The sequence below is a fragment of the Staphylococcus sp. EG-SA-15 genome, assembly GCF_017151895.1.
GTDB classification, from domain to species: Bacteria; Bacillota; Bacilli; order Staphylococcales; family Staphylococcaceae; genus Staphylococcus; species Staphylococcus aureus.
Genome location: NZ_JACVZN010000012.1, coordinates 1 through 57,671, shown reverse-complemented (window position 1 = coordinate 57,671; position 57,671 = coordinate 1). Strand labels below are relative to the sequence as shown.

Here is a 57,671-nt window from a genome sequence, read left to right as displayed (position 1 = left end):
ATGTAATGCCATTCTTGTTTTGTGATCTTTGACTTCATCAATAATTTGATGAATTACTTCTACCGCTTCAAAATATTGTCCCAAACCAATCAAACTTTTCACGTAATAAATCATCAATGCATCATATTGTTGTATGCCAGTTTTCAATAAGACAATTGTTTCTTCTCTTAATTCAAGAAATGACCCCGTCTCATATAACATACGGCATTTCATCATTGCTATTTCTTCAGTGAGTTCAAATTGACGTTCATATTGCACAATATATTCATACATCAGGTCATAGTTTTGGTCTTGTTCAGCACGTTTTATATCTTTATATAACTTTTTCGAAGAGTTAGGAAACTGAATAATATCTGACATATATGTCACCTCGTTTGATTATAAATCTTGAAGGATTAATGCGCTCCACGTTTCGAAATCATCATATGACTCTATGTTGCCTTTTTCAACCCATTTTATTCGTAAAGTATCTGTTTCTTTAGCTTCTACATCATTCGTACTTACAGTGATTTTAAATACAACACCAATATGTACCTTGCCCACTTCATTATTATCGTCATTAATAAAACCGATATATTCCATATTTTGTGAATCTTGCTCACTTAAACCTACTTCTTCTTCTAATTCTCTCTGTGCATTAACTCTCAATACTTCGTTAATAGATTCTGCTCCTGGAACATCATTCATATGACCGCCTACACCTATTGAAGATTGTCCATGCAATCGAGCTTCTCCACCGCCAGATAATCGTTCATACACTAATATCTCGCCATGCTCATTTTCAAGTAAACAATAAGAAATGAGTTGTTTATATGATGGATCCTCTTCCATATCGCCGCGTCGCTTAACTTCATATTGACTTAGCGCATCAAAAATATTTTGACCTTCTGGTTTATTATTATTTAAAAACCCATTGAAAGTATTCTTTTCATTATTAAAAATAATTTCTCTAGGTACTACAATGATTTGTTCATCAAATTTAGACATCGTATAAAACTCCTCACTTTAATGTTTGTTCTCTTAAATGCATTTTAGCAAATATGTCATATTTTAGCGATTAAATGTGGCATTTTGCTTTTTAAAAAATAAAAAAGAGATGACAATGCCATCTCTTTTTTATAAGTGTTATTATTTTAAAGCATCTTTAGCTTTAGTTACTAATTGAGCAAATGCTTTTTCGTCAGAAATTGCGATTTCTGATAACATTTTACGGTTAATGTCGATACCAGCTTTTTTCAAACCGTTCATTAAACGTGAGTAGCTCATTTCATGTTGACGAGCTGCTGCGTTGATACGTGTAATCCATAATTTACGGAAGTCACGTTTACGTTGACGACGGTCACGGAAAGCATATTGACCTGATTTCATTACTTGTTGCTTAGCTACTTTGTATAATGTATGTTTTGAACCGAAGTAACCTTTAGCTAATTTAATCGTTTTTTTACGACGCGCTCTTGTTACTGTTCCACCTTTAACTCGTGGCATAAAAAATTCCTCCTTAGGTAATTCCTACCGATTTCTGTATTTGTTCTTATTTTTTGTATGCTAATAATTGTTTTACACGTTTCATATCGCTCTTAGACACTAATCTAGCTTTACGTAATTGACGTTTTTGTTTAGTGCTCTTGTTTGCGAATAAGTGAGATGTGAAAGCTCTTGAACGTTTTAATTGACCTGAAGCAGTTCTTTTAACACGTTTAGCTGCTCCGCGGTGAGTTTTCATTTTTGGCATAATATAAGTCCTCCTGTAATAGCTTTAATTATTTTTCAGCTGTTGGCGCTAACATGATAAACATTTGACGCCCGTCCATTTTAGGTTTTTGTTCAACTGTTGCTATATCTTTGCATTCATCTGCATATTTTTCTAGCACACGTTGACCAATTTCCTTATGCGTAATGGCACGCCCTCTGAAACGAATAGATACTTTACATTTATCGCCTTTAGTTAAGAATTTACGTCCGTTTTTCAACTTAGTTTGGAAATCATGTTCCTCAATTGTTGGACTTAAACGAATTTCTTTAACATTGATAATTTTTTGTTTCTTTTTCATTTCTTTTTCTTTTTTCTGTTGTTCGAATTTGAATTTACCGTAATCCATAATTCTTGCAACTGGTGGTTTCGCATTCGGTGCAACGACCACTAAGTCTAAATCTACACGTTCAGCCATTTCTAAAGCTTCACGCTTTGATTTAACACCAATTTGTTCACCATCTTGACCGATTAAACGTAATTCTTTTGCACGAATTTTGTCATTGATTTGAGTTTGATCTTTTGCTATGGTTGACACCTCCAAAATTTTTACGAAATTTGCACCAAGCAAAAAGGAAGAGCAGGTATAAAATACCCGCTCTTCCTTATACACAGTTATGTGTAATGTGATTAACCTGCCAACTGCTTTATGCGTCGCTACAGGTGAGAAGCGGGTGCTTCTACTTGGTTCGTTTCGTATTCAACGTTGTTAATCATATCAACAATTCACATTTAAGTCAACACTATAACTGTAATTATTTTTATTTTAACCTTTTATTTCATCCATTGACACGTCTTGACGTAAATCTACTTGTTCTAATGGAATTTTTTTCGTTTTATATCGAAGCTTATGATAAATAAAGAATGCTAAAAATACTGGGATTCCCATATACGTAATTAAGAAGCGACTAAAATTAAAATCTCCTGTTTTAATAAAGTCAACATCTTGACCAATAATTACTACAATACATAAAAAGCCAGCAAATAATGGTCCGAATGGGAATAATTTAGCAGTATATTTTAATTTAGATTTGTCATAATTTTGTTTATCAAATGCTCTTCTAAATCGATAATGACTTACTGCTATACCTACCCAAGCAATAAAACCAGTTAAACCACTTGCTGCAACGATATATTCGTATGCACCTTTTGTAAGGCTTTGTAATACGAAAATTATCACTACAATGATTGCTGTAACGAGTAACGACATATATGGCACACCGTTTTTATTTGTTTTACCAAATGCTTCAAACGCTAATTTATCTTTACTCATTGAATATAGCATTCGAGTTGAAGCATACATACCTGAGTTACCTGCTGATAACACAGACGTTAAAATGACTGCATTCATAAATGATGCTGCAAACGCAAATCCAGCATTTTTAAACACTAATGTGAATGGAGACGTTGCTACATTATCACTACCACCCATTAATGCACTACTATCATAAGGAATTAACATACCGATAACAAAAATGGCTAAAATGTAAAATAATAAAATTCTCCAGAATACTTGTTTAATTGCTTTCGGCACAGCACGTTCAGGATTTTCTGATTCACCAGCCGTAATACCAATTAACTCAGTACCTTGGAATGAGAAACCAGCGATTAAGAATACACCTAGAATTGATAATAAACTTCCTCCTAAGTTGCCACCAAGAATAGGACCTTCACCTTTATTAAATATTTCGAATCCTACAACATGACCACCCATGATTCCGACAATCGTTAATAAACCAATTGCAATGAAAACAATAACTGTAACCACTTTTATCAATGCCAACCAGTATTCACTTTCACCATAGACGCGAACTGATAACGAATTCAGACTAAAAATTATAACTAAGAACAACGCACTCCATGCCCAAGCGGGTATGCCTTGCAATGGTGTCCAATATTGAATGACTTGTGCTGCAATCGTAATATCTGCTGCTACAGTTACTACCCAGTTAAACCAATAGTTCCAACCAAGCGCAAACCCTAAAGATGGATCAACAAATCTTGTAGCATATGTACTAAATGAACCTGATACTGGCAAATACGTAGCCATTTCGCCAAGTGACGTCATTAAGAAAAATACCATTATTCCGATAATTGCGTATCCTATTAATGCACCCAAAGCACCTGCATCATGAATTGCTCCACCAGAAGTTACAAATAAACCTGTACCAATACAACCCCCAATCGCAATCATAGAAATATGACGATCTTTAAGTCCCCTTTTGACAACATTGTTACTTTCATTTTGAACTTTTGACATATAAGCTCCCTTTCCATGTTTTAGAGGCCAAGAAATAAATAACCTTTATTCACTTTCATACCCTTTTTTACAGAACATAGTGATATTAAAAGTAAAAAAGTGGCTACATACCTTTAAGATATGCAACCACTTTGGCAATTATCTATATAAGGTAGCACATCACATTCTGTGACAGTACAGTTCCTATTCGAAAACTGTCCCAATAGATATAATTTATGGTTTATATCTATTTCGGCATCTTTACCTTTCACTTGTTCAACTTATGTACCATAAATACTTCTGACAAGTTACTAATTAAACATGCAACCTCTAACTCAATTTAATATTTTAACTAACTTGTAATATACAGGATTCATCACGCATAATCAACCCTGTGAAACTTGATACGCAATAAAAATTTCAAAGCATTTTATTGCGACAACTGTCTATCTATGTTTTTTTAAACGAATTTCATCAACTAGATTCCAGATAAATTCATCTTTTTCAACTGTTTCTTGGTCTTGCGATCCATATTGACGCACATTCACTTGATTATTTTCAACTTCCTTATCCCCAACTACGATTTGATAAGGTATTTTTTGCATTTGAGCTTCTCTAATTTTATAACCCATTTTTTCATTACGGTCATCAATACTTACACGAACGCCTTGAGATTTCAATTCATCTTGTAATTGGCGCGCATAATCATAATGTAAATCAACGTTAACTGGAATGATTTGAACTTGTTTTGGCGCTAACCAAGTTGGGAATGCACCTTTAGTTTCTTCAGTTAAAAATGCTACAAATCGTTCCATTGTTGATACAACACCACGATGAATAACAACTGGACGATGATGTTCACCATCTTGACCAATATAAGTTAAATCAAAACGTTCTGGTAATAAGAAATCAAGTTGTGCTGTTGATAATGTCTCTTCTTTACCCATCGCTGTTTTAACTTGAACATCTAGTTTCGGACCATAGAATGCCGCTTCACCAATCGCTTCTTCGTACGATAAGCCAAGCTCATCCGCTGCCTCTTTAAGCATATTTTCAGCTTTATTCCACATATCATCATCATCAAAGTACTTTTCTTTATCTTCAGGGTCTCTATAACTTAATCTAAAGCTATAATCCTCGAAACCAAAGTCTTTATACACATCAATAATCATGTTTACAACGCGTTTGAATTCTTCTTTAATTTGATCAGGTCGAACAAAGATATGTGAATCATTTAAAGTCATACCACGAACACGTTGTAATCCTGATACAGCACCACTTGCTTCATATCTATGCATCGTTCCTAGCTCAGCGATACGGATAGGTAATTCACGATATGAATGTGGTTTATTCGCATAAATCATCATATGATGTGGACAGTTCATTGGACGTAATACCATAGATTCAGTTTCATCTAACTGCATTGGTGGGAACATATCTTCTTGATAGTGATCCCAGTGACCAGATGTTTTGTATAAATCAACATTAGCAAGTACTGGTGTATAAACGTGGTCATACCCCATGCTCACCTCTTTATCAACAATGTAACGTTCAATTTCACGTCTAATTGTTGCACCGTTAGGTAACCATAATGGCAAACCAGCACCAACTAATTGGCTATTTGTGAATAATTCTAACTCTTTACCAATTTTACGATGATCACGTTCTTTACGCTCTTCTAACATTTGTAAATGTGCTTTTAATTCTTTTTTATCAAAGAAAGCAGTACCGTATATACGTTGTAACATTTTGTTGTTACTATCTCCACGCCAGTATGCACCTGCTGTAGATAATAGTTTAAACTCTTTAATTTTAGCTGTTGATGGAACGTGAACTCCACGACATAAATCAGTAAAATCACCTTGACTATATAATGTTACATTTTCATCTTCAGGAATCGCGTCGATTAATTCTAATTTGTATTCATCATTGCTGAATAACTCTTTCGCTTCATCTCGTGAAACCACTTTTCGTTCGATTTTCATATTTTCGTTAACGATTTGTTTCATTGTTTTTTCAATTTGTTCAAAGTCATCAGATGAGATGTTTTGGTCAATGTCGAAGTCATAGTAGAATCCACCTTCTATTACAGGACCTACACCAAATTTAACATTACCATATAACCTTTTAATCGCGTGTGCCATTAAATGTGCAGTAGAATGACGTAATACCTCTAACGCTTCTTCACTACCTGGTGTCACAATTTCAATTGATCCATCAGTTTCAAGCGGTTTAGTTAAATCTACAAGTTGCCCGTTAAATTTGCCGGCAACAGCTTTTTTACGTAATCCAGGACTAATTGATTGTGCTATATCTTCAGTAGTAGTACCTTTATCAAACGCCTTTTTATTACCATCTGGAAATTGAATATTAATTTGTTCCATGTTAAACCCTCCTATTTGCTTTATAAATACTTTTATCTGACCTCGTTAAAAAATTGAACAACAATCATCGTTTTAACATTAAACCTATTAACAATAAACAGGGAATTTATGACACCAACAAACATTTATGTCTGAAAAAAACAAAAAATCCCGCCCCTATACAAGGGACGAGATCGTCGTGGTACCACCCTAGTTATCTAATACAATTTATGTATTAAATATCTCTGCTTAAGATAACGGTCTTGATCCGGGTATTCATTACAAATACCATAAATGAAGTAGTAATCATCTAATTTATTAACCATATTCTCATCAAACAATGGCTTTCTGTGTAATATTGATTAGATCATCTTGTCTTCAATCATTTAAACGATTTAGATTTGTATTCATTATACACCAATCATTTTAAAATTCAATTGTTTCTGAAATTTTCTCCTGATAAAAAGTATGGTGTTGACAAAGATTTGACACGTTCAATAATACGTGCTGCTTTAGTCTTCTCTTCACCATCACGAGTCATCGCTAAATGATGTTCCAATTCACTATAGTCAAAATTAGAACTAAAGAATGTTGGTAATTCATGAACCATTCGATAATGTAGCAAAGGTCCAATTACCTCATCTCTCACCCATGGAGTCACTTCTTCAGCCCCAATATCATCAAGCATTAAAATGTTTGCTTCTCTTACGCGATGTAATTTCTTTTCAAAAGAACCATCTTTAAAGCCACCTTTTAATGTTCTAATAAATTCCGGTAAATAAATAATTGTCGAACGTACCTTCTTAGATTTGAGCTGATTCGCAATTGCACCTAGAATAAAAGATTTACCTGTCCCAAATGGACCATAAAGGTAAAGGCCTTTCACTTGTTCCCCATTAGTTATTGCTGTACAAATATCATCTGCTGCCATAGCTACATCAAGACGGTCTCGATGATTCATATAAATATCTTTCAATTTGGCATTTAAAGTATCTCGTTGCATATGATGAGATGTAATTAGCTCAGCTTCAAAGCGTTCTTCGTCGTACTTGATTTTACACGGGCATTGTAAATAGCGTATTTTAATTCGGTTATTATCAACATATAACTCAGGCACATGCCCCTTTACGAAATTTGGACAATCAGCAAATTTATGACCGTCATAATGTTTTTGTTGATCTTTATACTCTTGTAACACATTTAAGTCTTCATCAATCATAGCATTCGTTAATTCAGCTCGATGCGCTTCCAAAAATTGCTTAACATCTGGGTCATTGATTACTTCTTTTTTTATCTTTTCTATTCTTTTTTCAAAGTCCTGCGACGTGTTAATTATACTTTTAAATTGCTTCATTATTGACTGTCCTCCTCCCATTTTTTAGATAATTTATCTAGAAATGCTTGTCGATCTTGCTCTAATTGTTGATCATCTACGCTATTATCTTTAGCCGAATCTTCTTCACTAGGTTTATCTCTATTTTCTAACCATTTAGGTGTTTTTTCTTTTGAAATACGATTACGTTGCCCATAGTATGAACCACGCTTTTGGTAATTTTCGCTAGAACCCTCATTTTTAAGTTGATTAACTTTTTTAGCGTAATTATATGCTTCTTTAGCTGTCTTAATACCTTTTTTCTTCCAATTTGATGCTATTTCCAAAATATACGCTTTAGGAAGTTTCATATCTTCTTTTAACATGACAAATTGCAACAAAATATTAATGACGCCAAAAGACATTTTTTCACGTTCAATTAATTCTTCAACCATTGTCTTTTGCGATATAGTTGGTTCTGATTCAGACCAAGAAGCTAACATATCAATTGGACTCGTTTGTTCAAGTAACTCAAACCATTCATCACTTTGTGGCTTTGGATTCACTTCTGAAGATTTGCCCGTCGAAGATGATGTAGCAGGAGATTTCACCTGTAATTTAGGCATTTGATTTTCGTGTTCCATTAAGTAATACGAGCGTGCTTGTTTACGCATTTCTTCAAAGGATAACTGTTGTCCACTTGTAATTGAATTTAAAATAACATGCTTCATGCCATCTGCTGTTAAACCATATAAAGTCGCGAGTTGTGTAATTAAACGCTTTGCATCTTTGGTAACAATGTCTTGACTAATAAAATGTTTACCTAACATTTGTCTCAACATTTCAAAGTCAAAAGATTCATTTGATAAATCGATACCTTGGTACGGTTCATTAATCGGAATATCACTTGTATCCATATCTATTTTTGTAGACGGCACTTTAAAAACATCAGTAAATTGTCTTGTTACCTGTTTAAATTCACTCAAATCAATTTGTTGATACTCAAAGTATTTCTTCAACTCATGAAATCGACGATGCTCGACTTCACTATATAAAAAGATTGACAACATTGGATCATTAAAAAATAAATGTGCTGAAGGCGGTTGAATTAATTGGTAAACAAATTGTGTTTCTTGTTCATCATGTTTGACAAACGCCTTTAACAATCCAATCGCTTCAAGTAAGTCCATTTGTTGTCTAAACTCTAGTAAATTAATTTTAAGTTCATTCATAAAAATATAATGAGAAAGAATCAATGTTTCATTATGACTTTCTTTAACGAATTGAGTCATAAAATGATATAAACCCACTGCTTGCGTTCCAATTAGCGGTGTATACAGTCGATTCAATACCTCTAAATGATTCGTATTTAAATCAAAGTGTTGCATAACTTTGAATTGATCCTTCGGTCTTAAGCCGAATTCGAAGGCTTGTCGTCCCATTTAAGCATCACTCCGTTTGTTTTCGCTTAAAATCCCTTGCATCGATGCTAACAATTGATCAACATCTTTAAATTCTTTATAGACTGATGCAAATCTAACATATGAAACTTGATCAACATGCATTAACAAGTTCATAACGTGTTCACCTATATCTCGTGAAGACACTTCCGTATGACCTTCATCTCGTAATTGCCATTCAACCTTGTTAGTTATGTCTTCAAGTTGTTGATATCTAACTGGTCGTTTCTCACAAGAACGCACAAGTCCATTAAGTATCTTTTCTCTTGAAAACTGCTCTCTTGTGCCATCTTTTTTCACAACTATAAGCTGACTAACTTCGATATGTTCAAATGTAGTGAAACGTGTTCCACAATTTTCACATTCTCTTCGTCTTCGAATGGCATTTAATTCATCGGCATGCCTTGAATCTACAACTTTAGATTGTGTAGAATTACATTTCGGGCATTTCATTACATCACCCTCTTTATTTTGATTATGCCTAATTATACTATAAATCTAGAGATGAAAAAAGAATCCCTCAATTTAATTCATTTAACCAAATAATGAAACAATAAAAAACATTATATCGTTACTTATTAAGTAATTTGCATGACAATATTATTGTATTAAAAAATAAAAAACCTAACTCCGAAGTCAGAGTTAGGCTATAAATTAATTGTATTAACTTGCACTTACAGTTTCTTTTGATGTCAAAAGTGCTCCAATTTGCTCAGCAACATCTACAACTCTATTTGAATAACCCCATTCATTATCATACCAAGCAATAACTTTTACTTTATTCCCTGACATGACCATTGTTGATTTTGCATCAATAATAGCTGAATTTGGATTAGTATTAAAATCAACAGACACTAGTGGTTGATGTTCGACTTCTATGATACCTTCTAAACCTGCATTTTCAAAAGCTTGGTTTACTTCTTCTGCAGTTACTTCTTTTTCTAAATCAACAACTAAATCAACGAGCGATACATTCTTTGTTGGTACACGTAATGCCATGCCGTGTAATTTACCTTCTAATTCTGGTAATACTTCTTTTAAAGCTTTCGCCGCACCAGTAGAAGTAGGAATAATGCTTTCATTACATGAGCGTGCACGTCTTAAATCTTTATGTGGATTATCAATATTTTTTTGGTCATTTGTAATAGCGTGAACAGTAGTCATTAAACCATTAACTATTCCAAACTGATTATTTAAAACTTTTGCAACTGGACCAATGCAATTAGTAGTACATGAAGCATTACTAAAAATGTCAAATGCTTCTATATCTAATTGGTAATCATTTACGCCTTTAACTACCATTTGAACATGTCCACCTTTTGAAGGACCAGTTAACAAAACTTTTTTGGCACCTGCCTTAATATGTGCGATGGCTTTATCACCATGATTAAATTTACCAGTTGCATCTATAGCAATATCGATATCTAATTCTTTCCATGGCAAGTTTTCAGGATTGCGATCAGCAACCAATTTAATTTTATGATCACCAACTTGCAATCCATTTTCAATCGGTTCAACTTTTAGATTATATTTTCCATGTGTTGTATCGTAATTGATTAAATGTGCAATTGTTTCGGGTGGATAACTAGCATTTATCGCTACTACATTTAAATTTTTATTTTGTAATGCAATACGTAATACCATTCTTCCAATTCTACCCATACCATTAATTGCAATATTCGTTGACATTAAAAGCACCCCTTGATTTTTATGTGTTATACTTTATGGAATTAGTATAGCATATTATATGAAATTTGAAAGCGTTTTCCGTTGATTTATTTATCTTTTTTATAAAAAATAGTCATTACTTACATACATCAACGCGTACGTAAAGTAATGACTTATTTATAGTGTAATATTAATCTTCTTCTCCGTAATTCGGCTTTTCAATATAACCTTCTTCTTCTAACAATCTCTCAAGGTTTTGTTTTAATTCAAGTTTATCCCCTAAATTATCGATAACATGATCGGCCATTCGGCTTTTTTTATCAATAGAAATTTGGCTATAGACACGTGCTTTCGCATCTTCTAATGACAAATTATTACGTTGCATTAAACGATCCATTTGTATACTTTCAGAAGTGTATACAACCCACACTTCGTCTACTGTATTTTCCAATTCATTTTCAAATAATAATGGAATATCCATGATTACATTATATCCTTGTTTTAAATATTCTTGCTTTTCTTCTTCCATAATATCTCGCACGATAGGATGAATGATAGCATTTAATTCTAAGCGTTTTTCTGGATGATTAAACACTAGATCACCCATATAACGACGATTCATCTCACCATTTTCATCAATTGCTTCATCACCAAAGACTTCTCGTACTTGAGCTAAACCTTTACTCCCCTTTTTAACAGCTTCCCTGGCTGCTTTATCAGCATCTACTACTTTAAAACCGAATACGGATAAGAGTTCTGATACTGTTGATTTTCCTGAGGCGATTCCACCTGTTAGACCAATAACTTTCGGCATAATTTCACTCTTTCTTTATTTTTGACATACTGGACAATAATGACTATTTCTTGTCGCGATGATTTTTGTTTCAATTTGACTTCCACACACTTTGCATACCGGCTGCTTATATACATTAAGATGCAATTGCATCTCACCAGTTTTTCCATCAGCATGACGATAATCTGAAATACTTGTACCGCCATATTTAATACCTTCTTCTAGTACTTCTCTAACATAATAAAAAACCATTTCTTGTTGTTGGTGTGTTAAGTCTTTTACTTTTTTATCTGGTAAAACACCTGCACGAAACAACGCTTCACATGCGTAAATATTTCCACAACCTGCGATTACTTTATGATCCAAAATCACTTGTTTGATTGGTTTATTCTTATTAGACTGTTGATGAATTCGATTTAAATAATACGTCAATGCTTCATTTGAAAAAGGTTCAGGCGCTATTTCTAAAAATGAAGGATAAGATGCTACAGACGCAACATTTCTAATTTCTCCAAAACGACGTATATCTGAATAAATTAACTTTTTGTCATTTGACAACTCAAAAATAACATGCCAATGCTTACGATAATTAGGTATCATAATATCTTCAAGTTCATCTACAATGAAAAAACCACCCGCCATACCTAAATGACTAATTAATGTACGTTGTTCTCGTTTATTATCTAGCTGAAAAACGATATATTTACTTCTTCGTTCTACATTTGTAATGGTATAGCCTTCCGATAAAGTTTTAAAAGTATCTAATTCAATTCCTTTTATAATTGTTTCCTTGCCTTGAGCTTTACCTTCGATTACTTTATCCGAAAATATAACGTGTTCAATTTTTTGATTTATAACGTAGGGTTCAATTCCTCTTTTTACATGTTCTACTTCTGGTAATTCGGGCATACCATTAACCTCACTTTATTTTGCATCATACCAAGTTGCACCATAACTTGAGTCTACTTTTAATGGAACATCTAATTGCAATGCATTTTCCATTATCTCTTCTACAAATTCACTAAATGAATCTACTTCTGACTTAGGTACTTCAAAAATTAATTCATCGTGTACTTGTAATAATAGTTTAGCTTGATATGTTGTCTCTTTCATTTTTTGTGCAAATTTAACCATTGCCAGTTTAATGATATCTGCAGCACTGCCTTGTATTGGCGTATTCATAGCAGTACGTTCAGCAAAGCCGCGTAAATTAAAGTTACGACTCGTAATATCAGGAATATAGCGTCGACGATGTAGCAATGTTTCCACATAACCTAAAGCTTTGGCATCTTTTACAATATCAGACATATATTGTTTTACACCTGGGAAACTAGCTAAATAATCATCAATGAATGCTTTTGCTTTTTTACGAGTAATACCTAAACTTTGACTTAAACCATAATCACTTATCCCATAAACAATTCCAAAGTTAACCGCTTTTGCTTGACGACGCATTAAACTATCGACTTGATCAGCCTCTACACCAAATACTTTCATAGCAGTTGCTGTATGAATATCATCGCCGTTGATAAATGCTTCTTTCATACTCTCATCTTGTGTAATGTGTGCTAATACACGCAATTCAATTTGAGAATAATCTGCTGATAATATAACGCTATCTTTTGAAGTTGGTTTAAAGGCTTTTCTTATTTTACGCCCTTCTTCAAGTCTAACCGGAATATTTTGTAAATTAGGATCTACACTTGATAAACGTCCAGTTTGCGCTAAAGTTTGGTTAAAACGTGTATGGATACGTTGATCATCACTAATTACCTTTTGCAATCCTTCAACATAAGTAGACTGTAACTTAGATAATTGACGATATTCTAAAATATAATCAATGATAGGATGTTCACCTTGCAATTGCTCTAAGACATCTACAGCAGTAGAATATCCTGTTTTCGTCTTTTTAATAACAGGTAATTGTAATGTCTCAAACAATACAACACCTAATTGCTTAGGAGAATTTATATTAAAATCTTCACCAGCTGCATCATGGATATTTCGAATCAAGACGTCTAATTTTTCTTGAATTTCTTTTTCCATTTCTTCTAAATCATGAACATCTGTAAATATACCAATTTCTTCCATTTCACTTAAAATCTTAGCTAGCGGTAGCTCTAAATCAGCTAAGAGTTCTACCTGATTGTATTCTTCTAATTGTTTATCCATATTTGGTTTCGCAAAGTAAATTGCATCAGTAATAGAAGCAACATATGGATTTAAAACATCATCTTCAGGCACCTTAAATTTCTTACCTTTTCCATATATACTCACATCGTCTTTCACAAAACTTTGACCGTACAATGAAACAACTGATTGAACATCACTAATCGTACGCGATGGATCAATTATATAACTGGCCAACATAATATCGAAAGAAATATTTTGAATATCAATTCCCAATCTATGTGATGCTACATATGTTTTTTTAGCATCATATACTACTTTTTTCGTATTCGGATTTTCTAACCATGAAACTAGTTCGGCATAATTATTTATGTCATCCGCATTAATTACAATATGTTTCTCACCTGTAAATAAAGAGAATTTCAAAATATTATTTCGCAAATAGTTACCACCGTCTAATTCGAAATGGATGGCCGCTTCTTTCAATGAAGTAAAATCAATATTATCAAAAGACGTTTCAATTTCAAATGTCTTTTCTATTGCATCTTCAACACTTGCTGATTGATCAATGTCAGCCAACAATTGTTTGAATTCTAACTTCTTAAACAATTCGATTTTTTCTTGTTGTTCATCTTGATGAGTCATTAACGTATCTTCAAGTTTTACTTCAATCGGACTATCTACATTAATCGTTGCTAATTCTTTACTCATTAATGCATCTTCTTTGCTATTTTGAAGTTTTTCTTTTAACTTTTTACCTGAAATTTCATCTAAATGTTCATAGACACCTTCTACTGTGTCAAATTGGTTTAGCAATTTTATTGCTGTTTTCTCTCCAACACCTGCAACACCTGGTATATTATCAGAAGTATCTCCCATTAATCCTTTCATATCAATAATTTGATTAGGTGTTAACCCGTTGTATTTTTCCGCAATAAAGTCAGGTGTATAATGATCAACATCAGTAACACCTTTTTTAGTGTAATAAATGGTTACATTATCCGTTGCAAGTTGTGTTAAATCTCGGTCTCCCGTAATAATAATTGTCTGAAAGCCCGCTTTATCTGCTTCTTTACTTAAAGTTCCGATAATATCATCTGCCTCATAGTTATCTAATTCATAACGTTTAATATGATAAGCATCTAATAATTGGCGAATATAAGGAAATTGCTCACTTAGTTCAGGCGGCGTTTTCTGGCGTCCACCTTTATATTCACTATATTTTTCATGTCTGAAAGTCGTTTTACCTGCATCAAACGCTACTAAAAAATGATTTGGCTTTTCTTCTTTTAAAATCTTCTCTAGTAACATTGCAAAACCATATACTGCATTGGTATGAATGCCTGCTTTGTTTGATAACAAAGGTAATGCATAAAAAGCTCTAAAACTTAAGCTATTACCATCGATTAATACTAATTTATTCACAATTTTAACCTCCAGAACTAATTTATATATATTTTAGCATATTCGACTGTGATGTCGTAATTAAAGAAACTATCTCATAGAGTATTTATACACGACCTAATTTCAAATAAAACAAGTGCCTATATAGACTTAGCTAAAAAATAAAAAAGACATAATCATGATTGTTCTTGATGAGCACTCCATAAAGTCAGGTTAAAAGTCCAACTTTTGAGATGCACATTAACATTTCATGATTATGTCTACTTTTTAATATTTTTATGCTGCTATTTTAAATTTTTATAGGTAAGAATAAGTTATGAATCGTCTGAACCAAATGGAATATATTTAACTTTGGTCATTTTCGGTAATTCTTCATAATTATTAAACCACTCTTGGTAATTTTTATTGATTGGTGACGGATGATGCATATAATGTTCAAACGGCAATGATTCCACTGTATAAACCTCTTGTCGTGGATGATCTTTAATTTGTTGTTTTAATAACTGAACTCTTTTTTCATGTTCATAATGAACATAAATAAATGCACTAAGATATATAACAGCTAAAACTAGTGATGCACCTTTAATAAAATTAACATTGATTGACTTATATTTCCGAAATTCTTTTAATAAAATAATTAAAATGATTACATGTATCGTATAAACAATCAAAAAATTACCTGGTTCAATTGGAGTAACAATGACTAGTGTCGACGCCGAAACACATATTGCAATAAGTAAGGAATATAAAGTAATTTGTGTTTTACGATCATTAATAGACAAATAAATACCTACAAATATCGAAAACGCAAAGTAACCACATACAATTACGTTCACAAAACCAACCAATCCAATATCTGTATTTTTATTTAATAAAAACTGATTGTAAAATAGTAAATAATAAAGCGGTAAAGTGATAAATCCTATCATAATGATACGACGCTTTAATATTGTTAAATGTACATACCGATCACTTCTAAGCAGTAGATAAATAATAAGCGCTGCAATCATACTTAAAATTATAATCTGACTGAAAATGACACCATATGGAAGTGACGTTGATATCATTTCTGCAAATTTTGAAAAGATACCTTGATTATTTGAAACTTGTTGATATTCTGATCCTTCAAATAAAATTTTGCGATAATTTGGATTGGAAAACATAATGATTGTACCTATAGTAGCAATCATAAATGAAAACAATAATTTATAATTAAGTGTTCGATTTGCAGTAAATTCATATAGAAAAGCTAAAATTAAAATGATACAGTGGAATAATGTCACATTCTCCATAAATAATTGACCGAAGAAGCATAAAACATAGAATAGTACAGTAACACTTACCGGCTGCTTTTCTTTATATATAATTGCATTAATACAATAATAAATAATAAAGAGTGAAATTAGTGTTGATGTCGCATAATTATAAAATCCTGCAAACCAGCCATATGTATCTGCATAAATAGCACTTGGTAAAATTAACATTAAAGAAAATGCTAACAAATAATAGCTTGTCCACGCTTTACAACGTGTAATGTGCATAATCATCCAAATGATGCCCATACTAATGAGACCATATGAAAGCCAACGTAACCAGCTTACATGTACAGCTATAATTTCAAAGATATTTCCGATATAGCGACCATTAAGTGATGCAAATCCTACTTTTAAAATATCAGTATTATAATTGCTAAACCATTGTAAATCATCGTGCATGAGTGGTAGTAAGATACCCATAAAAGTATAAAACAATAATATCGCAATTAATATCAAAGTTGTCTTGTGTAATTGAATTGTTTTCACTTTGCTAATCCTCAAATCTAGTTAAATTTTCCTCAACTTGTAGGTCGAAAAATTAATTCAATATTTTTAATGTATTTCTAATTTTCACCTATGCATGTTTCCTCAATCAAATTAGATAAACAAGGTATTTAATATTACTTTCAACAATTTATCTAAATCGCCCCTCGTCTTTTTCTATGACGAATGATTACACTTGTCTATTCAAGTGTTTAAATTAAGATTTATTTCCGTTCAAATAAAACTTATTACTTTTTAATTAAGCATCTATTTTAAGCGCGTTACTAAAATTTCTTTATTATAATAAATATATTATAAAATTGCTTGATTCACAACAATCTATTACTTATAACTTACAAATCGACATATGCAAATGACAAAATTGACAACCGAATTTATTCCACTTCATTAACTCTAATTTAATACCAATAGAGATTTGAACGAAATAAAAAAGCAGCAACAACTTCGTGAAAAATACACGCGCTGTTACCACTTTAATTTTTATTCTTTATAATCTTTTAGAATAACTTTGAACGTTGAGCCTTTGCCAACTTGACTATTCACTTCAATATTGCCTTGGTGGGCCTCTACTATATGCTTTGTAATTGATAATCCAAGACCTGTCCCACCAGAATCTCTACTTCGTGCTTTATCTACTCTATAAAATCTTTCAAAAATACGTTGTTGGTCTTCTAATTTAATACCTATACCAAAATCTTGTACTTCGAAAATGACACGAAAGTCATCTCGATACACACGAACGTTAATATCTCCATCTTCATAAGAATAGTTAATTGCATTCGTTAACAAATTCGTGATAACTTGAGCAATTTTACTTTCTTGTGCTTTAACAATGACATCTTTTTCAATATCAGTATGAATGGAAATATTTTTTTGATTGGCTTGAGTCATCATATTATCAATAATACGCCGCGTTAAATCTGATAAATTCATATAGTCTGTATCTAACTCGGTATGTTGCTCAATATGCGATAAATCTAACAAATCTGTTACTAAAGATTCTATTCGATTTGATTCTTTTAAAATTATGTTTAAAAACATGTCTAATGATTCCGCATCATTTTTTGCACCATCAATAAGCGTTTCAGCAAACCCCTTAATTGAAGTAATAGGTGTTTTTAATTCATGTGAAACATTTGCTACAAATTCACGTCTTAGATTTTCAAGTTGTTTCAGATTTGTTATGTCATGCATCACAACTAAAATCCCTTGCAAACTTTTTTGAGACCTAGTTAAAATCGGAACGCATGAAATATCAAAGTACTTGGCATGGACTTGGTTTATTGCAACTTCCAATTGTTCATAAATAGGTTTTTCAACTTTAAAACTTTCTAAAATTAATTGCTCAATTTCAGTATTAACATAGCCGTGATAGCCTACTTGTTCAATATTATGCGAGATGTTGAACTGTTCATAATACGCTTTATTTGCAACAACGATTTTTCCATTTCGATCTATCATTAAAATAGCACTTGGAATATTTTCAATCGTTGTTTTTAAACGGTTGGATTGAATTTTTTGCTCATTATTAAGCTTTTGAAGGCGTCGTGCTAAATCATTGGTAGACACAAAAAGCGCTTTAGTTTCTACAACATTACTTTCAGGTACACGTATGTGATAATAACCATTTGCCAACAATTGTGTTGCATAAGTAACTTCTTGAATGGGACGGATTAATGTACGCTTAAAACTACGGCTTGCAAAATACAGACAAATGAGTACAACTAAACATGTCAAAATAAGATATTTCCACAACGTCCAATGCATTTCTGTAATATCGTTATTGTAACCTTTAATCCATACATGATAACCGTTAACCTTCTTATTAAAAATAAAAACGTCCCTTTTTTGAATATAGCTATCACTATTTGGGATAGCTTTCAGTTTGCCACTACTAAACACCTTTTTATCATGTTTAGTTATCAATAAATCTATATTTTGCTGTTTTACAATTTCTTTAACTTTATCAATCTCATTATCTTGGACTAAATAAATATATGATCTTGCATCTGTTGCTAGAGCTTGTTCGTGTTTTTCTGATAAAACATATGTGATGGAAGCGTGAATAATAATGCCTAATGTAACAAAACTGATAATTAATATACTGCTTATCAATAACATTAAGCGGTGGTGAAACTTCATCATTGTTCTTTAGGTCTTTCCAATTTATAGCCTAAGCCACGCACAGTTTTAATAAGTTGTGGCTTCTTGGGATTATCTTCTAATTTATCTCTTAAATGACTGATATGTACATCAACAATTCTTGAGTCTCCTGCAAATTCATAATTCCATACCGTATTTAACATATGTTCTCTCGTAATGACTCTGCCTTGTCTTTCTATCAAATAAAGCAAGAGTTCAAATTCTTTCGGTGTTAGCTCCAATAACTCATTATGCTTATATACTTCAAAATAATCGGGTCTAATACGTATCGATCCGATGGTAATATCATCATCAATCTCTTCTACTTCTTTTACAAATTGAGAACGTCTTAAAATGGCTTTCACACGGGCAACAACTTCTCTAGGTGAAAAAGGCTTAGTCATATAGTCATCGGCACCTAATTCTAAACCTAATACCCGATCAAATTCATCATTTTTCGCCGTTAACATTAATATAGGGACTAAATTTTTATTTGTTCTTACAGTCTTACATACGTCAATGCCATCTTTTTTAGGTAGCATAACATCTAAAATAATTAAATCTGGCTGTTCACTTTCTACCTTTTCTAAAGCCTCATCACCATCAAATGCGACAACAACTTCATAACCAGCTGTTTCTAAGTTATATTTAAGTAATGTTACGATTGAATGTTCGTCATCTACTACCAACACTTTTTGCGACATGGTATGCCTCCCTAACTTATAATTATATTTACATTATAACCGAACTATTTATAAAAATAACATCCTACACATTATCTTTACACATTTTTTACATTACTTTACATATAAATAAAATACTTCTTATATTTCCTTCTATCATTTGCATGACTTACTCTGGGACAACGAAATAAATTTTGTAAAAATAGCATTTCTATCCCACTACCTATGCATGAGTTTTACTCATTTATTCCTAAGCTTATGTACATATTCGCTTTGTCTAATGTGTAAGAAACACTACATAATCAATCATTGGTGACTCTTTATTATTTCTATCCTGTTGCCAACTTCAATTCATTTAAAAAGGCGAACCTAGCAATTAAAGTTGCTAGACTCACCTAATTTTATTTTGCTTATTTTAAATTTTTAATCAATTCATCTGCAAATGCTGATGTAGAAACTTCTTCAGCACCATCCATTAAACGGGCAAAGTCATAAGTAACAACTTTTGAAGCAATTGTATCTTCAATTGAATCTGTAATCTTATCTGCCGCTTCTTGCCATCCTAAATGTTCTAACATTAATACAGAACTTAAAATTACTGAAGATGGATTCACTTTATTTAAACCTGCATATTTTGGAGCTGTACCATGTGTTGCTTCAAAAATAGCATGACCTGTTTCATAATTAATGTTTGCACCTGGCGCAATACCAATACCACCAACTTGTGCAGCTAAAGCATCTGAAATATAGTCACCATTCAAGTTCATAGTTGCTACAACATCATGCTCAGCTGGACGAGTTAAAATTTGTTGTAAGAAAATGTCAGCAATAGAATCTTTAATGATAATCTTGCCTTCTTTTTCAGCTTTTTCTTGAGCAGCATTAGCAGCATCTCTGCCTTCTTTTTCAACAATTTCGTCATATTGTTGCCAAGTGAATACTTGATCACCAAATTCAGATAATGCTAAATCGTAACCCCACTGCTTAAATGAGCCTTCTGTAAATTTCATAATATTACCTTTATGAACTAAAGTAACTGATTTACGGTTATTATCGATAGCATATTGTATAGCTGCTCTAACTAATCGCTCAGTTCCTTCTTTAGAAACTGGTTTAATACCAATACCTGAAGTTTCTGGGAATCGAATGTTTGTCGCACCCATTTCGTTTTGTAAGAAGTCAATTACCTTTTTAACTTCTGTTGTACCTTCTTTAAATTCAATACCAGCATAAATGTCTTCAGTATTTTCACGGAAAATAACCATATCAACATCTTGTGGACGTTTAACAGGTGATGGTACTCCTTTAAACCAACGTACCGGTCTTAAACAAGTAAATAAATCTAATTCTTGGCGTAAAGCCACATTTAATGATCTAATACCACCACCAATTGGTGTTGTTAAAGGTCCTTTAACAGCAATTAAATATTCTTTAATTGTATCAAGTGTTTCTTGAGGTAACCATTCACCAGTTGTATCAAATGCTTTTTGGCCAGCTAGCACTTCTTTCCATTCAATGCGTTTTTCGCCATTATAGGCTTTCTCAACAGCAGCATCTATAACTCGGCTTGCTGCCTTCCAAATATCCGGTCCAATTCCATCACCGATAATAAATGGGATAATTGGTTCATTAGGTACGTTTAATCCTTCAGTTCCTTGAGTAATTTTTTCTGCAGTCATAGTTATTTTACCTCCAAATTTTACATCTTCATTTTTAATTTGTATTGATTATTTTCTTTCTTCAAGCGGGATATACTTACGATTCGTTTCGCCAATATATTTCGCTCTAGGACGCATAATTCTATTATCTTTATATTGTTCTAAAATATGAGCAATCCATCCTGCAGAACGACTTACAGCAAAGATTGGCGTGAATAAGTCATGAGGTATTTCCATACAGTGATAAACACTCGCACTATAAAAATCAACATTAGGAATTAATCCTTTTTCTTCTGCCATACGTTTTTCCATTTTCACTGACATTTCAAATAATTCTTCACGACCAGCGTCTTTCGTAATTTGACGGCTCATTTCTCTTAAATATTTCGCTCTAGGATCACCATCTTTATATACACGATGACCGAAGCCCATTACTTTATCTTTATTAGCAAATTTTTCATCTAAGTAAGCATCAACATTTTCAATTGACCCAATCTCAGATAACATCGTCATAACTTGTTCGTTTGCACCACCATGTAATGGCCCTTTCAGAGAACCTACAGCTGCTACAATACCTGAGTACATATCTGACAATGATGATACCGCACAACGTGCTGTAAATGCAGATGCGTTCAACTCATGATCAGCGTGTAAAATAAGTGCTTTATTGAAGGCTTCTACTTCTATATCTGTTGGTAATTCCCCACGTAACATATATAGGAAGTTTGCCGCATAACTTAAGTCAGGATTAGGCTTAAGTGGTTCTTTATCTTGTCTTACTCGAGCAAACGCTGTAACTAATGATGCTACTTTAGCCTGTATACGCATTGCTCTTTCATAACGATTTTCATCTGATTCATTTTCAGCATCAGGATCGAAATGTGCAATATATGATAATGACGTACGTAATGCTGTCATTGGATGCACGTGATCTGTAACATACTCCTCAAAATGTGTATACACACGAGGATTTAATGTCATGTATTGATTTAATTTCCCTTTTAGATGAGCAAGCTCTTCTTCGTTTGGCAATCTATAGTTCCATAATAGGAAAATAACTTCTTCAAATTGCGCATTTTCAGCTAGATCATCAATATCATAGCCGGCATAAGTCAATTGACTTTCAATAATTGAACTTATTTTAGTCTCCGCTGCGATAACCCCTTCTAAACCTCTTTGTAATTCTGCCATGATAAATTTCCCCTTTACTGTTTCTTTATGAAATGGCTTTCAACTAATATTATAGCTAAACGCATTTCGTTTGTGAAATATAAAAACTGGCATTATATGTGCAACAATTTTTTTGTAAATCTATGTAAATGTCACAGAATAGCCACAAATAGCACCATTAAAGCTTTTTCAAGATGTGAATAATCCATGAATTTTACAATAGAATTAAATTTTCAATTGGTTATTATATATGATTATAAAAACCAAAGTATATTAACATGGAATTTTACACATTTTTACCGAAAATAATTGTATATATCTCAATATAAGTGCATAATAAACATATCTATATTTAAGGGAGATGTATTATGGCTGAAAAATTACAAAGGGAACTGAGCAATCGCCACATACAATTAATTGCAATTGGCGGTGCAATTGGTACAGGCTTATTCTTAGGTGCTGGTCAAACGATTGCATTAACCGGCCCTTCAATTCTATTAACATACATCATTATAGGATTTATGTTATTTATGTTTATGCGAGGTTTAGGAGAAATCATTATACAGAATACTGAATTTAAATCTTTCGCAGATGTAACCAATACATATATTGGGCCTTTTGCAGGATTTGTTACCGGATGGACATACTGGTTCTGTTGGATTATTACAGGTATGGCTGAAGTAACGGCTGTGGCAAAATATGTTAGCTTTTGGTTCCCAGAAATTCCAAACTGGATAAGTGCACTATTTTGTGTACTGTTATTAATGTCATTCAACCTACTTAGCGCAAGACTTTTCGGAGAATTAGAATTTTGGTTCTCTATCATTAAAATAGCGACAATTATTGGTTTAATAGTAGTTGGTTTCGTCATGATTCTATTTGCATTTAAAACTCAATTCGGGCATGCCAGTTTCACAAATTTATATGAACACGGCATATTCGCTAAAGGTGCTTCTGGATTCTTTATGTCTTTCCAAATGGCATTATTCTCATTTGTAGGAATTGAAATGATTGGTGTTACAGCTGGGGAAACAAAAGATCCAGTTAAAACAATTCCAAAAGCAATTAACAGTGTACCCATTAGAATTTTAATATTTTACGTTGGTGCGTTAGCGGTTATCATGTCTATTATCCCTTGGCAGCAAGTTGATCCTGATAACAGTCCATTCGTAAAATTATTCGCATTGATCGGAATTCCGTTTGCTGCGGGCTTGATTAATTTTGTAGTATTAACCGCTGCTGCTTCATCATGTAACAGTGGTATATTCTCAAATAGCCGTATGCTTTTCGGTTTATCAAGTCAACAACAAGCACCTCCGAACTTTTCTAAGACGAATAAATATGGCGTTCCACATGTTGCAATCTTTGCTTCATCAGCATTATTACTTGTGGCAGCATTACTAAACTATATTTTCCCAGATGCGACAAAAGTATTTACGTATGTGACTACCATCTCTACAGTGTTATTTTTAGTTGTATGGGGTCTGATTATCATTGCATATATCAATTATAGTCGTAAAAACCCAGATCTACATAAAAATGCTACGTACAAACTATTAGGTGGCAAATATATGGGCTACTTAATATTTGTATTCTTCATTTTTGTGTTCGGGTTATTATTTATTAATGTTGATACAAGACGTGCAATTTATTTTATTCCGATTTGGTTTATACTTTTAGCATTTATGTACTTAAGATATAAACGTATCGCTGCTAAATCAAATAAATAACAACAAGTTTTACCCCTGTTGAATATACTAAAGTTCAACAGGGGTTTTTATATGCAACTTATAATATTAAATTGCGTACTTGGCTCAAAACTTTTACTTTCTCATCTATTTAATAATGTATCATTTCAGAAATACATCCATACTTCTATTTTATAATAAATTTCCAAAGTAATATGAGTGAAAGTTTGAAGGTGATAATGTACATGTATAAAAGATATAAATATTTATATAGATTGCCATTCATACACTATCATTATCAAATAACCTATTAATTACGTCATAAAATACCAGATGAACCAAAAAACGCCTTTCCATTGTTGATAAATGGAAAGACGTTTTTTTATAAATTATAGTACGTTTGCATATCCTTCAAAGATTTTACCTTGAGCAGCATCAATCGTAACTAACATGTTATTGCTTATGTTTTTAACAGCTTTTTCTACACCTACAACTGTTGGAATACCTTTTTCTAAACCAACAATTGCACTTGGTGATGTAATACCATTTTCTTCTGTAATTAAGCCTAAAGCTTTTTCTACATAAGGTACAAACGTTTCATCGATTGAGTTAGTAACGATAACTTTGTCAGATAAATCTTTACCTTCTAAATCTTTAACAGTTTCAGCAACTAACGTAGTACCAACAACTGATCCACGTCCAATACCTTGACCATTAGCAATTTCGTCACCAACTAGGTGGATTTTCATCATATTAGTAGTTCCAGTTTCACCAGTTGGTACACCAGCAGTAATAATGATTAAATCACCATTAGATACTCTACCAGTTTCAACAGCTGTTGCAACTGCATTGTTTAACAATGCATCTGTACTCTTACGTCCTTTTTTAACTACAGGTTGAACTCCCCAAACAATTGAACATTGACGTGCAGTTTCTTCACTTGGAGTCACCGCAATAATGTCTGAATGTGGACGATATTTAGAGATAGTACGTGCCGTTGAACCACTTTCAGTAGCAGCTACAATTGCTTTAACATTTAAGTTTAAAGCTGTATGTGCAACCGAAATACCGATAGCATTCACTAATGAAGTTTCAACTAATTTAGTACGATCTGACAATAACTTTTTGTAATCTTGGGCTGCTTCAGCTGATACAGCAATATTCCTCATTGTTTTAACAGCTTCTTCAGGATATAAACCAGCAGCAGTTTCACCAGATAACATTACTGCATCTGTACCATCATAGATTGCGTTGGCAACGTCACTAGCTTCTGCACGTGTAGCACGTGGGTTACGTTGCATAGAATCTAACATTTGTGTAGCTGTAATAACTGGTTTACCTAATTTGTTACATTGTCTGATTAAATCTTTTTGAACCATTGGTACTTTTTCAGGTGGAATTTCAACACCCATGTCACCACGTGCAACCATTAAACCATCAGACACTTCAAGAATTTCCGCAATATTATCAATACCTTCTTGGTTTTCAATTTTAGGGAATACTGAAATGTTAGCTTTTTGTTCTTCTAAAATTTCACGAATTTCTAAAACATCACTAGGACGACGTACGAAACTTGCTGCAATGAAGTCAACATTTTCTTTAATACCGAAACGGATATCTTCAGCATCTTTTTCTGTAATACCAGGTAAACTTACTCTTACGCCAGGTAAGTTAACACCTTTTTTGTTTTTAAGCTCACCAGAGTTTAAAATATCACATTTAACTTCTTTTTTAGCATGGTCAATATCTTTAACTTGTAATTCAATTAAGCCATCATCAAGTAAAATGTATGAACCTACTTGAACATCGTTAATTAAGTTTTCATATGTTACTGAGAACTTTTCAGGTGTTCCTTCAACTTCATTCATGCTAACAATAACTTCGTTACCACGTTCAAGTTCAATGATACCGTCTTTCATATTATGCGTACGAATTTCTGGACCTTTTGTATCTAATAAAATTGCTACAATTTTGTCTAATCTTTTAGCTACTTTACGAATTGTATCAATTCTACCTTTATGCTCTTCATGACTACCATGTGAAAAGTTTAATCGTGCAACGTTCATACCAGCATTGATTAATTTCTCAATCATTTCTTCTGATTCTGAAGCTGGTCCAATTGTACATACAATTTTAGTTTTTCTCATTTTATAATTCCTCCTGAAATCTTATATAGATAACTTGTTAGCAAGTTCATATAGACTATAATCAAATTTATGATCTTTACCATCAAAAATTTCATCAAAAGATGTTGCTACAATTTTATTGTTCTTAATTCCAACACCCTTAGCTGTTTCACCTTGCATTAATAAGTCTACCGCATATCCACCTAAACGTGATGCTAAAACTCTATCCGCACCTGTTGGGCTACCACCACGTTGAACGTGACCTAACACAGACACTCTATTATCAACATTGATGTATTGTGATAATTCTTTTTGACAATCTTGCGCAGTCATACAACCTTCTGCTACAAGAACGATTGAGTGTTTCTTACCACGTTTAATACCTTGTTCAATTTTATCAGCTATTTCTTTAATATCTGTTTTCACTTCTGGAACTACAATTGTCTCAGCACCAACTGATAATCCAGCCCATAATGCTAGATCTCCACAATCACGGCCCATTGCTTCAATGATAAATGTTCGTGCGTGACTTGACGCAGTGTCTCTAATTTTGTCGACTAAGCCAATAATCGTATTTAATGCTGTGTCAAATCCAATTGTAAAATCAGTACCATTGATATCATTGTCAATCGTACCAGGAATACCGATAGTTTGAATTTCTTTGCATTCCTCACTGATGCGTTGTGCACCGCGATAACTACCGTCACCACCAATAACTACAAGGCCCTCAATCCCTCTTTTACGTAAGTTTTCGATTGCAACTTTACGTACTTCTTGCTCCTTAAACTCTGGACATCTTGCTGAATACAAGAATGTACCTCCACGCTGAATCGTATCCCCAACTGACCCTAATTCAAGTTTATGAATATCATCATTTAACAATCCTTGGTAACCATGATACACACCATAAACTTCAATTTCATTGTAAATTGCTGTACGAACAACTGCTCTTACGGCAGCATTCATTCCAGGTGAATCTCCACCACTAGTTAAAACTGCAATTTTCTTCATGACGACATACCTTTCTATAACTGATTTATCTTTAACTCTAAATTACCACAAATTGATATGTCATTCCATCAAAACTAATGTATTGAATTGATGTAAACGTTTTAAATATTGAATTTTATTTTAACTTAATTAAAAAAAGATTAGTAGCCACAATTTTGACTACTAATCTTAGTTAAAATTCAGTATCTAAATATTAAATTATTGTTTTAATGTACTTCAATTTATGGTAAAACCCAGTATCGATTTAACATAAAAATGCTCAAGTTGATTATTCTATATAAGAACCGATATTTCTGAATTTTTCAAAGCGATCATTAGCAATTTCATCACGTGATAATGACTCAAGTGAATCTAACTGTGCAACAAACGCTGATTTAATAGCTAAAGCTTGCTGTTCAACATCTTTATGTGCACCGCCAAGTGGTTCAGAAATGACATCATCTATAATACCTAATTGCTTAATATCATGAGCAGTAATTTTCATTGTTTCAGCTGCAATTTTAGCCAAATTACTGTCTTTCCATAATAATGCCGCTGCACCTTCAGGAGATATAACAGAGTAAGTACTATTCTCTAACATCAATACTTTATTGGCAATACCAATACCTAGGGCACCTCCACTGCCACCTTCACCAATAACAATCGCAATAACTGGTACTTTTAATGAAGCCATCTCAATCAAATTTGTTGCGATAGATTCACTTTGTCCACGTTCTTCAGCAGCTTTACCAGGATATGCACCTTTTGTATCTATAAATGTAAAGATAGGACGATTGAATTTTTCAGCTTGTTTCATTAAACGTAATGCTTTTCGATAACCTTCTGGATGCGCCATACCAAAATTTCGATAAATATTATCTTTTGTATCTTTTCCACGTTGTTGTCCAATAACTGTAACAGCACGACCATTTAAAAAGCCAATACCACCAATCATTGCTGGATCATCTCTAAAATTACGATCACCATGTAGTTCCATAAACGAATCAAAGATATATGGAATATAATCTAGGGTCGTAGGTCTTTCTTGCAAACGCGCAATTTGCACACGATCCCATGGTTTTAGATTTGTATATATTTTTTTAGTTTCTCGTTCCAATGACGCTTCAAGCATGTCAATTTCTTCTTGTAAATCCACATCATTTTTATCTTGAGATTCTTTTAAAGATTCAATTTTATTTCGAATTTCAAAAAGTGGTTTTTCAAAATCTAACATTATTTAGTCACCTCTTGATGGATTTTTAGAATTTCAGACAATGTTTGACGCATATCATTACGATGTACAACTTTATCCAATTGTCCATGCTCTAATAAAAATTCTGCAGTTTGGAAATCATCTGGCAATTTTTCGTTTATTGTCTGTTCAATAACTCGACGACCTGCAAAACCTATCAACGCTTTTGGCTCACTTAAATTTATATCACCAACTGATGCAAAACTTGCAGATACACCACCAGTAGTTGGATGTGTTAAATATGATATATATAATAGTCCAGCGTCAGAATGACGTTTTAAAGATACACTGGTTTTACCCATTTGCATCAAGGAAATAATACCTTCTTGCATACGTGCACCACCACTTGCAGAGAAAAGAATAAATGGTAAACGGTTCTCAGTGCAGTAATCAATGATGCGACATATCTTTTCACCGATAACCGATCCCATACTTCCCATTCTAAAACGTGAATCCATGACAGCAACGCCAAATTTCATACCATCTAGTTGCGCTGTACCAGTCACAACTGCTTCTTTAAGACCTGTCTTTTGTTGGTCCTTTTCAATTTTTTCTAAATAACTTGGAAAATCTAATGGATTCGCAGAGGTCATTCCCTTATCGAATTCTGTAAATGATCCTTCATCAGAAATTGCTTCTATACGTTTATACGCAGTTAAAGCAATATGATGATCACAATTAAAGCACACATTTAAATTTTCAGCTAATTCTTTTGTGTACATAATTTTCTTACACTTTGGACACTTAGTCATAATACCTGCAGGCACATCATTATTTTTAGAGTCTTGTACTGTAAGATATTTCTTTTTCTTTGTTCGATTAAAAAAATCTTTAAACATAGGAAAACCTCCAAATAACCTCTGTTCTAACCATTTAGAGCCTTAAACTGAACTTGACCAGTTAAAAACGGGTTTAAATTTATTTGATTTATATTCGTTTGACTGTTGAATGTTTATCATAAACTTTCATTTTCATCATTTTAATGACTCTTTATTGCTAACTTTTAAGCAATTTAATTAAACGTTAATTATTTTTATTGTAAATCTGTAAGTTTCATTGTTTTATCATACACATCTTGCGGATCAACTTCAATCCTAGCTACTCCAGATTCCATTGCCGCTTTAGCAACATTACGAGCAACTGATGGCGCTACACGTTTATCAAACGGTCCTGGGATACAGTAGTCTTCATTTAATTCAGAACTATCGATTAAATCAGCAATCGCTTCTACAGCTGCCTTTTTCATTTCTTCATTTATATGTGTAGCTTCAACCTCTAATGCACCTCTAAAAATACCAGGGAAAGCTAATACATTATTAATTTGGTTAGGATAGTCTGAACGTCCTGTACCAACAACTCGTGCACCTGCCGCTTTGGCATCATCAGGTATTATTTCAGGATTTGGATTAGCCATTGCAAATATAATTGGATTATCTGCCATACTCTTAACCATATCTTGTGACAGCGCATTAGCTACAGAAACTCCGATAAATACATCTGCGTCTTTTACGACTTCTTCTAAAGACCCTTCAATCTTATCTTTATTTGTCCATTTAGCTACAACATCTTTCGTAGGATTCATACCATATGAACGTCCTTCAAAAATTGCGCCTCTTGAGTCACACATAACCATATTTCTTACACCATACGCGTATAGTAATTTAACAATGGCTATTCCTGCTGCACCAGCACCATTTAGTACAACTTTTATTTTAGCAATATCTTTGTTAACAACTCTCAATGCATTTACCAAACCTGCCATTGTTACAATTGCTGTACCATGTTGATCGTCATGGAATACCGGAATATTAGTTTCTTTTTTCAATCGTTCTTCAATTTCAAAACAACGTGGTGCCGAAATATCCTCTAAATTAATACCACCATAATTAGGTTCTAACAACTTAACTGTTTTAATGATTTCTTCGGTATCAGTTGTATTTAACGCAATAGGCACCCCATTGATACCAGCGAAGCTTTTGAATAATACTGCTTTACCTTCCATTACAGGAATACTTGCTTCAGGTCCAATGTTACCTAAACCTAATACCGCTGTTCCATCAGTAATAACTGCAACTGTATTTCCTTTAATTGTGTAATCATATACTTTTCTTTTATCTTCATAAATATCTTTACACGGTTCAGCAACGCCAGGTGAGTATGCTAAACTTAATTCCTCTTTATTAGTAACTTTTACATTTGGTTTAACTTCTAATTTACCTTGATTACGTTTGTGCATTTCCAATGCTTCATCTCTTAATGACATGAAATCAGCCCCTAATTCAATATTTATTTTTAAAAAATAACTTGGATAAAACGCATTACATTATAAAAGTAAAAATATTGGGTAAATCTGAATGAGTAAGAATTTATGGTTTTGATTATGTAACACAAATAGCGATAAACGATAATAAAATAATATTTATAAAGATACATTAAACCATACTATCTAAAGATATACCTTTAATTATTATAATGGATAGCAAAAACCAATATATCAAAAAGTTATTATTTTTCCGCACGATATATCGACAAAATTCTTTACTCAATTTATGTATACTGCTTTTTGTGCTAATTATTCTTATGGATTAATCAATAATGTAAAGTGAAACTCATAAAAATAATAAGCATAAAAAACTAATATAAACGCAAACTGATGGTTAAAAAATATCTAACCATCAGTTTACTATATCATAATTTATTAGTTGATAAAAGTTATATAAGCCTAATATCACTAGGGTTAAAGGATTGTATAAAATTATTAAACATACTATCTTTTTGATTAATATAGCCTAAAGTAGTCATTTGTTTAATCGTTTCATCATAAAAGGATAACATAACATCATTAGCATTCTCTTTCGTAGCTTTAATCATCTCTTCAAACATATCTATTTGTGATTTATTTCTAATTATAATTTGTTTGGCAAATGCTAATTTTTGTTCTTCAAAAGTGGCTAATGTTTGAATCTCATTTATAATTAGTTGCCGTTGTTGCTTTCTATGGTCAAATTTCCCGCTAACTATAAACAAGTCATTATGTGATAACAACTCTTCGTACTTTTTAAACTGATTAGGGAAAATCACACCATCTAAAGTTTCAATGCCATCATTTAATGTGACGAATGCCATATTTTGACCATTTTTAGTTCGAATTTGTTTAACTTTATCAAACTGTACTAATATAGGTTTATTATTCTGCGCGTTACTCAATTTAAATATCGTTAAATATTGTTTGGCAACAAACTTTTTATCTACTGGGTGTTGCGAAACATAAAATCCTAAATATTCTTTTTCGTACTGACTAATAAGTGCATCAGGCAATTCTTCTTTATCTTCATACATCTGTTTTGGCGTTAAAATATCAAATAAAAAACCATCTTGTTCAATGTTTAAATCGCCATCCAACACTTGATCAATAGCTTGCAACAACGTTGAACGTGTTTTACCAAAAGCATCAAACGCTCCCACTAAAATCAGTGCTTCAAGTAACTTTCTCGTTTTGACTCTCTTCGGTATACGTCTAGCAAAATCAAAGAAATCTTTAAATTTGCCGTTCTGATAACGTTCATCAACAATCACTTTCACACTTTGATAACCAACACCTTTAATTGTACCAATTGATAAATAAATGCCTTCTTGGGAAGGTTTATAAAACCAATGACTTTCGTTAATGTTCGGTGGCAATATAGTGATACCTTGTTTTTTTGCTTCTTCTATCATTTGAGCAGTTTTCTTCTCACTTCCAATAACATTACTTAAAATATTTGCGTAAAAATAATTTGGATAATGGACTTTTAAAAAGCTCATAATGTATGCAATTTTAGAATAGCTGACAGCATGTGCTCTAGGAAAACCATAATCTGCAAATTTCAGAATCAAATCAAATATTTGCTTACTAATGTCTTCGTGATAACCATTTTGCTTTGCACCTTCTATAAAATGTTGACGCTCACTTTCAAGAACAGCTCTATTTTTTTTACTCATTGCTCTTCTTAAAATATCCGCTTCACCATAACTGAAGTTTGCAAATGTGCTCGCTATTTGCATAATTTGCTCTTGATAAATAATAACACCGTAAGTATTTTTTAATATAGGTTCTAAATGTGGATGTAAATATTGAACTTTGCTTGGATCATGTCTTCTTGTAATGTAAGTTGGAATTTCTTCCATTGGACCTGGTCTATACAAAGAAGTTACAGCAACAATATCTTCAAAGTGTTCCGGCTTTAATTTTTTTAATACACTTCTTACACCGTCAGACTCTAATTGGAATATGCCAGTCGTATCTCCTTGCGACAACAATTCAAACACTTTTTGATCATCAAACGGAATCTTTTCGATATCAATATTAATACCTAAATCTTTTTTGACTTGTGTTAAGATTTGATGAATAATCGATAAGTTTCTCAACCCTAGAAAATCTATTTTTAATAACCCAATACGTTCGGCTTCAGTCATTGTCCATTGCGTTAATAATCCTGTATCCCCTTTCGTTAAAGGGGCATATTCATATAATGGATGGTCATTAATAATAATTCCTGCCGCATGTGTAGATGTATGTCTTGGTAAACCTTCTAACTTTTTACAAATACTGAACCAGCGTTCATGTCGATGGTTTCGATGTACAAACTTTTTAAAATCGTCAATTTGATATGCTTCATCAAGTGTAATTCCTAATTTATGTGGGATTAAACTTGAAATTTCATTTAATGTAACTTCATCAAACCCCATAATTCTTCCAACATCTCTAGCAACTGCTCTTGCAAGCAGATGACCGAAAGTCACAATTCCAGATACATGTAGCTCGCCATATTTTTCTTGGACGTACTGAATGACCCTTTCTCGGCGTGTATCTTCAAAGTCAATATCAATATCAGGCATTGTTACACGTTCTGGGTTTAAAAAACGTTCAAATAATAGATTGAATTTAATAGGATCAATCGTTGTAATTCCCAATAAATAACTGACCAGTGAGCCAGCTGAAGAACCACGACCAGGACCTACCATCACATCATTCGTTTTCGCATAATGGATTAAATCACTTACTATTAAGAAATAATCTTCAAAACCCATATTAGTAATAACTTTATACTCATATTTCAATCGCTCTAAATAGACGTCATAATTAAGTTCTAATTTTTTTAATTGTGTAACTAAGACACGCCACAAATATTTTTTAGCTGATTCATCATTAGGTGTCTCATATTGAGGAAGTAGAGATTGATGATATTTTAATTCTGCATTACACTTTTGAGCTATAACATCAACCTGCGTTAAATATTCTTGGTTAATATCTAATTGATTAACTTCCTTTTCAGTTAAAAAATGTGCACCAAAATCTTCTTGATCATGAATTAAGTCTAATTTTGTATTGTCTCTAATAGCTGCTAATGCAGAAATCGTATCGGCATCTTGACGTGTTTGGTAACAAACATCTTGAATCCAAACATGTTTTCTACCTTGAATCGAAATACTAAGGTGGTCCATATATGTGTCATTATGGGTTTCAAACACTTGTACAATATCACGATGTTGATCACCGACTTTTTTAAAAATGATAATCATATTGTTAGAAAATCGTTTTAATAATTCAAACGACACATGTTCTAATGCATTCATTTTTATTTCCGATGATAGTTGATACAAATCTTTTAATCCATCATTATTTTTAGCTAGAACAACTGTTTCGACTGTATTTAATCCATTTGTCACATATATTGTCATACCAAAAATCGGTTTAATGTTATTTGCTATACATGCATCATAAAATTTAGGAAAGCCATACAATGCATTGGTGTCAGTTATGGCAAGTGCATCAACATTTTCAGACACAGCAAGTCTTACGGCATCTTCTATTTTTAAGCTTGAATTTAACAAATCATAAGCCGTATGAATATTTAAATATGCCACCATGATTGAATGGCTCCTTTCTATTAGTTAAGTTTTGTGCGTAAAGCTGTAGCAAGTTGCTCAAATTCATCCCAGCTGTCCACTGAAACTCCTGACGCATTCGGATGACCACCGCCACCAAAATCTTGCGCAATATCATTAATAATCAATTGCCCTTTAGAGCGTAAGCGACATCTTATTTCACTACCCTCATCAACTGCAAACACCCATATTTTCAAACCTTTGATGTCAGCAATTGTATTAACAAACTGAGATGCTTCATTTGGCTGAATACCGAATTGCTCCAATACATCTTCAGTTATTTTAACTTGGCAGAATCCATCATCCATAAGTTCGAAATGTTGTAAAACATAACCTTGAAACGGCAACATTTTTGGATCCTTCTCCATCATTTTATTTAAAAGCGCATTATGATCAATATCATGCCCAATTAACTTTCCAGCAATTTCCATAGTATGTTCTGAGGTATTGTTAAAAAGGAATCGCCCAGTATCACCGACGATACCAAGATATAAAACGCTCGCGATATCTTTATTAACAATTGCTTCATCATTAAAATGTGAGATTAAATCGTAAATGATTTCACTTGTAGATGACGCGTTCGTATTAACTAAATTAATATCACCATACTGATCAACTGCAGGATGATGATCTATTTTAATAAGTTTACGACCTGTACTATAACGTTCATCGTCAATTCGTGGAGCATTGGCAGTATCACATACAATTACAAGCGCATCTTGATATGTTTTATCATCAATGTTATCTAACTCTCCAATAAAACTTAATGATGATTCCGCTTCACCCACTGCAAATACTTGCTTTTGCGGAAATTTCTGCTGAATATAGTATTTTAAACCAAGTTGTGAACCATATGCATCAGGATCTGGTCTAACATGTCTGTGTATAATAATTGTATCGTTGTCTTCGATACATTTCATAATTTCATTCAAAGTACTAATCATTTTCATACTCCCTTTTTTAGAAAAGTTGCTTAATTTAAGCATTAGTCTATATCAAAATATCTAAATTATAAAAATTGTTACTACCATATTAAACTATTTGCCCGTTTTAATTATTTAGATATATATATTTTCATACTATTTAGTTCAGGGGCCCCAACACAGAGAAATTGGACCCCCAATTTCTACAAACAATGCAAGTTGGGGTGGGGCCCCAACGTTTGTGCGAAATCTATCTTATGCCTATTTTCTCTGCTAAGTTCCTATACTTCGTCAAACATTTGGCATATCACGAGAGCGCTCGCTACTTTGTCGTTTTGACTATGCATGTTCACTTCTATTTTGGCGAAGTTTCTTCCGACGTCTAGTATGCCAAAGCGCACTGTTATATGTGATTCAATAGGTACTGTTTTAATATACACGATATTTAAGTTCTCTATCATGACATTACCTTTTTTAAATTTACGCATTTCATATTGTATTGTTTCTTCTATAATACTTACAAATGCCGCTTTACTTACTGTTCCGTAATGATTGATTAAAAGTGGTGAAACTTCTACTGTAATTCCATCTTGATTCATTGTTATATATTTGGCGATTTGATCGTTAATTGTTTCACCCATCTGAGGCTGTCTTCCTAAAAGTTGCATAGACTTTAAAACATCTTGTCTATTAATCACACCCACTGTCTTTTTATTACTCGAAACGACAGGAATCAATTCAATACCTTCCCAAATCATCATATGCGCACAACTTGCTACTGTACTCATAGCATTTACATAAATAGGATTTCGCGTCATCACTTTATCTATTTCGTCGTCGTCCTTTGTATTAATCATCTCTCGACTTGTTACAATACCTACTAATTTATAAGACTCATTGACTACCGGAAATCTTGTATGGCCAGTTCGATTCGCCATACGCTTATAATCTGCTATTTTCATCGTATCAAACAGCACAGATAAATCATCTAATGGCGTCATTATATCTTGAACTATTAAGATATCTTTTCGTATTTTCTGATTAAAAAGTGCTTTGTTGATAATATTTGCAACTAGAAATGTATCATAACTTGATGATAGAACAGGTAAATCATGTTCATTCGCAAAATTAATAACTTTATTAGATGGCTTAAATCCACCAGTAATTAATATAGCCGTACCTCTTTTTAAAGCTTCAATCTGCACATCTTCACGATTTCCGACAATCAATAATGTCTTTGGACCAATATACTTTAAAATATCTTTGAGTTCCATTGCTCCAATTGCAAATTTAGATACCATCTTAGTGATACCTTTGTTGCCACCTAACACTTGGCCATCAATAATATTGACAATTTCATTAAAAGTTAAATGTTCAATTTCATTACGATTACGTTTTTCGATTCGAACCGTACCAACACGATCTATCGTTGCGACCATGCCCATTTTATCAGCATCTTTAATTGCACGATATGCTGTCCCTTCAGATACGTTTAAAAATTTAGCGATTTTACGCACCGAAATTTTAGAGCCTATAGATAACGATTCAATATAATCTAAAATTTGTTCATGTTTTGTCATTCTTTACCTCTTCTTTTCGAACAGTATTAACTACATTATAACTTTATTTTGGATAAAAAGCATTGAAGTGAAATGAAATAATGATCGTTTCACCTATTTTATTTTTTGAAAATATACAACAAACACAAAGATCACAAAATCTTTAATTTTAAATGGAAAAATCCATTATTATTTATTAGAATGTAAGTGAGGAGGGATGTACTAATGTATAAAAATATATTACTTGGTGTAGACACTCAGTTAAAAAATGAAAAAGCACTAAAAGAAGTGTCTAAATTAGCTGGCGAAGGTACAGTCGTAACAGTTTTAAACGCAATCAGCGAACAAGATGCTCAAGCATCAATTAAAGCAGGTGTTCATTTAAACAAACTTACTGAAGAACGAAGCAAGCGATTGGAAAAAACACGCAAAGCTTTAGAAGATTATGGTATTGATTATGACCAAATAATTGTTCGTGGTAATGCAAAAGAAGAACTATTAAAACATGCTAATAGCGGTAAATACGAAATTGTTGTTTTAAGTAACCGTAAAGCAGAAGACAAAAAGAAATTTGTACTTGGAAGTGTCAGCCACAAAGTAGCAAAACGTGCGACTATCCCTGTATTAATCGTTAAATAAAATTTTTATCCAGAATCACAAATAATCTTTCAATCATGATGCAGTCTCAAACGACTGAGTAAACACAAGAAATGATTATGACTGTGGTTCTGGATTTTTTATATCGTAGTAAATTTATAATCAATGTCTAATTGTATAGAACTAAAATTACGAGAGTAGGTCAGAAATGATAAAGAACCACTGATGTCCCCCGTCCACGTCGTAACTGAATCAGTAGAATATAAAAACACCCACTAAAAAAATGCAGACGATAACTTCCACATAGATTAGCGAGGTGTTTTTTAGTGTAAAATCTATATTCTATTTAAAACTGAACAGATTCACCTGGTTTTAAAATTTGCACGTCCCCTACATTAACAGCATCTTTAAATTGTTGTGGATCTTGTTCGATTAATGGGAATGTATCATAATGAATCGGTACAGAAATTTTTGGTTTAATAAATTCATTAATAGCATAACTTGCATCATCAATACCCATCGTAAAATTATCTCCAATTGGTACAAAACATACATCAACTGGATGACGTTTCGCAATAAGTGACATATCACTAAACAGACCTGTATCACCAGTATGATAAATTGTTTTTCCTTCAACTTCAAACACGATACCCATTGGCATACCTAAATAAACTGGAATACCATTTTCATGTGTAAAACTTGAACTATGAAATGCTTGAACAAATTTAACGCTTCCGAAATCAAAGTTTGCTTTACCACCAATATTCATACCATGAACATTTTCAACACCGTGATATGAAGAAAGATAGTCAGCCATTTCTGCACTTCCAATTACTGTTGCTCCTGTTTTCTTTGCTAGTTCCACAACATCACCAAAATGATCAAAATGACCGTGCGTTAAAACGATATAGTCTACCTGCACTGTTTCAATATTCAAATCACACTTAGGGTTATTTGAAATAAACGGATCTACGATAACCTTTTTGTTGTTCCCTTCTAAATAAATCGTTGATTGACCTTGAAATGATAACTTCATTTGAGCATCCTCCTATCAATTGCTATATAAATTTAGTACCCTTTTGCCACTTAATTATAACAAATTCTCAAATTTTAAAAATTGAAAATCTAGTTAATGTATTAGCTCGATTTTGAAATCTAATAATAATTGGCATAAAATGGAAGTAATATTATGTTGAGGAGTGTTTATAAAATGACAAAAATATCAAAAATAATAGACGAACTGAACAATCAACAAGCTGATGCAGCATGGATTACAACACCGTTGAATGTATATTATTTTACTGGATACCGTAGCGAACCCCATGAAAGATTATTTGCATTATTGATTAAGAAAGATGGTAAACAAGTACTATTTTGTCCAAAAATGGAAGTCGAAGAAGTCAAAGCATCACCTTTCACAGGTGAAATCGTTGGATATTTAGACACTGAAAACCCTTTCTCACTTTATCCTCAAACAATCAATAAATTACTAATTGAAAGCGAGCACTTAACAGTAGCACGCCAAAAACAATTAACCTCTGGTTTCAATGTCAATTCATTCGGAGATGTTGATTTAACAATCAAACAATTGAGAAATATTAAATCCGAAGATGAAATTAGCAAAATACGTAAAGCTGCTGAGTTAGCAGATAAGTGTATCGAAATAGGTGTTTCTTATTTAAAAGAAGGTGTGACTGAACGTGAAGTAGTCAACCATATTGAGCAAACTATCAAACAATATGGCGTCAATGAAATGAGTTTTGATACGATGGTTTTATTTGGAGATCATGCCGCATCACCTCATGGCACACCAGGAAATCGCAGATTAAAAAGCAATGAATATGTACTATTTGATTTAGGTGTAATTTATGAGCATTATTGTAGCGATATGACACGTACCATTAAATTTGGTGAACCTAGCAAAGAAGCACAAGAAATTTATAATATTGTATTAGAAGCAGAAACATCTGCAATCCAAGCAATTAAACCTGGAATACCTTTAAAAGATATCGATCATATCGCTAGAAATATTATTTCAGAAAAAGGTTATGGTGAATATTTCCCTCATCGCTTAGGTCATGGCCTAGGATTACAAGAACATGAATATCAAGATGTTTCAAGTACTAATTCTAATTTGTTAGAAGCTGGCATGGTTATTACAATCGAACCAGGTATTTATGTACCAGGTGTTGCAGGTGTAAGAATTGAAGATGACATACTTGTCACTAATGAAGGATATGAAGTATTAACACATTACGAAAAATAAGGAGTGGGATAAAAATGAAAAGCTTGTTACAAGCGCATTCTCATTCAGTCAAACACTGCCAATATAACATTGTAGCGCCTAGGACATAAATTTTTGTCCAAGTCTAAATGCAATATGTAACAAACAAGCTAGAAACACATATGCAGGTATGTTCATCAGTAACATGTAATGAATCAAATCAATATCATTCATGTTCGATGATTTCTTCGCATTGTTTCTAGCTTTAATTTATCATTATTTAATTTTAATAACCAAGGAGATGATAACGTCATTCTTTAGTACGCTGTAATCCATTCCCTTTTCATCAAATTCAAATTATAATTGTAATGCTTCTTCTACAGATTTATATTCCATTTCAAATGCCTCTGCAACGCCTTTATTGGTTACGTGACCTTTGTAAGTATTTAAACCTAATGATAATGGTTGATTTGATTTAAATGCTTCTCTATACCCTTTATTAGCTAGCATGAGCGCATAAGGTAGCGTAGCATTATTTAAAGCTAACGTCGAAGTACGCGGTACTGCACCTGGCATATTTGCAACTGCATAATGAACCACACCATGCTTAATATATGTAGGATCATCATGTGTCGTAATTTTATCAGTTGTTTCAAAAATACCGCCTTGATCAATAGCAATGTCAATAATAACTGACCCATTTTTCATTTGTTTAATCATGTCTTCTGTTACAAGTCTTGGCGCTTTAGCACCTGGAATTAAAACTGCACCTATTACTAAATCACTTTGTTTAACATACAACTCAATATTCAACGGATTTGACATAATTGTATGTACACGTCCACCGAATAAATCATCTAATTGTTGTAAACGCTTTGGATTAACATCTAAAATCGTAACATCTGCACCTAGTCCTAGTGCAATTTTAGCTGCATTTGTTCCTGCTTGACCACCACCGATAATAGTTACTTTACCCTTAGGTACTCCTGGGACACCACCTAGTAGAATTCCCATACCACCATTAAGTTTTTGTAGGAACTCTGCGCCAACTTGAGCTGACATTCTTCCTGCTACCTCACTCATTGGTGATAACAATGGTAAAGATCGGTCTGGTAACTGCACAGTCTCATATGCAATACTAATTACTTTTCTATCTATCAAAGCTTGTGTTAATTTTTCTTCATTTGCTAAATGAAGATAAGTGAATAATACAAGCCCTTCTTTAAAATATGGATATTCAGATTCAAGTGGTTCTTTAACTTTAATAACCATATCCACATCCCAAACTTTTGCTTGTTCAGCAACAATCTCAGCACCTGCTTCTTTGTAATCTACATCTTCAAAGAATGATCCTGAACCCGCATTTGTTTCCACTAAAACAGTATGCCCACTTTCTACTAAAGCGTGCACACCACTTGGTGATAAACCAACACGATTTTCATTATTTTTAATCTCCCTTGGTATACCAATTTTCATACCATCCACCTCCATAATCATCTTAACGCGAACATTTTGAAAGCGCAATCAAAAATCCACAAAATTGTAAAGGTTATTACACTGACTTTTCCGAAAATTGTGGTAAAATATAATTAAGAAAGAACAAGGAGGCACTTACTATGATTACTTACAAAAATATTTTAATCGCAGTTGACGGTTCACATGAAGCGGAATGGGCATTTAACAGAGCAGTTGGTGTTGCTAAACGTAACGATGCGAAGTTAACAATTGTGAATGTAATTGATTCAAGAACGTATTCTTCTTATGAAGTTTATGATGCTCAATTTACTGAAAAATCTAAGCATTTTGCAGAAGAATTATTAAATGGTTATAAAGAAGTAGCTACTAACGCTGGTGTTAAAGATGTAGAAACGCGTCTAGAGTTTGGCTCTCCTAAATCTATCATTCCTAAAAAGCTTGCACATGAAATTAATGCAGACTTGATTATGAGTGGTACATCAGGCTTAAATGCCGTGGAAAGATTTATTGTTGGTTCTGTATCAGAATCTATCGTTCGTCATGCGCCATGTGACGTGTTAGTTGTTCGTACTGAAGAGTTACCAGCAGACTTCCAACCACAAGTTGCAACAACTCAATTACGTGAAAAATATCAAAATTAAATATAGATGATCATTAGATAACTACTTGATCATTATGAACCAAGTGCAACTTTCTGCACTTGGTTTTTTATTGTTTATAAATAAAACTCATTTAATAATGTTTTCATAATCTTCTTCGACTACTTAATTCTTTAAGATATTCGTGAAAAGAGACATTACACTAGTTAATTTTCAAACAATACAAAAAGCGTCTACCTCCTACATATAATTGTAGCGGAGATAGACGCTTAATATTTATTTAAAAATTATTTTAAACCACCGAATGTCATAACATCACGGGCAATCATACTTTCTTCATCTGTTGGAATAACGACAACTTTAACTGGTGAATGAGGATAGTTAATAAATCCTTCTTTACCACGTAGTAAGTTTTCATTTTTCTTAGGATCCCAGTAAACACCCATAAATTCTAAGCCTTCAAGAACTTTCGCACGAATTTCTACTGAGTTTTCACCGATACCTGCTGTAAATACGATAACATCAACACCATGCATTCTCGCAGCATATGATCCAATATATTTGTGAATTTTAGAAGCAAATACATCTAAAGCCATTTGTGAACGTGCTTTACCTGATTCAGCTTCTTCTGATAAGTCACGTAAATCACTAGATGTACCTGATAATCCTAATAAACCTGATTCTTTGTTTAAGATTTCCAATACTTGTTCAGCAGTTTTACCTGTTTTTTCCATAATAAATGGAATTAAAGCAGGGTCAATATTACCAGAACGAGTACCCATTGTTACACCAGCAAGTGGTGTGAAGCCCATTGATGTATCAATAGATTTACCGCCATCGATAGCTGCAATTGATGCTCCATTACCAATGTGACATGAAATAATACGTAAATCTTCAATTGGCTTATCTAACATTTCTGCCGCTCTTTGTGATACAAATTTATGGCTTGTACCATGGAAACCATACTTACGAATGCCATAATCTTTATAATAATGATATGGCAAGCTATATAGATATGCTTTTTCAGGCATTGTTTGATGGAATGCTGTATCAAAAATTGCCACATGAGGGATATTTGGTAATAATTTACGGAAAGCACGAATACCCATCAAGTTAGCTGGGTTGTGAAGCGGTGCTAATTCGCTTAATTCTTCAATTTCCTTTTCAACCTCATCAGTAATAGCTACTGATTCAGGGAATTTTTCACCACCATGTACAACACGGTGACCTGTTCCATCGATATCGTTAATATCATTAATAATATTGTGCGCTTTAAAAGCATCCAACATGATATCAACTGCCTCAACGTGATCCTTGATATCTTGTACTGATTTAACTTTTTCCCCGTTGACTTCGATTGTAAAAATTGAATCCTTCAATCCGATTCTTTCTATTAAACCTTTTGTTACTAATTCCTCTTCAGGCATTCTAATTAATTGAAATTTTAATGATGAACTACCAGCATTGATAGCCAAGATTAATTTTGACATAAGTAATGATCCTCCATCGTTTGCTTTTTATACTATTTCATTTCTCATTTTATCATTCATACAGTTTTATGACTATACTATTACAGATTATTTTTTAGGACGATTTGTGTCCATCCACTGATTTAACTCTGTCATAAATCCTTGAAATTGTGAAGGATTTTTGAAATCAGGAATATTTGCCAATAATACTTCAACTGGCTTTGTTTCACCCGATTTTTTCTTTTGTAAAATTAATATAGATTTTCGCGCTTTTTCATTTTTAAATAAAGTTGGTGGTAAATTTAAAAATGCTTGCATCTCTGTCTCTGTTGCAATATATTTTTCAAGCTGTTTTACATGTTCACCTGTAAAAATATTACTTGGTACCACTAGAAAGGCATATCCAGCATCTTTTAATGCATTTATTGCTTGTTCTATTAATAAATAATGTGAATAACTATGTCCTTCTTCAAAACCTAGCTTAAACTCCTTACTTCTTTCATCAATTGGATAATAGCCTACTGGAAAATCACCAATAACGATATCTGCTTCTTCTAATGGTAGTGGCATGATGGCATCTTGAGGATACACATCGAAAGGAATTTCTAAGAAGTTTGCTAAATGTACACTAACACGTGATAAAACTGGATCAACTTCAATTAAATGATGCATAACCGCAATTTCAGGTAACACTTCTTTTACAGTAGCACTTAAATGACCGGCACCACTTGCAATATCAACAATATGTAATTCTTCTTGGTTGTTCATAAAACGCTCAACTAAAAATCCTAGTATCAATCCAATTGAATCTGGTGTAATTTGATGATTTGCTTGTATCTTTTCTTCCTGCATTAAACTTAAATATGCAAATTGGAATGCTTTACGTCGATCTTGTAACGTCGATTGTTCTAACAATCCTCTTTCATTGGTATATACTTGTTCCATTGCTAGCCCAAGATTTTCAATAAAACTTTGGCCATTTTCATTATTTAATGTTTTAGCTTTTTCATCTAATGTATGAAACAAGCGTTCCATAATTGTTTGTTGTTCTGCCATATTCGTCCCTCTCCAATAAAAAGTGCCCATAGGTCTTAGCAATCATAGAAAACAATTCTATTTTAATGCTGTTGACAACGATGGACACGATGTATACATTTTAAGATTTATCTCTTTAATGATTAAATATTTTTGTATGCAGCTAAAGCAGCATCAAAATCTGGGAAATCAGTACCTTCACTAACGATTTCTTTATAAACAACTTTATTATCTGCATCTAATACAAATACTGCACGAGCTAATAAGCGAAGTTCTTCCATAACAACGCCATAGTTTTCACCAAATGATAAGTCACGGTGGTCACTTAATGTAATGACATTGTCTAAACCTGCTGAAGCGCACCATCTTTTTTGTGCGAATGGTAAGTCTGCTGAAATTGTAAGCACAATCCCCTCTTCTTTAGAAGCTTCAGAGTTGAATTTGCGAGTCTGCTGATCACAAACACCTGTATCAATTGATGGTACCACACTAATTAATTTCTTTTTACCAGCATAATCTGCTAATGTTACTTGATTTAAGTCATTATCTAACACTGTAAAATCAGGTGCAAAATCACCTTCATTAATTTGTTGACCTTTTAAGTGGATTGGTCCACCTTTGAATGTTATTTCAGTCATATACTTGACCTCCTGCATTTTAAAATTCTAACTACATCATACGACAATTTATGGTTTGATTACAATTTTCATGCTTTAATCAAAAGCAAATTTAATTTTATACAAATTGTTGAATATAATCAAAAGCATTTTTTAAAATTAAAATAGCAGTAATAATAATAAATAATACTTTTACATAGCCAACACCTTGTTTGATAGCAAAATGTGCCCCAGTATATGACCCAGCAATCATGCTTGTAGCCATTATTAAACCTATTACATAATCTACTTGTCCTAATACCATAAATAATACAAGCGCACCTATATTAGAAGCAAAGTTCAAAACTTTAGCATTTCCTGCTGCACTTAAAAAATCAAAACCAAAGACTAACAATACAAAAAGCATAAATGAACCTGTTCCCCCACCTACAAATCCATCATAAAAGCCGATTAATATAAAAAGTGCTGCAAATAGTATGGCTTTCTTAAATGTAAATTGAGTAAACGTACGTGTATTGCCCCAATCTTTTTTAAGTAATGTGAATATAAACACCGACGAAAGTGCAATAATGATTAAAGGTTTCAATATTTGTGACGGAACCATCGTTGCAATATATGCGCCACATGCAGATGCCAAAAATACAAAACCAAATAATTTGGCAACAACATATAAGTCCACTTTACCGGACCTTATAAACTTTATCGTACTAGTTAAAGAACCAAATGAACTTGCCAATTTATTTGTACCTAAAGCCACAGATGGTGGTAGACCGATTGCTAATAATGCTGGCGTAGAAATTAAACCACCCCCCCCACAACCGAATCTATAAACGCCGCGATAAAACCAAATAAAATTATGATTATAATCATCGTTAAGTTCAAATCCATAGTTTAACATCCCCTTATGTTTAAATTTACTCTAGGATTTTATTTATAAAAAGTCATTTATTAATTGGTTTGTTTGCTGTTCTTTAATAGTTTTATAATCACTAGTTATTTCAAGTGTTTCAATATTTTCAACAGCACGATTAATCATCTCTTCAAAATCAAAGACACTTTCATATTGGACTACCTTATCAAAGTTTGGTTCGGTTACTGGATTTTTAGGGGTGAAAATTGTACAACAATCTTCAAATGGTTGAATAGATGTTTCAAATGTACCGATTTCTTTCGATTTAATAATAATTTCTTCTTTATCGTAAGTTAATAAAGGACGTAATACAGGAGTAGAAGTTACATTATTAATTGCATACATGCTATGAAGTGTTTGACTGGCTACCTGCCCTAGGTTTTCACCATTTACAATAGCTAAAGCCCCTATTTGATGTACTAATTTATCAGCAACACGCATCATCATACGTCTCGTTGAAGTCATTGTATATCTTGGATGTACAACTTTATTCACCTGTTTTTGCAATTCTGTAAATGGTACAATATGCAATTTAATTGGTCCAACACGTTCAGCTAAAATACGTGTCAATTCAATAACTTTTTCTTTTGCTTGATCACTTGTAAATGGTGGACTATGGAAATGAATCGCTTCAATTGTTACGCCACGTCTCATCACTTCCATCCCAGCAACTGGTGAGTCTATACCGCCTGAAAGCATTAGTAACGTCTTACCACCAGTACCAACTGGTAATCCACCTGAACCCGGAACAACTTCTTCATACATATAAATTGCATCTAATCTAACTTCCACTCGAATTTCATGATCTGGACGTTTGACATTCACTGAAATATTGTCGAAGTGCTTCAATACTGCACCACCCAATTCACGCTGTAATTCATACGTATCCATTGGGAAATTTTTATCGGCACGCTTAACATCAATTTTAAATGTGCTGTTTTCTTCAAATTGCTGCGCAAATTTAATTGCCGCTGCACTCATTGCATCTATTGTTTTTTCTACTTTTAATACTGGACTAATAGATTTAATACCGAAAATTTTTGATAATCGATATGTTATTTCATTTATATCTGCATGGTCTTCAAGTTCAATATACATACGATCTCGTTTGCCTTTAACGACAAACCCATCAAGTCCTTTTAATGACTTATTTACATTATTTCTTAATTGATTTACAAATTTTTTTCTATTTGAACCCTTTAATGTTAACTCCCCGTATCTAACAAGCAAGTGATCATACTTCATTATTTTAGCAACTCCTTAATTTCCTCATAAATGATGATAAATATTTCTTTAAACCTTGCTATATCTTCTTTAGTTGTAGTAGCCCCAAATGATAATCTTATACTACCTTCAATAGATTTGTCTGATAATCCCATTGCAGCCAATACTTCATTTAATTTATTACGTTTAGATGAACAAGCACTCGTCGTAGATATCATAATGTCATATTTTGAAAAAGCATTAACTAATACTTCACCTTTTACGCCAGGAAAACTAATATTTAAAACGAATGGTGAACCTGAAGTTGAAGAATTAATATAAACTCCATGATATTTATTTAAAAATTGACGGACGTCATTATTTAACTCAGTAACAAATGCATTCAATGCTTCAAAGTTTTCATTAGCTATCTTCATCGCTTTAACCATTGCAATATCATTTGGCAAATTAACTGTTCCACTTCTAACACCATATTCTTGACCACCACCATGGACAGTTGGTTCAACATTTTGAATGTGATTTACAAGTAAGACGCCTTGGCCTTTTAAACCATTAAACTTGTGTCCACTTAAACTAATACTATCTATGTTATTGAGATCCATTGAAATTTTGCCGAATGCTTGAACTGCATCTACATGAAAATGTGCCTTAGGATAATTTTTTATAACTTTAGCCATTTGTGGAATAGGCTGTATTTGTCCAGTTACATTATTTACATACATACATGTTACTAAACCGACTTTGTCTGACATTAATTCTTTGAAGTGTTCTAAGTTAATACTGCCATCTTTCTTTACATCAACATATTTAACTTTAAATCCTTCGTGTGCTTCCAAATATCTTACAACCTCTAATACGGACGGATGCTCTAACACGGATGTAATTATTTCCTTCGCTGTATCAAATTTACGATAGGCAATACCTTTTAAAGCAAGATTATTGGATTCAGTTGCACCACTAGTGAATACAACATCATAATTTGTTTTTGAATTAATCATTGCATTAATTTGGGCTTTTGCTTGTTGTAGTAATTGATTTGCCTGCAAACCAGCTTTATGCGGACTATTCGGATTATAATACATTGATTGATTTACTTTTAAATAAGTATCTAACACTTCTTCAAATGCTTTCGTCGTTGCCGCATTATCTAGATATATCAAAATAAACACTTCTCTTTCATTAATCATCAATCGTTAAAATTGTTTTACTCAAGCATTATACTATTATCCGACAAAAAATAAAGGTTATAGCGCAAAATAATCTTATTTCTACTTATTAAATAAGAATTAGACTATTTCACTCTATTTAAACAGCTGTGTGATTATGCTTTTTTCACTACTTATATTAATTAAAACAACACATTTGATTACGTTTATCTTTAAACAATTGCTATTTATATTTATTGTCCCTTTCATTTATCCATATAAAAAAGAAGCTAGACAACGTATCGTTGGCTAACTTCAATTATTAAACTCATCAGTCCAATTTGACAGAGTGCTCATATTATTTAAGTATAACTACATACTAGTTTCTATTGCTTAATAACTTCTTCTTCAATATGTTTAGTAACACCTGGCTCAACACTTTCAAGAGCTTGCTCTGCAATTTCAATCGCACGCTTATAGCGATTATTTTTAAATAATCGTTCAGCTTCATTTAAGCTCTTATCAACATTGCTATAGTCCTTACGATATCTATTTCCATATTGAATTAATTTCTCTGCATAAACAGCATTAACAAGAACATCATTTGCTTCATCTTCAAATGTATTCATTTGAATCACAATTTTAGACACTTTATCTTTTAACTGTTTAACGTGTATTGGACGTTCACTAAATTGTTCGTTAACATCACGAACTTCATGATCAATTTCATTTTTCATGATGATAAACCTTTCAGGAACGCTTGTTAAGTTAGAAGCAAGTAATCGACGATACACTTCTTCTTTCTTCGATTGTACTCGTAGCAGATTGTCTTCTGCTTCTGCTTCATCTTCACGCAATTGAATCAGATGATTTTGTAGCTTTTCTTGTTTGTCATTAATAACTGTGACATGATCTTCTAAATATTGTAAATTATCCTGAACCTCGCTATATCGCACAGCAGATTTAGACATTTCTTTTAAAATATCATCATATACAGAAATTAAACTTTGAATTTCATTTTCAAATTGACGAACACTTTGAGCATCAGATTCATTTATATAGTAGTTTTCACGTACATATTCAATTTCTGTTTGCAATGTATAATTCATGTCTTTAGCTTTGAATAAGTTATCCGTAATGATATCTTTTGTTTCTTCGACATCATTTTTAGCTTTAACTTCATGTTCAATTAAATCATACATGTCATCTAACTTATCATTGATATTAGCTAGTTTATCATTAGCTTCTTCTAATTCTAAGCGGCTAATTAATGGTTCAACGAAACTAAGCTCTGTTTTTAAGCTTTGTAATGTACTGTCTACTTTTACGTGATCCAGATCATACCCTTCAACTTTAAGATCACGGCAACCATATTTTAAATCTTGGAATTGACCAGGTAATTCTTTTTGAGTTTCTCTAATTAATTCTGGTATTTCTTCCATATAAGATCTTAGCTGTTTCATTTGTTCATTCAAGGCAGCTATATGGTTGTGCGCTTGTACATAATTACCATCAGCTTTTAGTACTTCATATTGCTCTAACCTTGGCTCAAACTTTTCAATTTCAGTTTCAAGTAGACTTGCTGCCTCACCAAATTGATGACGATTTGCTAAAACATCACGTTTCATTTCACGATAATCAACCTTACATTTGTCATATAATTCATCATTATCTTTGTATAACGCAATAATTTCATTTACATCTTCTAATTGTTGCTGATAGCTTTGTTCGTAACTATCCATCAACTCATTTGCATCATCAATTTCACTTTGAGATGCGTTGAAACTAAATTTATCTAATAAAGCCTCAGCATTATGGATTTTTTCTTCCACAGGAGCTAGATACTTATTTGTACTTTCTACGTTGTCCTTTTTCATTGCATCGTATTTCGTTTTTGTTTCACCTTTTAAATTCAACTTAGATAATTGTGCAAGGTTTTGATCAAAAGGTAACGTCTCAATTTCATTTTTACGTTCGATTGCTTTTTCAATAATTTGTCGTTTATTTGAACGTAAATAGAATAATACACCTACAGCAATCAATATAATCACAATTATTGCCAAAATGATATATAACACCATATGCTTCTCCTCCTAATTTATCATTACTATTATAACGTAATTTTGCTTAAGGATAAATTATAAAATGAATTTATTGCCATAATATTTTCGAAATTCTATACTATTATAAAATCTATGAAAATAAGAGGTTTTAAATATGACAACAATTAACCCAACAAACTACACATTATTAAAGAAACAAGCAGCAAGCCTTATTGAAGATGAACATCATATGATTGCTATTTTAAGTAATATGTCTGCCTTATTAAATGATAATCTAGATCAAATTAATTGGGTCGGCTTTTACTTATTGGAACAAAATGAACTTATACTTGGACCTTTCCAAGGACACCCCGCTTGTGTCCACATTCCAATTGGAAAAGGTGTATGTGGTACAGCCGTTTCAGAACGTCGTACACAAATTGTAGCTGATGTTCATCAATTCGAAGGACATATCGCTTGTGATGCTAATAGTAAGTCTGAGATTGTCGTTCCAATTTTCAAAGATGATAAAATTATCGGCGTCTTAGATATCGATGCCCCTATAACGGATCGATTTGATGACAATGACAAAGAACATCTTGAAGCAATTGTTAAAATTATTGAAAAGCAACTCGCATAAAAGGACATCAGCATTTTCAATAAAGTGTTGACAGTTAGCAGGAAAATGTTACAATAATCTTTGTGTGAATTAACGAAAGTAGCAGTTGTATATTATTGAGCGCTATGTTGTTCCCAATGCGGACGTGTCACGTAACTGTCGCTATAAGGTGAAGACACATAAAACAATATATCTTAGTAAGCATGCAACACTCTTTTTTGTTTATTCATAACAACAAAAAAGAATTAAAGGAGGAGTCTTATTATGGCTCGATTCAGAGGTTCAAACTGGAAAAAATCTCGTCGTTTAGGTATCTCTTTAAGCGGTACTGGTAAAGAATTAGAAAAACGTCCTTACGCACCAGGACAACATGGTCCAAACCAACGTAAAAAATTATCAGAATATGGTTTACAATTACGTGAAAAACAAAAATTACGTTACTTATATGGAATGACTGAAAGACAATTCCGTAACACATTTGACATCGCTGGTAAAAAATTCGGTGTACACGGTGAAAACTTCATGATCTTATTAGCAAGTCGTTTAGACGCTGTTGTTTATTCATTAGGTTTAGCTCGTACTCGTCGTCAAGCACGTCAATTAGTTAACCACGGTCATATCTTAGTAGATGGTAAACGTGTTGATATTCCATCTTATTCTGTTAAACCTGGTCAAACAATTTCAGTTCGTGAAAAATCTCAAAAATTAAACATCATCGTTGAATCAGTTGAAATCAACAATTTCGTACCTGAGTACTTAAACTTTGATGCTGACAGCTTAACTGGTACTTTCGTACGTTTACCAGAACGTAGCGAATTACCTGCTGAAATTAACGAACAATTAATCGTTGAGTACTACTCAAGATAATACGTTCAATACAAACACCCACAATTGTGGGTGTTTTTTTTATTAATTTAAAAATGATAGATTCAAAATTATATGGAGCTACCCTATTTTACAATCAACTTAGAATTTACAAGTCTTATTTGTTTAATTATCTTTAGTATTTCATCATTAGTTTTTAAAATTATCAATTGCGATATACGAATCCTCATCCCTCTATCAAATTACCATTCATCGTCTCACTTAATAAATAATTTCGGATTATCTGTAATTAATCCATCTACACCCATTTGTCTTAATTTTTCTCCAGTTTTCAATTTATTAACTGTGTATGGCATAACCTGTAATTGATGATGATGTGCTTTATCAACAAATTTTCTGGTCACTAATGCATAATTAGGATTAACATAACTAGCAATTTGAGCAATTCTTGAAAAGTTTGGCTTTTTATACCAATAATTACGTTTACTACAAAGCACACCTAATTCATATATACTGCCCAATGTGTTTAACTTTTCGATGCATTCGATATCAAAAGATTGTATAACTACTTGTGTCGCATCGACTTTCTTTTCTTCCAAAAATGCCAGCAATTTACATTCTATTTCTGGATATAAATTCGGACTTTTCAATTCAATCAATAGCTTTTTATCATACTTTAAGCATAATGAAAGTACTTCATCTAACGTGGGTATTCGTTCTCCCTTAAAAGCAACATCTTTATAACTACCAAAATCAAATGATTTTAATTGCGATAATGTGTAATCAGAAATACGCCCCTTACCATCCGATGTTCTATCAATTGTTTCATCATGTATCACAACAAAATGTTGGTCTTTGGTCAAATGAACATCTATTTCTAACATAGCAACATTGAGCCCCATTACCTCTCGATAACCGACCATTGTATTTTCAGGAAAATCACTCGGCAATCCACGGTGCGAAACAATTTGTAATTCATCTTTCAGTTTATTCAGAGTCATTGATAAGTCACCTTTCTGTTAAACTTTGATAAACTATTCTAAAATTAAACTATCACAATTATATTGGAGGTTAAAGCAATTGCATCAACATGACTTTAAAGTCCAAACTTCTTGGCAAGGTGGTCGTAACAATGTCGGAAACGTTCAAGGCGACATACTTTCAGAGAATATTTCTATACCTGCTTCTTTAGGTGGTGTTGGTATAGGAACAAATCCCGATGAAATGTTAGTATCAGCCGCTTCATCATGTTATATCATCTCATTAGCAGCTACTCTTGAACGTGCAAAGTTCACAGATATTTCAATTGAACAACAATCGATTGGAACAGCTTGTTTAAATAACGGAAAATTCAGTATGTCAAAAATTGTGCACCATCCTCAAATTCAAATTCCAAGTGATCAAATAGCACAATTAGAAAAGCGATTACCAAAATTGATAACAATTGCAGATAATAATTGCATGATTTCAAATGCTGTAAGAAATAATGTGGACATAAAAATCTATCCCAGCATTCAGGCCAAATAAAATCGTTAAGTGATAACGTTTGTTCGACAATATAGCGTTATCACTTTTTTAGGCTTTTAAATTTTCAGAAAATTTGCTAAAATAGTGAAATCTTATTTATAGGAGGCATATAAATGTATTATCATCAACCGTTGTTATTAACACCTGGCCCAACCCCTGTACCTGATGCCATTATGAGAGAAATTCAAGCACCTATGGTTGGTCATCGTTCTAAAGATTTTGAAGACATCGCACAACAAGCATTTCAAGGTCTAAAGCCAATATTTGGGAGTCAAAATGATGTACTTATTTTAACATCTAGCGGTACAAGCGTCTTAGAAGCTAGTATGTTGAACATTGTAAACCCTGAAGATCACTTCGTTGTCATTGTTTCAGGTGCCTTTGGTAACCGATTTAAACAAATTGCACAAACTTATTACAAAAATGTGCACATTTATGACGTAACATGGGGAGAAGCTGTAGATGTTAAAGATTTCATCAATTATCTTTCAACTTTAGATGTTGAAGTTAAAGCAGTATTTAGTCAATATTGCGAAACATCTACGACAGTGCTACACCCTATTCACGAGTTAGGAAATGCCATCAATCAATTTAATAGTAATATTTATTTTGTAGTTGACGGCGTAAGTTGCATTGGTGCTGTTGATGTTGACATTAACAAAGATAAAATTGATGTACTTGTTTCTGGTAGTCAAAAAGCAATTATGTTACCTCCAGGATTAGCTTTTGTAGCTTATAGCCACCGTGCAAAAGAACGTTTCAAAGAAGTAACTACGCCAAAATTTTATCTAGACTTAAATAAATACATTTCGTCACAAGCTGACAATTCTACACCGTTCACACCAAATGTGTCTTTATTTAGAGGTGTAAATGCATACGTTGAAACCGTAAAAGCAGAAGGTTTCAATCACGTAATAGCACGACACTATGCAATTAGAAATGCATTAAGAAGCGCCTTAAAAGCATTAGATTTAACTTTATTAGTCAATGATAAAGATGCATCTCCAACGGTTACAGCATTCAAACCTAATACAAATGATGAAGTGAAAATAATCAAAGATGAACTTAAAAATCGGTTTAAAATAACAATTGCTGGTGGTCAAGGCCATCTTAAAGGTCAAATTTTAAGAATTGGTCATATGGGGAAAATTAGTCCTTTCGATATTTTATCGGTAGTATCTGCTTTAGAAATTATTTTAACTGAACACCGTAAAGTTAACTATATCGGTAAAGGTATATCAAAATATATGGAGGTTATTCATGAAGCAATTTAATGTACTCGTTGCAGATCCCATATCAAAAGATGGTATCAAAGCATTATTAGATCACGAACAATTTAATGTAGATATTCAAACTGGCTTGTCCGAAGAAGCATTAATCAAAATTATACCTTCATACCATGCTTTAATCGTTCGTAGTCAAACTACGGTCACTGAAAATATCATAAATGCTGCTGATTCTTTAAAAGTAATCGCACGCGCCGGTGTTGGTGTAGATAATATTAATATTGATGCTGCAACATTAAAAGGTATTTTAGTTATTAATGCCCCAGATGGTAATACGATTTCAGCTACTGAACATTCACTGGCAATGTTATTATCAATGGCTCGAAATATTCCGCAAGCACACCAATCACTTACAAATAAAGAATGGAATCGAAATGCATTTAAAGGTACTGAGCTTTATCATAAAACATTAGGTGTCATTGGTGCTGGTAGAATTGGTTTAGGTGTTGCTAAACGTGCGCAAAGTTTCGGAATGAAAATACTAGCTTTTGACCCTTACTTAACGGATGAAAAAGCAAAATCTTTAAGCATTACGAAGGCAACAGTTGATGAGATTGCCCAACATTCTGATTTCGTTACATTACATACACCACTAACACCTAAAACAAAAGGCTTAATTAATGCTGACTTTTTTGCCAAAGCAAAACCTAGTTTGCAAATAATCAATGTGGCACGTGGTGGTATTATTGATGAAAAGGCGCTAATAAAAGCATTAGACGAAGGACAAATTAGTCGGGCAGCTATCGATGTGTTTGAACATGAACCTGCAACTGATTCGCCTCTTGTTGCACATGATAAAATTATTGTTACACCTCATTTGGGTGCATCAACAGTCGAAGCTCAAGAAAAAGTGGCAATTTCTGTTTCAAATGAAATCATCGAAATTTTAATTGATGGTACTGTAACGCATGCAGTGAATGCACCTAAAATGGACTTAAGCAATATAGATGATACTGTAAAATCATTCATCAATTTAAGCCAAACAGTTGGTGAATTAGCTATTCAATTAATGTACAATGCACCAAGCTCTATTAAAATTACGTACGGTGGCGACTTAGCCTCTATTGATAGTAGTTTATTAACACGTACAATTATTACTCATATTTTAAAAGATGATCTTGGTCCTGAAGTCAATATTATCAATGCTCTAATGTTGTTAAATCAACAACAAGTGACATTAAATATTGAAAATAATAAAGCAGAGACAGGTTTTAGTAACTACTTAGAGGTAGAACTATCAAACGATAGCGATTCCGTTAAAGTTGGCGCTTCTGTCTTTACAGGTTTCGGTCCAAGAATTGTTAGAATTAATAATTTTTCTGTAGACTTAAAGCCAAATCAATATCAAATTGTGTCATATCATAATGATACTCCAGGTATGGTAGGAAAAACTGGCGCATTGTTAGGTAAATACAATATCAACATTGCATCTATGACTTTAGGTAGAACTGAAGCGGGCGGAGATGCGCTAATGATTTTATCCGTTGATCAACCTGTTTCAAACAATATAATTGATGAACTTAAACAAGTTGGTGAATACAATCAAATTTTCACAACTGAATTGACGGTACAGTCATAAACAATTTATGTAAATTCAAAATGCCAAGAAGACATTGGATTACTTCCATTGCTTCTTGGCATTTTTTCATTATTAATTTCATTGTAACTCAATATGAAACCTTTGGTTCAATCATTCACTTCAAGTTATGCTGTCAAACAACAATCAAATTACAAATTATCTAGTACACTTCTAAGTTCACCTAAATGATTAATAACATAGTCGGCATGATGCGCTTCTAACTCACCTGCAGCATCCTTACCTTTTAAACCTGTTAATGTTCCAATAAACGTTGCACCTATTTTTTGAGCACTTAATAAGTCAGCTAACGAATCGCCTACTATAAATACGTCATCTTTATTTACAATGTTATCTTGCTTATTGATATAAGATTCATATTTATCGCGATTATTACCATATAAAGCTGCGATATAACTAAAAGGATTCGGCTTTCCTAATGGTCGTGCTTGCGGATACATATTCTCTGCTTCTAAAACATCACTTGCTGTTGCAATAAAATCAGCCTCAAAATATGGTAACAATCCTAAATTTTCAAATGGCACAACAGTCTCAGTATAAGGACGACCTGTTGCAATACCTAATTCGAAACCAGCACCTTTTAAATCATTCAGAAGTACCTTAACTTCATCTACTGGTCTCAAAATAATTTCTTGATAAATATAACCTGTCTTAAAAGTAGTTCGTGCTATTTTCTTTTCAACATCTTCATACAACTTCGATCCTAAATACCATTCTTGATAAACTTCTTGCGCTAACGTCCATAATGCACCCTTCAAACTAAATAAAGTAGCATCCGAAACATGTAACTCTGTTGTTGCAAACTCTTCCAAAGCAGCATAAATATTATTTTTACCAACTTTTACATTATCCAAAAATTGTAAAGGTAGTTGTTCATTTAAATTAAAACAGTCTGCTAAGTTTGTGCTTATATTTTGCAACTTCAATTCGACAGGCTCATCTTGATACATGAATGCCTCAATTTCATCATGTGATAACTTTTTCAAAATATCAATTAAATGAATACTAAAAACGATAAATAACATATCCCAATTTGAATTCAGCCCTAGCGATTTTAATTTGTTTAAAATCTTATCTTTTTGAAAAATTCGATTCCTAATGTCTTGTATATCGTTATCAGTCAAAGTTTCCCAATCTATATGTGAATGAAGACCTAAATAACACTTATCCATTAATAATTCATATACCGTTAATGCAGAGACATCGAAACAACGTTCTTCACTTAAAAAAACGCCATCAACATCAAATAAAATTTTCTTCACAATCCCCACTCCATTTCTGAAAATTCAGATATAAATCATTCTACTATTTGACTAAAAAAAGCGCAAACCCTATTGAAGTTGGATTTGCGCTTTAGCTGTTTAAATTTTATAAATGTTTTTCAATTTCATCAGCAACCTGCTGTACGTGTGTACCGACAA

At 32.7% G+C, this 57,671-nt stretch carries 50 protein-coding genes, 1 pseudogene, 1 riboswitch and 1 other annotated feature (1 of these 53 running past the window's edge); of the genes and pseudogenes, 11 read left to right on the top strand and 40 right to left on the bottom strand.

The features are described from left to right. The 20 genes from IDG64_RS07335 to IDG64_RS07240 all read right to left on the bottom strand — a co-directional run. On the bottom strand, positions 1 to 360 hold the start of the coding sequence (locus tag IDG64_RS07335; protein ID WP_001280022.1) for a hypothetical protein. The gene continues 570 nt to the left of window position 1, outside the view; only the first 360 of its 930 coding nucleotides appear in the window; it begins with the start codon at positions 358 to 360; the stop codon falls past the left edge of the window. Between the two features lie 18 nt (positions 361 to 378). Further along, the gene (locus IDG64_RS07330; protein WP_000032665.1) at positions 379 to 987 is read right to left on the bottom strand and encodes an NUDIX domain-containing protein; all 609 of its coding nucleotides are present in this window, start codon (positions 985 to 987) and stop codon (positions 379 to 381) included. A 141-nt stretch (positions 988 to 1,128) separates the two neighbouring features. Continuing rightward, on the bottom strand, positions 1,129 to 1,485 hold the full coding sequence (rplT, locus tag IDG64_RS07325; RefSeq protein ID WP_001138360.1) for a 50S ribosomal protein L20: 357 nt from the start codon (positions 1,483 to 1,485) through the stop codon (positions 1,129 to 1,131). 46 nt (positions 1,486 to 1,531) lie between these two features. Further along, a complete protein-coding gene (gene rpmI / locus IDG64_RS07320) occupies positions 1,532 to 1,732 on the bottom strand; it encodes a 50S ribosomal protein L35 (RefSeq protein ID WP_001125540.1) in 201 nt (66 codons plus the stop codon). 28 nt (positions 1,733 to 1,760) lie between these two features. After that, entirely contained in the window at positions 1,761 to 2,288 is a 528-nt protein-coding gene (infC, locus tag IDG64_RS07315; protein WP_001791162.1) for a translation initiation factor IF-3, read from the bottom strand. A gap of 28 nt (positions 2,289 to 2,316) precedes the next feature. Next, positions 2,317 to 2,442 (bottom strand) — a sequence feature (ribosomal protein L20 leader region). 74 nt (positions 2,443 to 2,516) lie between these two features. Next, positions 2,517 to 4,010, bottom strand: a complete 1,494-nt coding sequence (locus IDG64_RS07310) for an amino acid permease (protein WP_000049154.1) — start codon at positions 4,008 to 4,010, stop codon at positions 2,517 to 2,519. Between the two features lie 144 nt (positions 4,011 to 4,154). Then, positions 4,155 to 4,330: riboswitch (Lysine riboswitch) on the bottom strand. A 105-nt stretch (positions 4,331 to 4,435) separates the two neighbouring features. Further along, positions 4,436 to 6,373: a threonine--tRNA ligase gene (thrS, locus tag IDG64_RS07305; protein ID WP_000435132.1), complete on the bottom strand. Its 1,938-nt coding sequence runs from the start codon at positions 6,371 to 6,373 to the stop codon at positions 4,436 to 4,438. A gap of 197 nt (positions 6,374 to 6,570) precedes the next feature. After that, positions 6,571 to 6,693, bottom strand: coding sequence for a hypothetical protein (locus tag IDG64_RS07300; RefSeq protein ID WP_001790562.1), 123 nt, complete (start codon positions 6,691 to 6,693; stop codon positions 6,571 to 6,573). Between the two features lie 92 nt (positions 6,694 to 6,785). Beyond that, complete coding sequence (gene dnaI, locus IDG64_RS07295) at positions 6,786 to 7,706, bottom strand: primosomal protein DnaI (protein WP_000808621.1); 921 nt, start codon at positions 7,704 to 7,706, stop codon at positions 6,786 to 6,788. Next, on the bottom strand, positions 7,706 to 9,106 hold the full coding sequence (locus IDG64_RS07290) for a replicative helicase loading/DNA remodeling protein DnaB (RefSeq protein ID WP_000533499.1): 1,401 nt from the start codon (positions 9,104 to 9,106) through the stop codon (positions 7,706 to 7,708). Before IDG64_RS07290 ends, dnaI begins: the two co-directional genes overlap by 1 nt. Continuing rightward, positions 9,107 to 9,577: a transcriptional regulator NrdR gene (nrdR, locus tag IDG64_RS07285; protein ID WP_000650082.1), complete on the bottom strand. Its 471-nt coding sequence runs from the start codon at positions 9,575 to 9,577 to the stop codon at positions 9,107 to 9,109. It lies immediately after the preceding gene. Positions 9,578 to 9,787: 210 nt separating this feature from the next. Continuing rightward, positions 9,788 to 10,813: a type I glyceraldehyde-3-phosphate dehydrogenase gene (gene gap, locus IDG64_RS07280; protein WP_000106142.1), complete on the bottom strand. Its 1,026-nt coding sequence runs from the start codon at positions 10,811 to 10,813 to the stop codon at positions 9,788 to 9,790. A gap of 169 nt (positions 10,814 to 10,982) precedes the next feature. Next, entirely contained in the window at positions 10,983 to 11,606 is a 624-nt protein-coding gene (gene coaE, locus IDG64_RS07275; RefSeq protein WP_001127167.1) for a dephospho-CoA kinase, read from the bottom strand. Positions 11,607 to 11,621: 15 nt separating this feature from the next. After that, on the bottom strand, positions 11,622 to 12,494 hold the full coding sequence (gene mutM, locus IDG64_RS07270) for a bifunctional DNA-formamidopyrimidine glycosylase/DNA-(apurinic or apyrimidinic site) lyase (RefSeq protein ID WP_001114452.1): 873 nt from the start codon (positions 12,492 to 12,494) through the stop codon (positions 11,622 to 11,624). 15 nt (positions 12,495 to 12,509) lie between these two features. After that, complete coding sequence (gene polA / locus IDG64_RS07265; protein ID WP_001038306.1) at positions 12,510 to 15,140, bottom strand: DNA polymerase I; 2,631 nt, start codon at positions 15,138 to 15,140, stop codon at positions 12,510 to 12,512. 293 nt (positions 15,141 to 15,433) lie between these two features. Beyond that, a complete protein-coding gene (locus IDG64_RS07260) occupies positions 15,434 to 16,921 on the bottom strand; it encodes a hypothetical protein (RefSeq protein ID WP_000849439.1) in 1,488 nt (495 codons plus the stop codon). Positions 16,922 to 17,419: 498 nt separating this feature from the next. Continuing rightward, positions 17,420 to 19,081, bottom strand: coding sequence for a two-component system histidine kinase PnpS (pnpS, locus tag IDG64_RS07255; protein ID WP_015445861.1), 1,662 nt, complete (start codon positions 19,079 to 19,081; stop codon positions 17,420 to 17,422). Beyond that, positions 19,081 to 19,785, bottom strand: coding sequence for a response regulator (locus tag IDG64_RS07250; RefSeq protein WP_000080028.1), 705 nt, complete (start codon positions 19,783 to 19,785; stop codon positions 19,081 to 19,083). The genes pnpS and IDG64_RS07250 overlap by 1 nt, the downstream gene beginning before the upstream one ends. Positions 19,786 to 20,174: 389 nt before the next feature. Beyond that, complete coding sequence (gene icd / locus IDG64_RS07245; RefSeq protein WP_000123164.1) at positions 20,175 to 21,443, bottom strand: NADP-dependent isocitrate dehydrogenase; 1,269 nt, start codon at positions 21,441 to 21,443, stop codon at positions 20,175 to 20,177. Positions 21,444 to 21,491: 48 nt separating this feature from the next. Next, positions 21,492 to 22,613, bottom strand: a complete 1,122-nt coding sequence (locus IDG64_RS07240; protein WP_000829167.1) for a citrate synthase — start codon at positions 22,611 to 22,613, stop codon at positions 21,492 to 21,494. A gap of 347 nt (positions 22,614 to 22,960) precedes the next feature. On the opposite strand from IDG64_RS07240, the gene IDG64_RS07235 reads away from it, so the two are divergent. Further along, a complete protein-coding gene (locus IDG64_RS07235; RefSeq protein WP_000818525.1) occupies positions 22,961 to 24,322 on the top strand; it encodes an amino acid permease in 1,362 nt (453 codons plus the stop codon). A gap of 347 nt (positions 24,323 to 24,669) precedes the next feature. Here IDG64_RS07235 and pyk read toward each other — a convergent pair whose 3' ends face one another. The 8 genes from pyk to IDG64_RS07195 form a co-directional block, all read right to left on the bottom strand. Continuing rightward, positions 24,670 to 26,427, bottom strand: coding sequence for a pyruvate kinase (gene pyk, locus IDG64_RS07230; RefSeq protein ID WP_001232648.1), 1,758 nt, complete (start codon positions 26,425 to 26,427; stop codon positions 24,670 to 24,672). A 21-nt stretch (positions 26,428 to 26,448) separates the two neighbouring features. Continuing rightward, the gene (pfkA, locus tag IDG64_RS07225) at positions 26,449 to 27,417 is read right to left on the bottom strand and encodes a 6-phosphofructokinase (protein ID WP_000717561.1); all 969 of its coding nucleotides are present in this window, start codon (positions 27,415 to 27,417) and stop codon (positions 26,449 to 26,451) included. Between the two features lie 268 nt (positions 27,418 to 27,685). Beyond that, positions 27,686 to 28,630: an acetyl-CoA carboxylase carboxyltransferase subunit alpha gene (locus IDG64_RS07220; RefSeq protein ID WP_000883648.1), complete on the bottom strand. Its 945-nt coding sequence runs from the start codon at positions 28,628 to 28,630 to the stop codon at positions 27,686 to 27,688. Next, positions 28,630 to 29,487 carry an acetyl-CoA carboxylase, carboxyltransferase subunit beta gene (gene accD / locus IDG64_RS07215; protein WP_000471571.1) on the bottom strand — a complete coding sequence of 286 codons (858 nt, stop codon included), beginning with the start codon at positions 29,485 to 29,487 and terminating at the stop codon, positions 28,630 to 28,632. The genes IDG64_RS07220 and accD overlap by 1 nt, the downstream gene beginning before the upstream one ends. Positions 29,488 to 29,681: 194 nt before the next feature. Continuing rightward, positions 29,682 to 30,911 (bottom strand): NADP-dependent malic enzyme, encoded by a 1,230-nt coding sequence (ystJ, locus tag IDG64_RS07210; RefSeq protein ID WP_000058389.1) that lies wholly within the window; start codon positions 30,909 to 30,911, stop codon positions 29,682 to 29,684. Between the two features lie 449 nt (positions 30,912 to 31,360). Continuing rightward, positions 31,361 to 34,558 (bottom strand): DNA polymerase III subunit alpha, encoded by a 3,198-nt coding sequence (locus IDG64_RS07205; RefSeq protein WP_000226895.1) that lies wholly within the window; start codon positions 34,556 to 34,558, stop codon positions 31,361 to 31,363. A 20-nt stretch (positions 34,559 to 34,578) separates the two neighbouring features. Then, on the bottom strand, positions 34,579 to 35,520 hold the full coding sequence (gene pde2, locus IDG64_RS07200; RefSeq protein WP_000626076.1) for a pApA hydrolase Pde2: 942 nt from the start codon (positions 35,518 to 35,520) through the stop codon (positions 34,579 to 34,581). A gap of 260 nt (positions 35,521 to 35,780) precedes the next feature. Next, the gene (locus IDG64_RS07195) at positions 35,781 to 37,079 is read right to left on the bottom strand and encodes a CBS domain-containing protein (RefSeq protein WP_000160435.1); all 1,299 of its coding nucleotides are present in this window, start codon (positions 37,077 to 37,079) and stop codon (positions 35,781 to 35,783) included. A gap of 204 nt (positions 37,080 to 37,283) precedes the next feature. Here IDG64_RS07195 and IDG64_RS07190 point away from each other — a divergent pair, with 204 nt between their 5' ends. Then, on the top strand, positions 37,284 to 37,697 hold the full coding sequence (locus IDG64_RS07190; RefSeq protein ID WP_000277602.1) for a universal stress protein: 414 nt from the start codon (positions 37,284 to 37,286) through the stop codon (positions 37,695 to 37,697). 304 nt (positions 37,698 to 38,001) lie between these two features. On the opposite strand, the gene IDG64_RS07185 is transcribed toward IDG64_RS07190, so the two are convergent. Further along, entirely contained in the window at positions 38,002 to 38,691 is a 690-nt protein-coding gene (locus tag IDG64_RS07185; RefSeq protein WP_000777197.1) for a metal-dependent hydrolase, read from the bottom strand. Positions 38,692 to 38,865: 174 nt separating this feature from the next. On the opposite strand from IDG64_RS07185, the gene IDG64_RS07180 reads away from it, so the two are divergent. Continuing rightward, the gene (locus IDG64_RS07180) at positions 38,866 to 39,921 is read left to right on the top strand and encodes a M24 family metallopeptidase (RefSeq protein WP_000161676.1); all 1,056 of its coding nucleotides are present in this window, start codon (positions 38,866 to 38,868) and stop codon (positions 39,919 to 39,921) included. Positions 39,922 to 39,999: 78 nt separating this feature from the next. On the opposite strand, the gene IDG64_RS07175 is transcribed toward IDG64_RS07180, so the two are convergent. Then, entirely contained in the window at positions 40,000 to 40,113 is a 114-nt protein-coding gene (locus IDG64_RS07175) for a hypothetical protein (protein ID WP_031775021.1), read from the bottom strand. Between the two features lie 123 nt (positions 40,114 to 40,236). Then, positions 40,237 to 41,355, bottom strand: coding sequence for an alanine dehydrogenase (gene ald, locus IDG64_RS07170; protein WP_000689998.1), 1,119 nt, complete (start codon positions 41,353 to 41,355; stop codon positions 40,237 to 40,239). A 140-nt stretch (positions 41,356 to 41,495) separates the two neighbouring features. Here ald and IDG64_RS07165 point away from each other — a divergent pair, with 140 nt between their 5' ends. Then, positions 41,496 to 41,996, top strand: coding sequence for a universal stress protein (locus IDG64_RS07165; protein ID WP_000634175.1), 501 nt, complete (start codon positions 41,496 to 41,498; stop codon positions 41,994 to 41,996). Between the two features lie 245 nt (positions 41,997 to 42,241). Here IDG64_RS07165 and IDG64_RS07160 read toward each other — a convergent pair whose 3' ends face one another. The 6 genes and pseudogenes from IDG64_RS07160 to IDG64_RS07135 form a co-directional block, all read right to left on the bottom strand. Beyond that, entirely contained in the window at positions 42,242 to 43,444 is a 1,203-nt protein-coding gene (locus tag IDG64_RS07160) for an acetate kinase (RefSeq protein WP_000040061.1), read from the bottom strand. Positions 43,445 to 43,531: 87 nt separating this feature from the next. Continuing rightward, positions 43,532 to 44,479 (bottom strand): class I SAM-dependent methyltransferase, encoded by a 948-nt coding sequence (locus IDG64_RS07155; RefSeq protein ID WP_000840576.1) that lies wholly within the window; start codon positions 44,477 to 44,479, stop codon positions 43,532 to 43,534. 122 nt (positions 44,480 to 44,601) lie between these two features. After that, positions 44,602 to 45,096 (bottom strand): thiol peroxidase, encoded by a 495-nt coding sequence (gene tpx, locus IDG64_RS07150; protein WP_000136257.1) that lies wholly within the window; start codon positions 45,094 to 45,096, stop codon positions 44,602 to 44,604. 97 nt (positions 45,097 to 45,193) lie between these two features. Then, positions 45,194 to 45,963: pseudogene (locus IDG64_RS07145) on the bottom strand (sulfite exporter TauE/SafE family protein). 43 nt (positions 45,964 to 46,006) lie between these two features. After that, positions 46,007 to 47,230 carry a tRNA uracil 4-sulfurtransferase ThiI gene (gene thiI, locus IDG64_RS07140; protein WP_000872651.1) on the bottom strand — a complete coding sequence of 408 codons (1,224 nt, stop codon included), beginning with the start codon at positions 47,228 to 47,230 and terminating at the stop codon, positions 46,007 to 46,009. Then, positions 47,230 to 48,378, bottom strand: coding sequence for a cysteine desulfurase family protein (locus IDG64_RS07135; protein WP_072470676.1), 1,149 nt, complete (start codon positions 48,376 to 48,378; stop codon positions 47,230 to 47,232). Before IDG64_RS07135 ends, thiI begins: the two co-directional genes overlap by 1 nt. Before the next feature lie 148 nt (positions 48,379 to 48,526). On the opposite strand from IDG64_RS07135, the gene IDG64_RS07130 reads away from it, so the two are divergent. Beyond that, positions 48,527 to 48,667, top strand: a complete 141-nt coding sequence (locus tag IDG64_RS07130; protein ID WP_001789981.1) for a hypothetical protein — start codon at positions 48,527 to 48,529, stop codon at positions 48,665 to 48,667. Between the two features lie 73 nt (positions 48,668 to 48,740). On the opposite strand, the gene ezrA is transcribed toward IDG64_RS07130, so the two are convergent. After that, positions 48,741 to 50,435 carry a septation ring formation regulator EzrA gene (gene ezrA, locus IDG64_RS07125; RefSeq protein ID WP_000244865.1) on the bottom strand — a complete coding sequence of 565 codons (1,695 nt, stop codon included), beginning with the start codon at positions 50,433 to 50,435 and terminating at the stop codon, positions 48,741 to 48,743. A gap of 136 nt (positions 50,436 to 50,571) precedes the next feature. On the opposite strand from ezrA, the gene IDG64_RS07120 reads away from it, so the two are divergent. Further along, the gene (locus IDG64_RS07120; protein ID WP_000207845.1) at positions 50,572 to 51,036 is read left to right on the top strand and encodes a GAF domain-containing protein; all 465 of its coding nucleotides are present in this window, start codon (positions 50,572 to 50,574) and stop codon (positions 51,034 to 51,036) included. 243 nt (positions 51,037 to 51,279) lie between these two features. Continuing rightward, positions 51,280 to 51,882 (top strand): 30S ribosomal protein S4, encoded by a 603-nt coding sequence (gene rpsD / locus IDG64_RS07115; RefSeq protein WP_000090512.1) that lies wholly within the window; start codon positions 51,280 to 51,282, stop codon positions 51,880 to 51,882. A gap of 215 nt (positions 51,883 to 52,097) precedes the next feature. Here rpsD and IDG64_RS07110 read toward each other — a convergent pair whose 3' ends face one another. Beyond that, the gene (locus IDG64_RS07110) at positions 52,098 to 52,841 is read right to left on the bottom strand and encodes a glycerophosphodiester phosphodiesterase (RefSeq protein WP_000174285.1); all 744 of its coding nucleotides are present in this window, start codon (positions 52,839 to 52,841) and stop codon (positions 52,098 to 52,100) included. A 79-nt stretch (positions 52,842 to 52,920) separates the two neighbouring features. Between IDG64_RS07110 and IDG64_RS07105 the strand changes: the two genes are divergently transcribed. The 4 genes from IDG64_RS07105 to IDG64_RS07090 all read left to right on the top strand — a co-directional run bounded on the left by IDG64_RS07105 (position 52,921) and on the right by IDG64_RS07090 (position 56,421). Next, positions 52,921 to 53,367 carry an OsmC family protein gene (locus IDG64_RS07105; protein WP_000553927.1) on the top strand — a complete coding sequence of 149 codons (447 nt, stop codon included), beginning with the start codon at positions 52,921 to 52,923 and terminating at the stop codon, positions 53,365 to 53,367. A gap of 113 nt (positions 53,368 to 53,480) precedes the next feature. After that, positions 53,481 to 54,641: a pyridoxal-phosphate-dependent aminotransferase family protein gene (locus IDG64_RS07100; RefSeq protein WP_000291419.1), complete on the top strand. Its 1,161-nt coding sequence runs from the start codon at positions 53,481 to 53,483 to the stop codon at positions 54,639 to 54,641. Then, a complete protein-coding gene (serA, locus tag IDG64_RS07095; protein ID WP_000808837.1) occupies positions 54,628 to 56,232 on the top strand; it encodes a phosphoglycerate dehydrogenase in 1,605 nt (534 codons plus the stop codon). Before IDG64_RS07100 ends, serA begins: the two co-directional genes overlap by 14 nt. 93 nt (positions 56,233 to 56,325) lie before the next feature. Further along, positions 56,326 to 56,421 carry a hypothetical protein gene (locus tag IDG64_RS07090; RefSeq protein ID WP_031775019.1) on the top strand — a complete coding sequence of 32 codons (96 nt, stop codon included), beginning with the start codon at positions 56,326 to 56,328 and terminating at the stop codon, positions 56,419 to 56,421. On the opposite strand, the gene IDG64_RS07085 is transcribed toward IDG64_RS07090, so the two are convergent. After that, positions 56,382 to 57,512: an HAD family hydrolase gene (locus tag IDG64_RS07085; RefSeq protein ID WP_000721708.1), complete on the bottom strand. Its 1,131-nt coding sequence runs from the start codon at positions 57,510 to 57,512 to the stop codon at positions 56,382 to 56,384. The genes IDG64_RS07090 and IDG64_RS07085 overlap by 40 nt on opposite strands. Positions 57,513 to 57,671: the final 159 nt, after the last annotated feature.

Coding starts and splice junctions, on each gene's coding strand:
- IDG64_RS07330 (WP_000032665.1), bottom strand. CDS start 987: ATGTCTAAATTTGATGAACAAATCATTGTAGTACCTAGAGAAATTATT.
- rplT (WP_001138360.1), bottom strand. CDS start 1,485: ATGCCACGAGTTAAAGGTGGAACAGTAACAAGAGCGCGTCGTAAAAAA.
- rpmI (WP_001125540.1), bottom strand. CDS start 1,732: ATGCCAAAAATGAAAACTCACCGCGGAGCAGCTAAACGTGTTAAAAGA.
- IDG64_RS07310 (WP_000049154.1), bottom strand. CDS start 4,010: ATGTCAAAAGTTCAAAATGAAAGTAACAATGTTGTCAAAAGGGGACTT.
- thrS (WP_000435132.1), bottom strand. CDS start 6,373: ATGGAACAAATTAATATTCAATTTCCAGATGGTAATAAAAAGGCGTTT.
- dnaI (WP_000808621.1), bottom strand. CDS start 7,706: ATGAAGCAATTTAAAAGTATAATTAACACGTCGCAGGACTTTGAAAAA.
- IDG64_RS07290 (WP_000533499.1), bottom strand. CDS start 9,106: ATGGGACGACAAGCCTTCGAATTCGGCTTAAGACCGAAGGATCAATTC.
- nrdR (WP_000650082.1), bottom strand. CDS start 9,577: ATGAAATGCCCGAAATGTAATTCTACACAATCTAAAGTTGTAGATTCA.
- gap (WP_000106142.1), bottom strand. CDS start 10,813: ATGTCAACGAATATTGCAATTAATGGTATGGGTAGAATTGGAAGAATG.
- coaE (WP_001127167.1), bottom strand. CDS start 11,606: ATGCCGAAAGTTATTGGTCTAACAGGTGGAATCGCCTCAGGAAAATCA.
- mutM (WP_001114452.1), bottom strand. CDS start 12,494: ATGCCCGAATTACCAGAAGTAGAACATGTAAAAAGAGGAATTGAACCC.
- pnpS (WP_015445861.1), bottom strand. CDS start 19,081: ATGAAGTTTCACCACCGCTTAATGTTATTGATAAGCAGTATATTAATT.
- IDG64_RS07250 (WP_000080028.1), bottom strand. CDS start 19,785: ATGTCGCAAAAAGTGTTGGTAGTAGATGACGAACATTCAATCGTAACA.
- icd (WP_000123164.1), bottom strand. CDS start 21,443: ATGACTGCAGAAAAAATTACTCAAGGAACTGAAGGATTAAACGTACCT.
- IDG64_RS07240 (WP_000829167.1), bottom strand. CDS start 22,613: ATGGCAGAATTACAAAGAGGTTTAGAAGGGGTTATCGCAGCGGAGACT.
- IDG64_RS07235 (WP_000818525.1), top strand. CDS start 22,961: ATGGCTGAAAAATTACAAAGGGAACTGAGCAATCGCCACATACAATTA.
- pyk (WP_001232648.1), bottom strand. CDS start 26,427: ATGAGAAAAACTAAAATTGTATGTACAATTGGACCAGCTTCAGAATCA.
- pfkA (WP_000717561.1), bottom strand. CDS start 27,417: ATGAAGAAAATTGCAGTTTTAACTAGTGGTGGAGATTCACCTGGAATG.
- IDG64_RS07220 (WP_000883648.1), bottom strand. CDS start 28,630: ATGTTAGATTTTGAAAAACCACTTTTTGAAATTCGAAATAAAATTGAA.
- accD (WP_000471571.1), bottom strand. CDS start 29,487: ATGTTTAAAGATTTTTTTAATCGAACAAAGAAAAAGAAATATCTTACA.
- ystJ (WP_000058389.1), bottom strand. CDS start 30,911: ATGTCATTAAGAGATGAAGCATTGGAAATGCACAAACGTAATCAAGGT.
- IDG64_RS07205 (WP_000226895.1), bottom strand. CDS start 34,558: ATGGTGGCATATTTAAATATTCATACGGCTTATGATTTGTTAAATTCA.
- pde2 (WP_000626076.1), bottom strand. CDS start 35,520: ATGATTAGTACTTTGAATGAAATTATGAAATGTATCGAAGACAACGAT.
- IDG64_RS07195 (WP_000160435.1), bottom strand. CDS start 37,079: ATGACAAAACATGAACAAATTTTAGATTATATTGAATCGTTATCTATA.
- IDG64_RS07190 (WP_000277602.1), top strand. CDS start 37,284: ATGTATAAAAATATATTACTTGGTGTAGACACTCAGTTAAAAAATGAA.
- IDG64_RS07185 (WP_000777197.1), bottom strand. CDS start 38,691: ATGAAGTTATCATTTCAAGGTCAATCAACGATTTATTTAGAAGGGAAC.
- IDG64_RS07180 (WP_000161676.1), top strand. CDS start 38,866: ATGACAAAAATATCAAAAATAATAGACGAACTGAACAATCAACAAGCT.
- IDG64_RS07175 (WP_031775021.1), bottom strand. CDS start 40,113: ATGAATGATATTGATTTGATTCATTACATGTTACTGATGAACATACCT.
- ald (WP_000689998.1), bottom strand. CDS start 41,355: ATGAAAATTGGTATACCAAGGGAGATTAAAAATAATGAAAATCGTGTT.
- IDG64_RS07165 (WP_000634175.1), top strand. CDS start 41,496: ATGATTACTTACAAAAATATTTTAATCGCAGTTGACGGTTCACATGAA.
- IDG64_RS07160 (WP_000040061.1), bottom strand. CDS start 43,444: ATGTCAAAATTAATCTTGGCTATCAATGCTGGTAGTTCATCATTAAAA.
- IDG64_RS07155 (WP_000840576.1), bottom strand. CDS start 44,479: ATGGCAGAACAACAAACAATTATGGAACGCTTGTTTCATACATTAGAT.
- tpx (WP_000136257.1), bottom strand. CDS start 45,096: ATGACTGAAATAACATTCAAAGGTGGACCAATCCACTTAAAAGGTCAA.
- thiI (WP_000872651.1), bottom strand. CDS start 47,230: ATGAAGTATGATCACTTGCTTGTTAGATACGGGGAGTTAACATTAAAG.
- ezrA (WP_000244865.1), bottom strand. CDS start 50,435: ATGGTGTTATATATCATTTTGGCAATAATTGTGATTATATTGATTGCT.
- IDG64_RS07120 (WP_000207845.1), top strand. CDS start 50,572: ATGACAACAATTAACCCAACAAACTACACATTATTAAAGAAACAAGCA.
- rpsD (WP_000090512.1), top strand. CDS start 51,280: ATGGCTCGATTCAGAGGTTCAAACTGGAAAAAATCTCGTCGTTTAGGT.
- IDG64_RS07110 (WP_000174285.1), bottom strand. CDS start 52,841: ATGACTCTGAATAAACTGAAAGATGAATTACAAATTGTTTCGCACCGT.
- IDG64_RS07100 (WP_000291419.1), top strand. CDS start 53,481: ATGTATTATCATCAACCGTTGTTATTAACACCTGGCCCAACCCCTGTA.
- serA (WP_000808837.1), top strand. CDS start 54,628: ATGAAGCAATTTAATGTACTCGTTGCAGATCCCATATCAAAAGATGGT.
- IDG64_RS07090 (WP_031775019.1), top strand. CDS start 56,326: ATGAAACCTTTGGTTCAATCATTCACTTCAAGTTATGCTGTCAAACAA.